The organism is Bacteroides sp. 3_1_23, assembly GCF_000162555.1.
Taxonomy (GTDB): domain Bacteria; phylum Bacteroidota; class Bacteroidia; order Bacteroidales; family Bacteroidaceae; genus Bacteroides; species Bacteroides ovatus.
On record NZ_GG774957.1, the window covers coordinates 71,396 to 124,210 of the forward strand.

The 52,815-nt window shown below is 41.9% G+C and carries 41 protein-coding genes and 2 rRNA genes; 26 read left to right on the top strand and 17 right to left on the bottom strand.

Annotated features, from left to right (window positions below; genetic code table 11):
* The 4 genes from HMPREF9010_RS01025 to creD all read left to right on the top strand — a co-directional run.
* On the top strand, positions 1-322 hold a 322-nt coding region (locus tag HMPREF9010_RS01025), incomplete at its 5' end, for a transposase (RefSeq protein WP_198139075.1).
* 91 nt (positions 323-413) lie between these two features.
* The gene (locus HMPREF9010_RS01020) at positions 414-1,013 is read left to right on the top strand and encodes a hypothetical protein (RefSeq protein ID WP_004303838.1); all 600 of its coding nucleotides are present in this window, start codon (positions 414-416) and stop codon (positions 1,011-1,013) included.
* A complete protein-coding gene (locus HMPREF9010_RS01015) occupies positions 1,014-1,310 on the top strand; it encodes a winged helix-turn-helix domain-containing protein (RefSeq protein WP_004300162.1) in 297 nt (98 codons plus the stop codon).
* A 26-nt stretch (positions 1,311-1,336) separates the two neighbouring features.
* On the top strand, positions 1,337-2,689 hold the full coding sequence (creD, locus tag HMPREF9010_RS01010; RefSeq protein WP_008651782.1) for a cell envelope integrity protein CreD: 1,353 nt from the start codon (positions 1,337-1,339) through the stop codon (positions 2,687-2,689).
* Between the two features lie 457 nt (positions 2,690-3,146).
* Here creD and HMPREF9010_RS01005 read toward each other — a convergent pair whose 3' ends face one another.
* Together HMPREF9010_RS01005 and HMPREF9010_RS01000 are read right to left on the bottom strand one after the other, a co-directional pair.
* The gene (locus tag HMPREF9010_RS01005; protein WP_004300165.1) at positions 3,147-3,590 is read right to left on the bottom strand and encodes a GNAT family N-acetyltransferase; all 444 of its coding nucleotides are present in this window, start codon (positions 3,588-3,590) and stop codon (positions 3,147-3,149) included.
* 29 nt (positions 3,591-3,619) lie between these two features.
* Positions 3,620-3,970: a winged helix-turn-helix transcriptional regulator gene (locus HMPREF9010_RS01000; protein WP_004300166.1), complete on the bottom strand. Its 351-nt coding sequence runs from the start codon at positions 3,968-3,970 to the stop codon at positions 3,620-3,622.
* Positions 3,971-4,136: 166 nt separating this feature from the next.
* On the opposite strand from HMPREF9010_RS01000, the gene HMPREF9010_RS00995 reads away from it, so the two are divergent.
* From HMPREF9010_RS00995 to HMPREF9010_RS00895, 21 genes are all read left to right on the top strand, one after another.
* Positions 4,137-4,664: a DJ-1/PfpI family protein gene (locus HMPREF9010_RS00995; RefSeq protein ID WP_032852981.1), complete on the top strand. Its 528-nt coding sequence runs from the start codon at positions 4,137-4,139 to the stop codon at positions 4,662-4,664.
* A 499-nt stretch (positions 4,665-5,163) separates the two neighbouring features.
* Complete coding sequence (locus HMPREF9010_RS00990; RefSeq protein ID WP_008651785.1) at positions 5,164-6,768, top strand: GAF domain-containing sensor histidine kinase; 1,605 nt, start codon at positions 5,164-5,166, stop codon at positions 6,766-6,768.
* Positions 6,769-6,915: 147 nt separating this feature from the next.
* Complete coding sequence (locus HMPREF9010_RS00985) at positions 6,916-10,074, top strand: ATP-binding protein (RefSeq protein ID WP_032852977.1); 3,159 nt, start codon at positions 6,916-6,918, stop codon at positions 10,072-10,074.
* A 47-nt stretch (positions 10,075-10,121) separates the two neighbouring features.
* A complete protein-coding gene (locus HMPREF9010_RS00980) occupies positions 10,122-11,423 on the top strand; it encodes a Na+/H+ antiporter NhaC family protein (RefSeq protein ID WP_008651787.1) in 1,302 nt (433 codons plus the stop codon).
* A 106-nt stretch (positions 11,424-11,529) separates the two neighbouring features.
* Entirely contained in the window at positions 11,530-12,081 is a 552-nt protein-coding gene (locus tag HMPREF9010_RS00975) for a 30S ribosomal protein S16 (RefSeq protein ID WP_004325681.1), read from the top strand.
* A 177-nt stretch (positions 12,082-12,258) separates the two neighbouring features.
* Entirely contained in the window at positions 12,259-13,254 is a 996-nt protein-coding gene (locus HMPREF9010_RS00970) for a GntR family transcriptional regulator (RefSeq protein ID WP_004300173.1), read from the top strand.
* 69 nt (positions 13,255-13,323) lie between these two features.
* The gene (gene fucI, locus HMPREF9010_RS00965; RefSeq protein WP_008651788.1) at positions 13,324-15,099 is read left to right on the top strand and encodes an L-fucose isomerase; all 1,776 of its coding nucleotides are present in this window, start codon (positions 13,324-13,326) and stop codon (positions 15,097-15,099) included.
* A 129-nt stretch (positions 15,100-15,228) separates the two neighbouring features.
* The gene (locus HMPREF9010_RS00960; protein ID WP_004300175.1) at positions 15,229-15,867 is read left to right on the top strand and encodes a class II aldolase/adducin family protein; all 639 of its coding nucleotides are present in this window, start codon (positions 15,229-15,231) and stop codon (positions 15,865-15,867) included.
* Positions 15,868-15,884: 17 nt separating this feature from the next.
* Positions 15,885-17,315, top strand: coding sequence for a rhamnulokinase (locus HMPREF9010_RS00955; protein WP_008651789.1), 1,431 nt, complete (start codon positions 15,885-15,887; stop codon positions 17,313-17,315).
* Between the two features lie 6 nt (positions 17,316-17,321).
* The gene (locus tag HMPREF9010_RS00950; RefSeq protein ID WP_004300177.1) at positions 17,322-17,714 is read left to right on the top strand and encodes an L-rhamnose mutarotase; all 393 of its coding nucleotides are present in this window, start codon (positions 17,322-17,324) and stop codon (positions 17,712-17,714) included.
* 19 nt (positions 17,715-17,733) lie between these two features.
* Entirely contained in the window at positions 17,734-19,044 is a 1,311-nt protein-coding gene (fucP, locus tag HMPREF9010_RS00945) for an L-fucose:H+ symporter permease (RefSeq protein ID WP_008651791.1), read from the top strand.
* Between the two features lie 242 nt (positions 19,045-19,286).
* Positions 19,287-19,838, top strand: a complete 552-nt coding sequence (locus HMPREF9010_RS00940) for an RNA polymerase sigma-70 factor (RefSeq protein WP_008651793.1) — start codon at positions 19,287-19,289, stop codon at positions 19,836-19,838.
* Positions 19,839-19,894: 56 nt separating this feature from the next.
* Positions 19,895-20,881, top strand: coding sequence for a FecR family protein (locus HMPREF9010_RS00935; RefSeq protein ID WP_004308082.1), 987 nt, complete (start codon positions 19,895-19,897; stop codon positions 20,879-20,881).
* 144 nt (positions 20,882-21,025) lie between these two features.
* Positions 21,026-24,364 (top strand): TonB-dependent receptor, encoded by a 3,339-nt coding sequence (locus HMPREF9010_RS00930; protein ID WP_008651795.1) that lies wholly within the window; start codon positions 21,026-21,028, stop codon positions 24,362-24,364.
* Between the two features lie 16 nt (positions 24,365-24,380).
* Positions 24,381-25,964: a RagB/SusD family nutrient uptake outer membrane protein gene (locus HMPREF9010_RS00925; RefSeq protein ID WP_032846870.1), complete on the top strand. Its 1,584-nt coding sequence runs from the start codon at positions 24,381-24,383 to the stop codon at positions 25,962-25,964.
* Positions 25,965-25,988: 24 nt separating this feature from the next.
* Positions 25,989-27,023, top strand: a complete 1,035-nt coding sequence (locus HMPREF9010_RS00920) for a glycoside hydrolase family 18 (RefSeq protein WP_032852978.1) — start codon at positions 25,989-25,991, stop codon at positions 27,021-27,023.
* 14 nt (positions 27,024-27,037) lie between these two features.
* A complete protein-coding gene (locus tag HMPREF9010_RS00915) occupies positions 27,038-28,273 on the top strand; it encodes a DUF1735 and LamG domain-containing protein (protein WP_004317800.1) in 1,236 nt (411 codons plus the stop codon).
* Positions 28,274-28,300: 27 nt separating this feature from the next.
* Positions 28,301-29,854, top strand: a complete 1,554-nt coding sequence (locus tag HMPREF9010_RS00910; protein ID WP_004317799.1) for a BT_3987 domain-containing protein — start codon at positions 28,301-28,303, stop codon at positions 29,852-29,854.
* A 685-nt stretch (positions 29,855-30,539) separates the two neighbouring features.
* Entirely contained in the window at positions 30,540-32,237 is a 1,698-nt protein-coding gene (locus HMPREF9010_RS00905; RefSeq protein WP_004300188.1) for a response regulator transcription factor, read from the top strand.
* 173 nt (positions 32,238-32,410) lie between these two features.
* Positions 32,411-33,070, top strand: a complete 660-nt coding sequence (locus tag HMPREF9010_RS00900) for a DUF4840 domain-containing protein (protein WP_004325670.1) — start codon at positions 32,411-32,413, stop codon at positions 33,068-33,070.
* A gap of 124 nt (positions 33,071-33,194) precedes the next feature.
* A complete protein-coding gene (locus tag HMPREF9010_RS00895; RefSeq protein WP_022199559.1) occupies positions 33,195-33,887 on the top strand; it encodes a DNA alkylation repair protein in 693 nt (230 codons plus the stop codon).
* A gap of 120 nt (positions 33,888-34,007) precedes the next feature.
* Here the strand turns inward: HMPREF9010_RS00895 and HMPREF9010_RS00890 are convergent, their stop codons facing one another.
* The 4 genes from HMPREF9010_RS00890 to potA are packed head-to-tail and all read right to left on the bottom strand — an operon-like array spanning position 34,008 to position 38,363.
* Positions 34,008-35,339 carry an ABC transporter substrate-binding protein gene (locus HMPREF9010_RS00890; RefSeq protein ID WP_008776543.1) on the bottom strand — a complete coding sequence of 444 codons (1,332 nt, stop codon included), beginning with the start codon at positions 35,337-35,339 and terminating at the stop codon, positions 34,008-34,010.
* A 32-nt stretch (positions 35,340-35,371) separates the two neighbouring features.
* Positions 35,372-36,166, bottom strand: a complete 795-nt coding sequence (locus HMPREF9010_RS00885) for an ABC transporter permease (RefSeq protein ID WP_004297655.1) — start codon at positions 36,164-36,166, stop codon at positions 35,372-35,374.
* Positions 36,160-36,960 carry an ABC transporter permease gene (locus tag HMPREF9010_RS00880; protein WP_004308090.1) on the bottom strand — a complete coding sequence of 267 codons (801 nt, stop codon included), beginning with the start codon at positions 36,958-36,960 and terminating at the stop codon, positions 36,160-36,162. Before HMPREF9010_RS00880 ends, HMPREF9010_RS00885 begins: the two co-directional genes overlap by 7 nt.
* Positions 36,961-36,971: 11 nt before the next feature.
* On the bottom strand, positions 36,972-38,363 hold the full coding sequence (gene potA / locus HMPREF9010_RS00875; RefSeq protein ID WP_004297652.1) for a polyamine ABC transporter ATP-binding protein: 1,392 nt from the start codon (positions 38,361-38,363) through the stop codon (positions 36,972-36,974).
* A 138-nt stretch (positions 38,364-38,501) separates the two neighbouring features.
* Between potA and HMPREF9010_RS00870 the strand changes: the two genes are divergently transcribed.
* Positions 38,502-39,605, top strand: coding sequence for a TlpA disulfide reductase family protein (locus tag HMPREF9010_RS00870; protein ID WP_008651808.1), 1,104 nt, complete (start codon positions 38,502-38,504; stop codon positions 39,603-39,605).
* A gap of 210 nt (positions 39,606-39,815) precedes the next feature.
* Here HMPREF9010_RS00870 and HMPREF9010_RS00865 read toward each other — a convergent pair whose 3' ends face one another.
* The 11 genes from HMPREF9010_RS00865 to HMPREF9010_RS0124890 form a co-directional block, all read right to left on the bottom strand.
* Entirely contained in the window at positions 39,816-42,380 is a 2,565-nt protein-coding gene (locus HMPREF9010_RS00865) for a glycosyltransferase family 1 protein (protein ID WP_004297649.1), read from the bottom strand.
* Positions 42,381-42,417: 37 nt separating this feature from the next.
* Positions 42,418-44,079 (bottom strand): glycogen/starch synthase, encoded by a 1,662-nt coding sequence (locus tag HMPREF9010_RS00860; RefSeq protein WP_004297648.1) that lies wholly within the window; start codon positions 44,077-44,079, stop codon positions 42,418-42,420.
* A gap of 202 nt (positions 44,080-44,281) precedes the next feature.
* Complete coding sequence (locus tag HMPREF9010_RS00855) at positions 44,282-44,746, bottom strand: V-type ATP synthase subunit K (protein ID WP_004297644.1); 465 nt, start codon at positions 44,744-44,746, stop codon at positions 44,282-44,284.
* A 74-nt stretch (positions 44,747-44,820) separates the two neighbouring features.
* Positions 44,821-46,638, bottom strand: a complete 1,818-nt coding sequence (locus HMPREF9010_RS00850; RefSeq protein ID WP_004308093.1) for a V-type ATP synthase subunit I — start codon at positions 46,636-46,638, stop codon at positions 44,821-44,823.
* On the bottom strand, positions 46,635-47,240 hold the full coding sequence (locus tag HMPREF9010_RS00845) for a V-type ATP synthase subunit D (RefSeq protein WP_004297640.1): 606 nt from the start codon (positions 47,238-47,240) through the stop codon (positions 46,635-46,637). Before HMPREF9010_RS00845 ends, HMPREF9010_RS00850 begins: the two co-directional genes overlap by 4 nt.
* A gap of 107 nt (positions 47,241-47,347) precedes the next feature.
* On the bottom strand, positions 47,348-48,676 hold the full coding sequence (locus HMPREF9010_RS00840) for a V-type ATP synthase subunit B (protein ID WP_004297639.1): 1,329 nt from the start codon (positions 48,674-48,676) through the stop codon (positions 47,348-47,350).
* A 29-nt stretch (positions 48,677-48,705) separates the two neighbouring features.
* Entirely contained in the window at positions 48,706-50,466 is a 1,761-nt protein-coding gene (locus HMPREF9010_RS00835) for a V-type ATP synthase subunit A (RefSeq protein ID WP_004303858.1), read from the bottom strand.
* A 17-nt stretch (positions 50,467-50,483) separates the two neighbouring features.
* On the bottom strand, positions 50,484-51,326 hold the full coding sequence (locus HMPREF9010_RS00830) for a DUF2764 domain-containing protein (protein WP_004297637.1): 843 nt from the start codon (positions 51,324-51,326) through the stop codon (positions 50,484-50,486).
* Positions 51,327-51,337: 11 nt separating this feature from the next.
* A complete protein-coding gene (locus tag HMPREF9010_RS00825) occupies positions 51,338-51,928 on the bottom strand; it encodes a V-type ATP synthase subunit E family protein (RefSeq protein WP_004297635.1) in 591 nt (196 codons plus the stop codon).
* A gap of 452 nt (positions 51,929-52,380) precedes the next feature.
* Positions 52,381-52,491: ribosomal RNA gene (gene rrf, locus HMPREF9010_RS00820) — 5S ribosomal RNA — on the bottom strand.
* 77 nt (positions 52,492-52,568) lie between these two features.
* Positions 52,569-52,815, bottom strand: a 23S ribosomal RNA gene (locus HMPREF9010_RS0124890); the annotation flags it as partial.

Genomic DNA, 52,815 nt, shown 5'->3' on the forward strand with positions numbered 1-52,815 from the left:
AGCGGAACTGTATAAGTCCTCACCGCAGATTAAAGAACTTTTAAGCGTGTGTCAGAATTTCAGAGATATGATTAATGGGAACACTTATGATAAGGATATTAGAAAGTGGATTGAAAAAGCGAAGGCAACACGGAATATGGCACTGACGAACTTTGCATATGGTATTGAAAAAGACTGGGAGGCAGTACAGGCAGCTATTGATATCCCCTTCAGTAACGGATTACTGGAGGGGACAGTGAATAAAATTAAAGCGGTAAAAAGACAGATGTACAATAGGGCAGGAATTAAACTACTGAGAGCGAAGATTATTTATTCACAATAGAAGAAGTACCACCAAATTTGACGAAGAACCGGCAAAAAGTTTGTTCATCTGAAATCTTTTATCTTACTTTGTATCACAAAGTACTTTTTATATGGATAAAGATAAAGCATTAGAATCGGTAAATGAGATAAAAGAGTTGATGGAAAAGTCGTCCAAGTTTATCTCTCTAAGTGGTCTCGCTGCAATCATGGCGGGCATTTACGCATTAGCTGGCGCATACATCGCTACACAAGTTATTACCCCGGGCACACATTTAATTGTTGCTCTCGAACTAATGGCTATTATAGCTTCGCTCGTATTGGTAGCAGCTGCGGTCACCGCCTGCATCCTGTCCTATTATAAATCCAAGAAGACAGGACAGAAATTTTTCAGCCGCCTCACCTACCGGGCATTGTGGAACTTTTCTCTTCCGATGCTGACCGGAGGTGTTTTATGCATCTCCATCATGATGCATGAGTATTATGACATCCTGGCTTCCGTCATGCTTTTATTTTACGGACTGGCACTGGTCAACGTATCCAAGTTCACTTACTCCAGTATCGTATGGTTAGGATATGCTTTCATTTGCCTGGGAGTCGTAGATTGTTTTTGGGAAGGTCATTCACTGCTGTTCTGGACCATCGGTTTCGGCGGTTTCCATATTCTTTATGGCATATTGTTCTATTTACACTACGAAAGAAAGAGATCATAAATGATAGAAGCATTCCAATATATTAATAAAGCATTCGAAAGCAAGGTCCGGCTCGGTATCATGGCTATTCTGATGGTAAATGAGGAAGCCGACTTCAATTTTCTGAAAGAGCAGCTCTCTCTGACAGACGGCAATCTTGCCAGCCATACCCGTTCCCTGGAAGAACTGGGATATATCGTATGTAACAAAAGTTTTGTCGGACGAAAGCCACGAACTGTTTTTCAAGCAACCCCGCAAGGCAGAGAAGCTTTCAAATCTCATATTGAAGCTTTAGAGAAATTTCTAAAATCAAAATAAATAATTCATCAAAACACTACTGGCTTATGGACGCTTTCAATGAAAATTCAAATGAGCAACAGGCGCAGCAACCTATGGGATGTCTCCACCGTTTCTCCAAAACAATCAAGGTTGTCATCATCGGATTATTAATCCTTCTCTTGATGATACCCATGTTCATGATTGAGAATCTTATTTCCGAACGGGGACGAACCCAGGAAGAAGCTATCGACGAGGTAAGTGAAAAATGGAGTCTTGCACAGACCATCACTGGCCCTTACCTGAATCTCCAGTATCCGGTTGTCACTGAAAACAACGGCGAGAAGAAAGTTTCCATCAAAGACCTGATACTTTTTCCTGACGAGCTTATGGTCAACGGGCAACTGAAGACTGAAATCCTGAAAAGAAGTATCTATGAGGTCAATGTATATCAATCGGAACTGACATTGAAAGGGTCATTCAGTTCGGAAGAATTGAAAAAGAGCAGAATAGATATGGAACAGCTGCAGTTTGACAGGGCAGCTATTTGCCTGAATCTGACCGATATGCGTGGCATCAGCGAACAAATCAGCATCACTTTGGGAGATTCAGTTTACATCTTCGAGCCGGGTATGGACAACAGAGGCATAGATAATACCGGAGTTCATGCGATCGCTAATTTGTCGGAATTGAAGCAGAATAAAAAACTCCCTTATGAAATAAAAATCAAACTGAAAGGTTCACAGTCACTCAACTTTATTCCGTTGGGTAAAACAACCCGTGTAGATCTGAAAGCCAACTGGAATACACCGAGCTTTACCGGAAACTATCTGCCTAACAACCGGAATATTACGGAGAAGGAATTTTCCGCGCAATGGCAGGTTTTAAACTTGAATCGGAATTATTCGCAGGTGATGGCTGACTACAACACCTTGAACATCAAAGATATTGAAAACTCCAGTTTCGGTGTGAATTTCAAAATTCCGGTGGAACAGTACCAGCAGTCCATGCGTTCTGCAAAATATGCAATCCTGATTATCTTACTGACTTTCGGAGTGATCTTCTTCACCGAAATAATGAATAAGACTCGTATTCATGCTTTGCAGTATTTATTGGTAGGACTGGCACTCTGTCTATTCTACAGTTTGCTCCTCTCCTTCTCCGAACACATCGGCTTCAACCCTGCCTATTTATTATCTTCCGCACTGACCATTACACTGGTAGGCGGATATATGTTCGGAATCACCAAGAAAAAGAAACCGTCATTAATCATGTCCGGATTGTTAGGTATACTCTATATTTATATATTTGTTCTTATCCAACTAGAGACTTTCGCATTATTGGCAGGCAGCTTAGGACTGTTTATCATTCTGGCAATAGTGATGTATTTTTCAAAGAAAATAGACTGGTTTAATGAATAATCGGCTTTTCTATTGAAACGCTTGACAAATGGCTTTTTATTTTGTATCTTTGAGAAAACAAAAGCAATAAGAGAAATGAAAAATCTAGGAAAAATAGAGACATAAAGGACCTTTAAACTGATACATTTTAGTATTAATACAGATATATCATAGGGCAATGATCTAACGATCATTGCCCTATTTTGTTTATATTTTTACTTAACTCATTCTATAGAATCTCTAAAAATGCTCAAAATAGTTTTTAATAAACTCTGATACCGTTTATAATAAACTATCAAAAAGTTTATTATAAACCGAAAGTACGTTTATTAAGAACGTAGTCTTTAATTGTAAAAATTGACAAACACGTTTTCATACAATAGGAGGTTATAAATAAGCCGTTCATTCATACAGTAACATAAACAAACAAAATTCTTTATTTCATCCAAACGATTGAACTTCCTTCACTCACTACACACTAAAATGTTTTCTTCAAATATATCATATCCACCAACTGCACACCATCCTCATACATCGGATGATCGTAGTTGTCAGTAAAGAAATTCTTTATCCGGTGAGAAACCGTGAAACCACAGTGTTCATAAAAAGATCTGGAAGAAGGTACATCGCCTGTACCCACTAACATTTCAGAACACTTTCCCTGATAATATTCAAATAAAAATTCGATTAAACGTTTTCCGTACCCCTGCCGTTGAAAGAAAGGAACGGTAGCAATATTCTTGATTTCATAAATACCTTCCCCTTCACGAGTCACTACACAAAGAGCTTTCAATCCGTTATCATAAAGAACGAACATATCGCCGCGCTCCAAATACCGGTCAATCATACTTTCCTGTTCATCAGCCAAGAGTAATAATTCGAGAAATTCTTTTTTATCTGAAGTTACTAGCTTTATCTCCATATTATCTATTTTATCATAAAATAAAAATGTTACCGACTCATTTGTCTATGGTCCAAAATAGTATCCATATTCTCCAAAGCCCATCCCACCAGTCCTTCAATATGAGGAATCAAAGTGCCACCCGTATCTGTCAGACAATACTCCACACGGGGAGGTACTTCAGCATATACTTTCCGTTCAACCAATCCATCTGATTCCAGAGTACGCAATGTTACAGTCAACATTCTTTGTGAAACATCTTCTATCGTTTTATGAATATCACTAAAACGCATGGTGCCGTTTGCGTTCAGCGTAATAAGCACCAGCATCGACCACTTGTCTCCCAAGCGGCTAAGCACATCTCTTATCGGACAATTTCCTATCGGATGAAAGTTTTTCATTCTTTAACGTTTTGTATTTTATTGAGTTCCAACAATAGTTACCTCTATGTAACTTCCTTATTTTCAAGTACGTTATTGCATTTCTCAAACTAGAAAGATACATTTGCATCACAAAAGTAATAAACTTACTAATAATAACTATTGTTTCATTTAAATAATTATGATTATGGCAAAGAAAGTTGCAGTTTTAGCAGTGAATCCGGTAAATGGTTGTGGATTATTCCAATATTTGGAAGCGTTTTTCGAGAATGGCATTTCATATAAAGTATTTGCCGTATCGGATACGAAGGAGATTAAAACAAATTCAGGAATCAGCCTGACAGCAGACGATGTGATCGCTAATTTGAAGGGACACGAAGATGAATTCGATGCACTCGTTTTCTCTTGTGGGGATGCAGTACCTGTATTTCAGCAGAATGCCGATAAACCCTATAACGTAGATTTGATGCAAGTCATTAAAACTTTCGGAGCTAAAGGGAAAATGATGATCGGACATTGTGCCGGTGCAATGATGTTTGACTTTACCGGAATTACCAAAGGGAAGAAAGTAGCAGTTCACCCATTAGCTAAACCAGCTATTCAAAACGGAACAGCTACCGATAAGAAATCAGAGATAGATGGCAACTTTTTTACTGCTCAAGATGAAAACACCATTTGGACAATGATGCCACAGGTTATCGAAGCATTAAAATAATGTTTGCAACGTAGATATAAAACAATAAATATAAACATTATTATATTAATCTACGCATCCGAAGATGAAAAAGCACGTTCCTTTAAAAGCAACAGTGTGTTTCTCGGTGTACAACGGGTCGTTTCTTTTAAAGGAACGACCCGTTGGTTTTAAAGGAAAAATGTACATTTATTGCGCATTAATAATCAATCACTTACAGATTCAAAAAATTCAAAGACCGACTAACTTCCCCAATCATTATTCAATTCAATAAATCCGCACAAGTGTTCACTCCTTTATTTCTCAAATGATTATTGTTAGTTAACTAAAATCCAAGGGAAATATCATATATCACATTCTCTTTTCGTACCAAGAAAAAGAAAAACGGAACATTACAAAAAATCTGAAACAGCGTTCATCATTTTTTAAAAGTCCGTATATTAGCAGCTTGAAGACTTGAAAGAGATAAACAGCATACTCCTTCCGAGTTTAAATAACCAAACAAGATGCCTAAAACAATATGATTAGAGAAAGAGAGAATTACAATGCATTTTTACTTCATTTTTTAGAAAGACTGAATAGCTGTGACTCTATTGAGAAAAAAATCACAGAATCACTTACGGATATTTGCGAATACTATGGCTTTAAAAGAGGATTCATTTATCAAACTGACGGATTTCGCTACTTCTATCTAAAGGAAACTGTCGGAAATAACGACAACGTTTTGCGACAACGTTTTGAAATCAGCGAAATGACCAATCAACATGTTGTCCGTGCAAATGGAAAGAACAAACCTTTTTATGCTTGCAGAAACCAAAATACTTCTTGGGATGATGTAGACATCGTGGATTTCTATAAAGTCGATTCATTACTAATCCGGCAAATTCAAGACTCCGAAGGAAAAATTATCGGATTCATCGGATTTGGAGACAGAGAACATGCAATATCTTTCACCGATGAAGAACTGCAAATGATTCATCTCATTTTAGGCTCCCTCTCCAAGGAAATAGCAGTGCGGGAATATAAAGAAAGAGAAGTACGGGCGAGCAAGACGTTAAGCAGCATCATGAATAATATGGGAGTTGACATATATGTAAATTCTTTCGATTCTCATGATATGTTATATGCCAATGAATCGATGGCTGCTCCTTACGGAGGCATCGAACATTTTGAAGGAAAAAAATGCTGGCAAGCTCTTTATAAAGATAAAACCGGAGAATGTGAGTTCTGTCCTAAAAAACATTTGATTGACGAAAATGGACAACCTACCAAAGTCTACTCCTGGGATTATCAACGCCCGTTTGACAAATGTTGGTTCCGGGTATTCAGTGCAGCATTCGCCTGGATAGACGGACAGATGGCACACGTGATTACCAGCGTTGATATTGACCACCAAAAAACAATAGAAGAAGAACTAAGGATAGCCAAAGAAAAAGCGGAAAACCTGGACCGCTTAAAATCAGCCTTCCTCGCCAATATGAGTCATGAAATCCGTACTCCGCTCAATGCGATTGTCGGCTTTGCCAGTTTACTGGTCGAATCGGATGACAAAAAGGAACGTCAGGATTATGTCGATATCATGCAAGAAAACACCGAACTTCTTTTACAACTGATATCCGACATTCTCGACTTATCAAAAATAGAAGCTGGAACACTCGACTTCACCATGGATTATCTGGACATTAAGAGCTTCTGTGAAGATATTATACGCAATTATGATATAAAAGAAGATAAGCCGGTACCAGTTTTACTAGCCCCCACCCTACCCAATTTTTATATCTATACTGACAAGAAACGCCTGATGCAGGTTATCACAAACTTTATCAACAATGCCCTCAAATTTACAAATAAGGGACAGATTCTTCTTGAATATCATCTGAAAGAAGATACCTGTGAAATTGAATTTTCCGTAGCTGATACAGGAATGGGGATTGAACCGGACAAAGTAGACCGGGTATTCGACCGCTTTGTGAAACTCAATTCATTCTCAAAAGGCACAGGCTTAGGGCTGTCTATTTGCAGGAGCATTATCGAACATCTCGGCGGCACTATTGGAGTGGAATCCGAGATGGGAACCGGCTCGCGTTTTTGGTTTACTCATCCCTACAAAAGCGTATCCCTATAAAATTGAATAAAAAGCCCGTTAATCAGAAAAAGACCTGAAGTCTTTTTTTCATTCATTTTTTATGGTCAGAATCAAGTTTAATTCATTTATTATTAATACTTTTGCCAATGCATAAACTTAATAAGCCACCAGAAAATTAAATTAAAAATGACAACTCTTTTTCAAACCCAAATAATTAACTCATATATAATAAAATTATTTTTGTCTTTCTGTCTATTAGCTTTTTCCTACATATCACCGATTCTAGCTCAAAAAGATTCAGTGAACTCGTCAAATTATCTTTTAATCATTAATTCATATACAGAAGCAGCTCCCTGGAGCTTCAGAATGATTTCAGCCATTACCGAATATGCCCAGAATTCGCCTCAATTAGCACTCTATACCGAACACATGAACATGCTAATGATGGACACAGACTCCACTTTGAATGAATTCAGACAGGCAGTTCTGGAAAAATACAAGCGACATTCTCCGCGTATGTTGATATTACTCGGAAACTCCAGCATGATATTACGGGACGACTTCAGAAAGATGTGGGGAAATATTCCGATTATACTATGTGCTGAAGAAGATTACATCGGCCCGAAGGAATTTTATCTCCAAAAGAAGCCTGTTGAGTTGACTGTAAGAACCCCGATTGCAGATATGGCGCAGCCTTACAATCTCACTTTCCTACATTCCAATTTCTATATTAAAGAAAATATAGACCTGATTTGCCGAATGACTCCCGATATTAAAAATTTCATATTTATCGGTGATGAACGGCAAAACAACCAGACTTACAATATGGTTATCAAACAAGAATTGAAAAAGAGCCATCCCGACATCAATTATCAATTCATATCGCCCCGGAAGATGCAAACCAATCATTTGCTGGACACCCTTTACACCGTTGATCCTAAAACAACAGGAATACTTTTCTCTTCATGGTTTTACAAACACACCTTTGCCGGCAACACCTCGCTAGTTACAAATTCACACCTGTTAGTCTCAACGACTTCCGCACCTCTGTTCAGCCTTGGGATGATGACAATCAAGGACAACGCAGGAGGAATAATTGGCGGATACATCTACGATCAACATGCATACAGCCAGAAAATCATACAAACGATCCAATCAATATTGAATGGCAAACAAGCATCCGAGATACCTTTTTACGAGCCTTCAGATGCCGCTCCGACTATCAACTACAATGTTTTGCTACGTAAAGGAATGTCGCCATACTTATGTCCCCCGGGCACTATTTTCTTTAACAAGCCGCCTACGTTTTGGGAACAGTACGGATACTTTATTTTAGGAACCATAGTCTGCTTCATACTGCTTGCCCTATTCTTCCAATACCGCATCAGTCATCTGAATAAGCTCAAGAAAATACAACAGAAAGAGATTGACACAATGACTTCTTACAAAAACCTGATTAACAATATGCCTATATTGTATATGCAAGAAGAGTTAATCATGAATGAAGAAGGCACTCCGATAGAACTTGTATACCGGAATGTCAACGCTCATTTCGAGAAAAGTTTCTTCCGTAAAGAAGATGTAGTAGGCAAGAAAGCCAGTGAAATATTCCCTGAATCCATGCCGGAGTTCCTGCATTTCACCAAAATGTCACTTGCGGAAAACAAGGCTATCACTTTCCCCTATTATTTCAAACAGATAGACACCTTCTATGATGTAGTACTAAAAGGAACTCACCACAACAATATTGTCGATATTTTCTGCCTGGACAGCACCGAACTACACAAAGCACAACAAAAACTAAGTGCTACCAACAATAAACTGGCAATGGCACTGGACGTAGCCAATATCGTGCCTTGGAAATGGGATTTGCGAAGCAAAACCATACTTTGCGACATCAATAGGCCTATTGAGCTTAGCACAAACGATAAAGACGTGAATGAAGAACAATTGGCAGTGCCCGATTCCCAATATTTCTCAAAGATATTCAAAGAAGACCGTAAACGGGTAGAAAAAGCCTATGATGACCTGATAGAAGGGCGATCGGATAAAGTCAGGGAAGAATACCGGGTTATCAATGTACAGAATAACATTCACAGAATCGAATGGGTGGAAGCTCAAGCCGCTGTAGAGACCCGTGACGAAAACGGCAAGCCGCTCACCCTGGTCGGTTCTTCACTAGTCATCACCACACGGAAAAAGATGGAAATGGAATTGACCACAGCCAGAGACCGGGCAGAAGAATCCAATCGTCTGAAGTCTGCCTTCCTCGCCAATATGAGCCATGAAATCCGTACTCCCCTCAACGCTATTGTCGGTTTCTCCGGCATATTGGCTTCAACAGACGAGGAAGAGGAAAAGCAGGAATATGTGAGCATCATTGAAAACAATAATACCTTGTTATTACAATTAATCAGTGACATTCTTGATTTATCAAAGATTGAAGCCGGAACATTGGAATTTCAATATTCCAACATAGACTTGAACAAAATGCTGAACGAGTTAACGAGCTCATTACAATTAAAAATAAAATCTGAAAAAGTACAGCTAACCTGCCATCTGGCAGAGAAAAATTGCTTTATCCATACAGAGAAGAACAGGCTGTCACAATTGCTCATCAACCTGATAAGTAATGCCATCAAATTCACCACTGAAGGATACATTCGTTTTGGCTATGAACTCCGCGGCAAAGAGATCTATTTTTATGTCAGCGATACTGGCTGTGGCATTCCCAAAGACAAGCAAAAGAGCATTTTCGGACGCTTCGTCAAATTAAATAGTTTCGAACAAGGCACTGGCCTGGGACTTTCTATCTGCCAGACTCTGGTAGAACACATGGGAGGTACCATCGGAGTAGACTCGGAAGAGGGCAAAGGCTCAACATTCTGGTTCACGCTGCCATATAAAGCCGCAATAGCCGTAGAAGAAAGCATAAAAAAAGAGGAAATTCAGCCGATAAGTATAGAAAAAAACAAGTTTACCATTCTGATTGCCGAGGATAATGAAAGTAACTACAAACTGTTCGCATCCATACTAAAGGGAGAGTATCAATTAATCCATGCCTGGGATGGACAAGAGGCGGTGGAAATGTTCAAGCAATATAATCCGCAGATTATATTGATGGACATCAATATGCCGGTCATGGACGGTTACGAGGCAACTAAAGAAATACGCAAATATTCTGCCAAGGTACCTATTATCGCCATTACGGCTTTTGCCTATGCTTCGGATGAACAACGGGTGATGGAAAGCGGTTTTGACGGCTATATGCCTAAACCTATCAATGCCCGCCTGTTGAAAGCACAACTGACGGAAATCATGCAGAAGCGTATTATTTTACTTTAAGAGACAGAGAACCAAAAGCAAAAAACGAATATCTACATATTCCATTTATGACTGAAGAAAAAATACATAAAAACCGCACCGGAAGTTGGTGGGCATTAAGTCCGTTGCTCGTATTCTTATGCCTTTACCTGGTAACTTCCATTCTTGTCAACGACTTTTATAAAGTGCCTATCACGGTGGCTTTCCTTGTTTCTTCCTGCTACGCCATTGCTATTACCAAAGGATTGAAACTAGACCAACGCATCTATCAGTTCTCCGTGGGAGCTGCCAATAAAAATATCCTCCTGATGATATGGATATTCATTCTTGCCGGAGCCTTTGCTCATAGTGCGAAACAAATGGGAGCAATCGATGCCACTGTCAATCTGACACTGCATATTCTGCCGGATAACCTGTTACTGGCAGGCATCTTCATTGCCGCCTGTTTCATCTCTTTATCCATCGGAACCAGCGTAGGAACTATCGTCGCCCTTACTCCCGTTGCCGTAGGACTGGCAGAAAAGACAGAAATAGCTCTCCCCTTTATGGTAGCCGTCGTAGTAGGCGGTTCTTTTTTCGGAGACAACTTATCTTTTATCTCCGACACCACCATCGCTTCGACAAAAACCCAGGAATGTGTAATGCGCGATAAATTCCGTGTAAATTCTATGATTGTCGTCCCGGCAGCCATCATTGTGTTGGGAATTTACATATTTCAGGGACTATTCATTACCGCTCCCGCCCAAACACAGACCATTGAATGGATCAAAGTTATACCTTATATAATAGTATTAGGAACAGCCATTGCCGGAATGAACGTGATGCTCGTACTCATAATAGGTATATTGACAAGTGGCATCATTGGCATCGCGACCGGCAGCTTTGGAATTTTCGACTGGTTTGGTGCCATGGGAATGGGAATTACAGGAATGGGAGAACTGATTATTATCACTCTATTGGCCGGAGGGATGCTCGAAACCATCCGTTATAACGGTGGTATCGATTTCATTATCCGGAAACTCACCCGCCACGTCAATGGTAAAAGAGGAGCCGAACTAAGCATTGCCGCCCTGGTAAGTATCGCCAACTTATGTACAGCCAACAACACGATTGCCATTATAACAACAGGACCGATTGCCAAAGATATTGCCGTGAAATTCCATCTCGACCGAAGAAAAACAGCCAGTATCCTCGATACTTTCTCCTGCCTGATACAAGGGATTATTCCATACGGAGCGCAGATGCTGATTGCAGCGGGACTTGCCAGTATCTCCCCCATCAGTATCATCGGAAATCTCTACTATCCGTTTACAATGGGAGCATGCGCCCTGCTAGCAATTTTGTTCCGCTATCCGAAACGGTATTCGTAAAAAAGATGCGAAATGTTTGTCAATCAAAAGAAAAGCCGTATCTTTGTGCCCGCTATTACGAGATAATAGTATAATTCAAATCAATCATTAAAAACAATTATTTAAAATGGCAACTAGAATCAGATTGCAGAGACACGGACGTAAAAGTTACGCGTTCTATTCAATTGTAATTGCAGACAGCAGAGCACCACGTGATGGTAAATTTATTGAGAAGATTGGTACTTACAACCCTAACACCAATCCTGCTACAGTAGATTTGAATTTCGACGCTGCATTGGCATGGGTACTGAAAGGTGCACAACCAAGTGACACTGTACGTAACATTCTTTCTCGTGAAGGAGTTTACATGAAGAAACATCTTCTGGGCGGTGTAGCAAAAGGCGCATTCGGAGAAGCAGAAGCTGAAGCTAAATTCGAAGCTTGGAAAAACAACAAACAGTCAGGTTTGGCTACTTTGAAGGCTAAACAAGACGAAGCTAAGAAAGCTGAAGCAAAAGCACGTCTGGAAGCAGAAAAGAAGATCAACGAAGTGAAAGCAAAAGCACTCGCTGAAAAGAAAGCTGCTGAAGCTGCTGAAAAAGCTGCTGCTGAAGCACCTGCAGAGGAAGCTGCAGCTCCGGCTGAAGAAGCTCCTGCAACAGAAGCTGCTGCTGAATAAATTTCAGCAGATTCCGAACAAGAAATCAGGAAAAGCTATAAATCCTCTCCGGTCCGCCGGAGGGGATTTTTTTATTGTTTTCTGCTATAAAACATATCAAATTATTTATTCCGTTCAGAATAAAATGCCTTTCTTTGCATCAGCATAGTTCAGCATAGTGTTATTTATTTTTCGAATATGAAACGAATTGATAAAAAGGCAACATTCGGACAACAGGCAAGCAAGGTTACGCAACTAGCGGACGCACTTAGCCAGGCGATTTCCAGAAAAGAATTTCTTGAAGGAGATTCTTTGCCTTCCATCAATCAGTTGAGTGCTCAATACGGAGTATCACGCGACACCGTTTTCAAGGCTTTCCTTGATTTACGCGAACGAGGCTTGATCGACTCCACTCCCGGCAAGGGTTATTATGTGACGAGCCAGGTGACCAATGTCTTATTGCTGCTCGACCAATATACTCCTTTCAAAGAAGCCTTATATAACAGTTTCGTCAGACATCTGCCTATCAACTATAAGGTAGACTTATTATTTCATCAATACAACGAACGGTTGTTCAATACGATCCTCCGGGAATCCATCGGGAAATACAACAAATACATCGTGATGAATTTCGATAACGAAAAATTCAGCACTGTTCTCAATAAAATTAATCCTTCAAGATTACTACTCCTTGATTTCGGCAAATTCGAAAAAGAAAAGTATTCATATATCTGCCAGGATTTTGATGAATTTTTCTATCAGGCATTGAATCTGCTCAAGGAAAGATTGAAGAACTATCACCAGCTCGTTTTTTTGTTTCCCAAAAGCCTGAAACATCCCCAAAGCAGTAAGGTGTATTTTACCCGTTTCTGTCAGGAGCAAGGATTCCTCTGTGAAATACAGGAGGATATTGAGAATCTGATCGTACGTAAGGGAGTTGCCTATATCGCCATCAAGCAACAAGATGTAGTAAAAGTGGTGAAACAAGGAAGATTGGAAGGGCTGAAATGCGGAAAAGATTTCGGTCTGTTAGCGTATAATGATATTCCTTCCTACGAAGTGATTGACGAAGGAATAACCTCATTGAGTATTGATTGGGAAATGATGGGAAACGAAGCGGCCAATTTCGTTCTTAATAATGTACCGGTTCAGAAGTTCTTACCAACGGAAGTAAGGCTTCGAAAGTCACTTTAATTTTTTTTTTGCGAAGACATCAGCACAGTTCAGCACAGATATTAATTAATCCTTTAATAGATAGAAACCATGAAAAAGTATCCGAAAATCGGGATTCGTCCCACAATCGATGGTCGCCAGGGTGGCGTTCGCGAAAGCCTTGAAGAGAAAACAATGAATTTAGCAAAAGCAGTAGCCGAGTTAATCAGCAGCAACCTGAAAAACGGTGATGGCAGTCCGGTAGAATGTGTTATAGCCGATAGCACGATCGGACGCGTAGCCGAAAGTGCCGCTTGTGCGGAAAAGTTTGAAAGAGAAGGGGTCGGCTCTACCATTACCGTCACTTCTTGCTGGTGCTATGGTGCTGAAACGATGGATATGAACCCGCATTATCCGAAAGCTGTCTGGGGATTCAACGGCACAGAACGTCCGGGAGCTGTATACCTTGCTGCCGTACTTGCCGGACACGCACAAAAAGGCCTTCCCGCATTCGGTATCTACGGACGCGACGTTCAAGATTTGGACGACAACACAATCCCTGAAGATGTATCGGAAAAGATTCTTCGCTTTGCACGTGCTGCACAGGCAGTAGCTACGATGAGAGGGAAATCTTACCTGTCAATGGGTAGTGTATCTATGGGTATCGCCGGTTCTATCGTTAATCCTGATTTCTTCCAAGAGTATTTGGGAATGCGTAATGAGTCAATAGACCTCACAGAAATCATCCGTCGAATGGACGAAGGCATCTATGACCACGAAGAATACGCCAAAGCCATGGCCTGGACTGAAAAAAATTGTAAGACAAACGAAGGTGAAGACTTCAAGAACCGTCCTGAAAAACGTAAAACCCGTGAACAGAAAGATGCTGATTGGGAATTCATTGTAAAGATGACGATTATCATGCGCGACTTGATGACCGGAAATCCCAAATTGAAAGAAATGGGATTCAAGGAAGAGGCTTTGGGACACAATGCCATTGCAGCCGGTTTCCAGGGACAACGCCAATGGACAGACTTCTATCCTAACGGTGACTATCCGGAAGCTTTACTCAATACCTCTTTTGACTGGAATGGTATCCGTGAAGCATTTGTGGTAGCTACCGAAAATGATGCCTGCAACGGTGTAGCCATGTTGTTCGGACATCTATTGACCAACCGTGCACAAATATTCTCCGACGTACGTACTTACTGGAGTCCTGAAGCCGTGAAACGTGTAACCGGCAAAGAGTTGAGCGGATTGGCAGCAAACGGTATCATCCATCTTATCAATTCCGGTGCAACGACTCTCGACGGTTCCGGCCAATCATTAGACGCAGCAGGCAATCCGGTTATGAAAGAACCATGGAACCTGACGGACGCTGATGTAGAGAACTGTCTCAAAGCAACGACCTGGTATCCGGCAGACCGTGACTACTTCCGTGGGGGTGGCTTCTCGTCCAACTTCCTGTCAAAAGGCGGAATGCCTGTTACCATGATGCGCCTCAACCTGATTAAAGGCTTAGGCCCTGTCCTGCAAATCGCAGAAGGTTGGACAGTGGAAATTGATCCGGAAATCCATCAGAAACTCAATATGCGTACAGACCCGACATGGCCTACCACCTGGTTTGTGCCCCGTTTGTGTGATAAACCGGCTTTCAAAGATGTATATTCAGTAATGAATAACTGGGGAGCCAATCATGGAGCTATCAGCTATGGACACATCGGTCAGGACTTAATCACTCTTGCTTCCATGCTCCGTATTCCAGTATGTATGCACAATGTAGAAGAAGATCAGATGTTCCGTCCGGCAGTCTGGAATGCCTTCGGCATGGATAAAGAAGGATCAGACTACAGAGCTTGTGCAACTTATGGCCCTATCTATAAATAAACAAGTTTTTTTCGTCCTGTATAAATAAATATTTTAACTTTGCCGTTCGTAGGGATGGGGTCCCCCACCCGACACATAACAAATGTCGGGATAGCCCCGCCCCCTACAGCGACTTAAATAAGTAACACTATGATTACTAACGAACATATTGCACAGTTCATTGCACAAGCACATCGTTACGGGGATGCAAAGTTAATGCTTTGCAGCAGCGGTAACCTTTCCTGGAGAATCGGCGAAGAAGCATTGATTTCTGGTACGGGTTCCTGGGTTCCCACACTTGGCAAAGAAAAGGTTTCAATCTGCAATATCGCCAGCGGCATTCCTGCCAATGGTGTAAAACCCTCTATGGAAAGTACATTCCATTTGGGTATTCTCCGTGAACGTCCGGACGTCAATGTCGTTCTCCATTTCCAATCGGAATATGCCACCGCTGTCTCCTGCATGAAGAACAAGCCGGCAAATTTCAATGTAACAGCAGAAATTCCTTGCCATGTAGGTTCGGAAATACCTGTGATTCCGTATTATCGTCCCGGCTCACCGGAACTGGCGAAAGCCGTGGTAGAAGCCATGCAAAAGCATAACTCGGTTTTACTGACCAACCACGGACAAGTGGTGTGCGGAAAAGACTTCGACCAAGTATATGAACGGGCTACTTTTTTCGAAATGGCTTGTCGCATCATTGTTCAATCCGGCGGTGATTATTCAGTGCTCACACCGGCAGAAATTGAAGACCTGGAAATCTACGTATTAGGAAAGAAAACCAACTAATATCCAGGCATATTACCATGAAAGATACCATCAAACACACTTATTTAGCAGCAGACTTCGGAGGCGGCAGCGGGCGAATCATCGCCGGCTTTCTTCTTAACGGCAGGCTGGAATTGGAAGAGATATACCGCTTCTCCAACCGGCAGGTCAAACTAGGCAATCATATTTACTGGGACTTCCCGGCTCTGTTCGAAGATATGAAAACCGGACTAAAACTGGCTGCACAAAAAGGATATGCCGTAAAAGGTATTGGTATTGACACTTGGGGAGTGGATTTCGGACTGATTGACAAACATGGAAACCTATTAGGAAATCCAGTCTGTTACCGGGATACAAGAACAGAGGGAATGCCGGCAGAAGTATTCAAGTGCATGGATGAACATCGACATTATGCCGAAACCGGTATTCAGGTGATGCCTATCAATACGCTGTTTCAACTTTACAGCATGAAGCAAAATCAAGATGCACAGTTGGAAGTTGCCCGGCAACTTTTATTCATGCCCGATCTCTTCAGTTATTTCCTGACAGGGGTAGCCAATAATGAATATTGTATCGCCTCCACCTCTGAATTACTCAACGCCCAATCACGCAACTGGTCATTCGATACCATACATAGCTTAGGTCTTCCCGAACATCTGTTCGGTAAAATCATTCTTCCCGGAACAATCAGAGGCACTCTGAAAGAGGATATTGCACGCGAAACCGGACTGGGTGCCGTAGACGTTATTGCCGTAGGTTCACATGATACAGCCAGTGCCGTAGCTGCTGTTCCTGCTGCAGAAAGTCCTATCGCTTTCCTTAGTTCCGGCACTTGGTCGCTACTGGGAGTTGAAGTGGACGAACCCATATTAACGGAAGAAGCAAGAAAAGCTCAATTCACCAATGAAGGAGGTGTAGACGGCAAAATCCGTTTCCTCCAGAATATAACAGGATTATGGATTCTGCAACGCTTGATGAGCGAGTGGAAAGCGTGTGGCGAGGAACAAGATTATGATATAATCATCCCGCAAGCAGCCGAAGCCGAGATTGATACAATCATCCCTGTAGACGACACCATATTCATGAATCCGGAAAATATGGAGAATGCGCTTATTCATTATTGCCGGAATCATGCTTTGCAAATTCCCCAAAACAAGGCAGAGACTGTACGATGTGTGCTCCAGTCATTAGCTTTCAGATATCGGCTGGCTGTGGAACAGCTCAACCGTTGCCTCCCCGCTCCAATCCGTCAGTTAAATATCATCGGAGGAGGATCACAAAATAAGTTACTCAACCAACTGACAGCTGACGAACTCGGTATTCCTGTTTATGCAGGTCCGGTGGAAGCCACTGCAATGGGAAACATTCTGACGCAGGCAATGGCTAAAGGAGAAATTGCCAATCTTCGTGAATTGCGGGAAATTGTCACTCGCAGCGTTACACCACAAGTATATTATCCTAAAAAATAAAAGTATATGGAAACATCTAAAACCGGTTATCAGGTTCAATCTTATGACGTTCCCGTCAAACGATATTGCCAAACCCTTGATTTACGCGATTCTCCGGAACTAATCGCCGAATATCGGAAAAGACATAGCCAGGCGGAAGCATGGCCGGAAATTCTTGCCGGTATCCGGGAAGTTGGCATCCTGGAAATGGAAATTTATATCCTGGGAACCCGACTGTTTATGATCGTCGAAACTCCCCTTGATTTTGACTGGGACACGGCAATGGAACGCCTGAACACCCTTCCCCGCCAACAGGAGTGGGAAGAATATATGGCTATCTTCCAACAAGCCGCACCCGGAATGAGTTCCGCCGAGAAATGGAAACCGATGGAAAGAATGTTCCATTTGTATAATACTTAAAAAAATACCAGAAACAACCATGAAACACACCAAGCAGTCCATCATTTCGAAAGATGGCATCAGTTATCTTATACCTTTTATTCTCATTACCTCCTGTTTTGCGTTATGGGGATTTGCCAATGACATTACCAATCCGATGGTAAAGGCATTCTCTAAAATCTTCCGGATGAGTGCCACCGACGGGGCATTGGTACAGGTTGCCTTCTATGGAGGCTACTTTGCAATGGCTTTCCCGGCTGCCATCTTCATCCGCAAATATTCCTACAAAGCAGGTGTTTTGTTAGGACTGGGTATGTATGCTTTCGGAGCCTTCTTATTCTTCCCCGCCAAAATGACGGGTGAGTACTATCCGTTTCTGATTGCTTATTTTATTCTGACCTGCGGATTATCTTTCCTCGAAACAAGCTGCAATCCGTATATTCTTTCCATGGGAACGGAAGAAACAGCTACCCGGCGATTGAACCTTGCACAGTCTTTCAACCCGATGGGGTCACTTCTCGGAATGTATGTAGCCATGCAGTTCATTCAAGCGAAATTGCATCCGATGTGTACCGAAGACCGCGCATTGCTTAACGACTGCGAATTTCAAGCAATCAAAGAAAGCGACCTTAGCGTCCTGATTGCTCCTTATCTCATTATCGGACTGATTATCGTAGCCATGTTGCTTCTGATACGATTCGTCAAGATGCCTAAGAATGGAGATCAGAATCATAGAATAGACTTCTTCCCTACACTGAAACGTATTTTCACCCAAACGCGTTATCGTGAAGGTGTGATTGCCCAATTTTTCTATGTAGGTGCACAAATTATGTGCTGGACTTTCATCATTCAGTATGGAACACGCTTGTTCATGTCACAAGGTATGGACGAGAAAAGTGCGGAAGTACTATCTCAACAATATAATATCATAGCAATGGTGATATTCTGTATTAGCCGTTTTATCTGTACGTTCATTCTGCGCTATCTCAATGCGGGTAAATTGCTGATGATTCTTGCTATCTTTGGAGGTATTTTCACTTTAGGTGTAATCTTCCTTCAAAATATCTTCGGAATGTATTGTCTGGTAGCAGTATCGGCTTGTATGTCATTGATGTTCCCTACCATCTACGGTATTGCCTTGAAAGGTATGGGAGATGATGCGAAGTTCGGAGCTGCCGGCCTTATTATGGCTATCCTGGGAGGTTCTGTTCTTCCACCGCTACAGGCAAGCATCATTGATTTGGAACAAATAGCGTGGTTACCGGCTGTCAATGTTTCATTTATTCTTCCGTTCATCTGTTTTCTTGTAATTATCGGCTACGGTTACCGCACAGTGAAAAGAAACTGGTAAAATACATATCTAAAAATAGTGACGGTATCACATTGGTATACCGTCACCATCTCACTCGAATAGTGACGCCATCCCTACTGGATAGCGTCACTATTTTTTTCCTTTTCACAGTTAAGAGTTCATAAAAACACAGAACTTGAAGTCGTTTTTTTAGTTTCCTTTTTCGCATACTAATCTTGGCTTCTTAGTATTGTTGAATTATTTACATACATTTGTCTCATACCAACAGACCTGATAAACCTATGAGCCAAAGCCAAGACCCTATTCATCTAGCCCGCCAATTCGAAATTATATTTACCACGCACTATTCCGCTGTTAAATATTTCGCTATAAACTTGCTCAAATCTGAAGAGGACGCAGAAGATATCATTCAGGATGTGTTCGCTAAATTATGGACACAACCGGAGGTCTGGCTGGAAAACAAAGACATAGGCCAGTATATCTACGCCATGACTAAAAACACAACTTTCAATTTCATCAAACGCAAAAGACTGGAACAATCCTATCAGGAACAATTATCGCAGAAATATCTAATCGAAGACTTACTAAAATCCGAAGATACTCTCGACCCTATCTATTATAAAGAAGCACTATTAATCATCCGCCTAATTCTCGACCGCCTTCCCGAACACCGCAGAAAAGTTTTTGAAATGAGCCGCATCAACAATATGAGTAATATGGAGATAGCACAAGCACTCAATATTTCCGTACGAACTGTGGAACACCAAATCTATCTGACCCTGCTCGAAATAAAAAAAACTATTTTTATTGCATTTTTCTTGTGTTTCTTTTAAGTAATCCCCCATTTTCGATTGTGCTAATAGTGTAACCACTAAAAAGAACAGCGCAAATGAGGAACTTTTTTCAGAAAATACTGATATTATTTACCGGCAATAACTATCCGGAAGCTACCCAAAATGAATTCTATCAATGGCTGGTAGATGAGGATCATGCATCCCAGAAAGAAGATGCTTTGAGAGAGCTATGGAACAAAGCGCAACGGCAAAAAAACGTGAAAGGAATGCAGAAGTCTTACGAGCGCCTGAAAAAACAGGAAGGTATTCCAACCGTACCCAAAGAGAGAAGAATTCGCCCAATACATATATGGCAATCCGCAGCCGCTATCTTATTCCTCCTGCTTGCCTCTTCGGTCTATCTATCGACTGTAGGCACAAAAGCGGAAACCGACTTGTTACAGCAATATATTCCGATAGCAGAAATGAGAAGTTTGACGCTGCCCGACGGAACAAAAGTGCAACTCAACTCGAAAAGTACACTTTTATATCCGCAGGAGTTTACCGGAGATAGTCGTAGTGTATTCCTGTTAGGCGAAGCCAACTTCAAGGTTAAGCCGGACAAGAAACGTCCGTTTATCGTGAAATCCAATGATTTACAGATTACTGCTTTAGGTACGGAATTTAATGTATCTGCCTACCCTGAAAGCCAGGAAATAGCAACGACCCTCATTTCAGGCAGTATCCGTGTAGATTATAACAATCTGACAACAAGTGTCATTCTCCATCCCAACGAACAGTTTGCCTATAACAGAAACAATAAGAAATATGATCTCTCCAATCCGGATATGGACGATGTGACAGCCTGGCAACGCGGAGAACTGGTTCTGCAAAAGATGACGCTGACGGACATCATCAACGTATTGGAGCGAAAATATCCTTATGCCTTTGTATATAGTATCAAGAACCTCAAAAACGACAGGTTCAGTTTTCGTTTCAAGGACAACGCACCACTCGAAGAAGTGATGGAAATCATCGTGAACGTGGTCGGACAAATGGACTATAGAATAGTAGAAGACAAGTGCTATCTGACAAGAATATAACTTTTTAACCTTATATGCCATGCAAAAAAATACCCGGAACAGAGGCCTCACTCCGTCCCGGATATGAAATCTGAATTCCCAATATTAGAGTTTACTCTACAAATTACCTCGAAATAATTTAGTCAATAACCTAATACTAAGAAAATGCTACAAATTTATAAATTTATAGTAGACAAGAAGACAAAGGGAAGAAGTTTTATGCTTTTTTTCTGTTTGATGCTCGCCACAACAGTTTCCCTTGCACAAAATGGCGCTAAAATCACTATTAAAAAGAATAGTATATCTGTGATTGAAGCACTAAAAGAAGTTGAAAGACAATCCGGCATGTCCGTAGGCTACAACGATTCCCAACTGAAAAACAAACCGGCCATCACCCTCAATATAGAGGCGGCTTCGTTGGAAAATGCGCTCGCTCAAATTCTCAAAGGTACAGGTTTCACCTATCAACTGAAAGAGAAATATATCATGATTATTCCGGAACAAAAGAAAGAAAGCAACCCGACCAAAAAGATCACCGGTAAGGTAGTTGATGAAAACAACGATCCCTTGATCGGAGTGAACATCAAAGTGGAAGGCACTGCCGCCGGATCTATCACAGACATCGACGGGAACTTCCTGATCGAAGCTTCCACCGGAAATACACTGACATTTACTTATATCGGTTATACTTCAGGAAGCATTAAAGTCACCAACCAGAATAATTACCGCATTCAACTGACAGCCGATACGCAACAGCTATCGGAAGTTGTAGTAACTGCTCTCGGCATCAAACGCGAGCAAAAAGCATTGAGCTACAACGTCCAGCAAATCGGAGCAGACAAGATGCCGGAAATAAAAGACGCCAACTTTATCAACAGTTTGAGCGGAAAGGCTGCCGGCGTTGTCATTAATGCTTCTTCTTCCGGTGTGGGAGGTGCCAGTAAAGTGGTGATGCGTGGTACAAAGTCTATCGAGCAGAGCAGTAATGCGCTATACGTCATTGACGGTATTCCGATGTATAACTTCGGCGGTGGAGGCGGTACTGAATTTGACTCCAAAGGTGCTACGGAAGCCATTGCGGATATTAATCCCGACGATATTGAAAGCATCTCTTTCCTGACAGGTGCGGCAGCAGCCGCAATGTATGGCAGCAACGCTGCCAACGGCGCTATTGTAGTGACTACCAAGCGGGGACAGATAGGAAAACTGTCGGCTACTTTCTCAAGCAGCATGGAATTTATGAACCCATTTGTATTGCCCAAGTTTCAGAATCGGTATGGAACCGGTACACGGGGCGATGCGGAAGGTTCTCCCATATTAAGTTGGGGGCCTAAACTGAATCCGGCCAACCAAACAGGATATGAACCCACCGACTTCTTTGATACGGGAGCGGCTTACAGCAACTCCATCACCCTCTCGACAGGTACGGACAAGAACCAAACGTTCTTTTCTGCCGCAGCAGTCAATTCAGAAGGAATGATTCCGAACAATAGGTACAACCGATATAATTTCACATTTCGCAATACGACTCATTTCCTGAATGACAAGATGAAATTGGATGTAGGAGCCAGTTATATCATACAAAATGACCGCAACATGACCAATCAGGGAGTTTATTCCAATCCATTGGTTTCGGCTTACCTGTTTCCACGGGGCGATGACTTTTCTCTAGTAAAAGCCTTCGAACGTTATGACGAAGCACGTAAAATCAATGTGGCTTACTGGCCGCAAGGTGAAGGGGATTTGCGTATGCAGAATCCTTACTGGATTGCTTACCGGAACGTCCGCACGAATGAGAAAAAGCGTTATATGCTGAATGCCGGACTGACATACGACATTTTGGACTGGCTGAATGTATCGGCACGTATCCGCGTGGATAACACCGACAATACTTATCAGCAAAAGCTATACGCAAGTACGATCTCTACACTGACCGAAGGTAGTACCCAGGGACATTACACCATCCAAAAGGTGAACGAAACACAGACGTATGCCGACTTCATGGTGAATATCAATAAACGCATTGACGACTTCACGGTAGTAGTCAATGCCGGTACTTCATTGAGCGACAACTCCAGTGATTTACTGGGTTACGGTGGTCCGATTCGCGACACGGGAGTGCCCAACGTATTCAATGTATTTGATTTGGACAACGCCAAGAAACGGGCAACACAGGAGGGTTGGGAAGAAATGACGCAGTCTATTTTTGCCAGTGCGGAAATAGGATGGAAAAGCATGCTGTACCTGACGTTGACCGGACGTAACGACTGGGCTTCCCAGTTGAAAGGCTCGAATCCTACTTCTTTCTTCTATCCATCGGTAGGTCTTTCGGCAGTAATCAGCGAAATGGTGACATTACCCAAAGCGATTGATTACCTGAAAGTACGCGGGTCATTCAGTTCTGTGGGTACCCCCTACCCGCGTTTTCTGGTACAACCGACTTACAGCTATGACCCTACCAAACAGGACTGGAACGCCAAAACCCATTATCCTATCGGCAAACTGAAACCGGAACGTACCGACTCCTGGGAAATAGGTGTGGACGGAACTTTCTTCAAGGATTTCAAAGTCAGTGGTTCATTCTACTATGCCAATACCTATAACCAGACATTCGACCCGAAAATCACCGTGTCTTCCGGCTATTCGACTCTTTATGTGCAAACCGGTTATGTACGCAATCTCGGTGTCGAGGGGCTACTCTCTTACGGACATACATGGCGCGACTTCGGATGGAACTGTAATTTCACTTTCTCCTGGAATAAAAACAAAATTGTGGAGTTGGTTAAGGACTATGTGCATCCCGAAACCGGAGAAATCGTCAACAAAGACCGCCTTGAACTAAAAGGACTGGGATATACCAAATTTATCCTGAAAGAAGGAGGCACACTGGGAGACCTGTACACGAATGCCGACTTCATACGTGACGATAAAGGATATATCCAGATAGACAAAAATGGGGATGTCGCCAAAACGGATAATCTACCTGACATCAAATTAGGCAGCGTATTTCCTAAAGCAAACCTGGCATGGAACAACAGCTTTTCTTACAAAGGTATTTATGCGGGATTCCAATTAAGTGCCCGCCTGGGAGGTATTGTTTATTCAGCCACACAGGCTGCTCTCGACCAATATGGCGTATCCGAAGCATCTGCTGCCGCCCGTGACCGTGGCGGAGTACTCGTCAACGGACGTAGCTGGGTGAACGCACAGCAGTATTACGAGATTGTAGCTACCTCAAGCGGGCTGCCGCAATATTATACGTATAGTGCCACAAATCTGCGTTTGCAGGAAGCGCACATCGGATACACCATCCCCCGCAAATGGTTGGGTAATATCTGCGACATCAACGTCTCTGTAGTGGGACGTAACCTGTGGATGATTTATTGCAAAGCACCTTTCGACCCGGAAGCGATTGCTACAACAAACAATTTCTATCAGGGAATCGACTACTTCATGATGCCCAGTACACGCAATTTTGGTTTTAATGTAAAGATTAACTTCTAAAACTATGAATACTCAAATGAAAGAATACAGAAAAGCAACCCTCCGACTGGCATACCTGCTAACGCTGATGCTATGGACGGGAAGTTGTATCGATATGGATATCAATCGTAATCCTTACGAGACAACGCAGGATGAACTGATGCGCGAAAACCATATCATCGGCTCGTCTCTAAAGAGCATGGAAGCATTGGTGGTCCCCACACAAGAGCATCTTTATCAATTTGTGGAAGCGATGTGCGGAGGAGCCTACGGGCGTTATTTTGGAGAGACTCGTGTGGGTTGGACTGAAAAATACTCGACTTATAATCCCAAGTCGGACTGGCTGAAGGCTTCGTTCTCCGATCCTATCTCGGAAATGTATCCTTCCTACCGGGATATTATCAACCGTACCAATGACCCCGTTGCACTGGCATTCGCCAAGATTCTGCGAGTCGCTATCATGCACCGGTCTACGGATATGTTCGGGCCGATTCCCTATACCAAAGTATTGGGAGATAAAACGGAAGGTGACGGCCTTAGTGCTCCTTATGACTCTCAAGAGGAGGTTTATGTGGCTATGTTCAAGGAATTGGAAGAAGCAGATGAAGCTCTGAAGGAGAATCTAGGTCTAAGTGCGGAAGGATTTAAGAAACTGGATAATCTTTATTATGGAGATGTGCGGAAATGGTATAAATACCTTCACTCGTTACAGCTTCGCATGGCCATGCGTATCGTTTATGTGAAACCGGAACTGGCCAGGGAAATAGCCGAGAAAGCCGTAGCCGCAGGTGTGATAGAGAACAATGAGGACAACGCGCAACTGCATGTGGAGGAGAATCGTTCGGCTCTCTGTTTCAATGATTGGAAGGATTACCGGATAGCTGCGGAAATCGTTTCCTATATGCAGGGATATAACGATCCGCGTTTGGAAAAATACTTCACCCAGGGAAAGTATCAGGATGATACCGATTACTATGGGCTACGCATTGGTATTCTTCCTTCCAAAGTGACGGACGACGAGTTGATACAAACCTATTCCAACCGTTTGATGACTGCCAATGATACGTATATGTGGATGACTGCCGCCGAGGTCACGTTCCTTCGCGCCGAAGGTGCCCTGCGGGGATGGGCAATGAGCGGAGATGCCCAACAGCTATATGAGAAGGCGATCACCCTTTCCTTTGAGCAATGGGGCGCAAGCGGAGCAAGCGGATACTCCCAGAATAAAGCATTGGTGCCAGGGGCTTACAAAGACCCGAGAGGTACATACAGCGCCCAATCTCCGAGCAGCATCACCATTGCCTGGAACGAGGACAAGGAGAATACCCGTTTCGAAGAAAACCTGGAACGTATCATTACTCAAAAATGGATTGCCATGTTTCCTCTGGGCATTGAAGCCTGGTGCGAACATCGCCGCACAGGGTATCCTAAATTCCTTCCGATAATGGACAACAAGGGAGTGGGAATCACTAACCTGACACTGGGAATACGACGTCTCTCCTATCCTGCTGAAGAATATCAGCTGAATGCGGAAAATATGCTCGGTGCCCTGCGAAAGCTCAATGGAGAAGATAACGGCGCTACCCGCTTATGGTGGGACTGCAATCCGAATGTAAAATAATGTGGAACTTAAACCCAAGATACAATGAAACAGAATTCATTCATAAGTGTCATATTGACCGTAGCCTGCTCACTGATGTTCGTTGCCTGTAGCGACTGGACAGAACCGACACCGGTTGATTACAACCCTATATTTCCCGACGAACAAGACCCCAGCTTGCATGAAAAATACGAGCAAAGTCTGAAAGAATACAAAAACCGGAAGCATACGTTAATGTTAATACGTTTTGCCAACAATCCGGGTACGACATTGGGCGAACAGGATTTCTTGCGTTCCTTGCCCGATAGCGTAGATTTTGTGGTGCTGACCAACGCTGATAATCTGTCCGTTTATGATAAGGAAGACATATCCAAACTCAAACGGACTGGCACCAAATTTCTCTATTACAAGAATTTATCCGAATTCTACGACCAATGCGAAGAAACAGAAAACCTGGAAGAATTCAAAACGAAAATGAATGCGGCATTGAAAAACGGGGAGAGTGATGAATTTGACGGTTATTATGTGCAGTTTGGTCGTGCCGGAAGTATGATGCATGTCGATTTCTTCAATGAGGTAACGACGGCTATCCGGGAAAAACTTGCCGCTATCGGCGGTCCGAAAGCTAATAATGGAAAGTTGGTTTTCTTTGATGGCATCGTCACATTTACAGTGGATTATAGCGGAAGATACGAAGAGCCGTTCATCGATTTGGTAGACTATTTCGTGGATGGGCAAATTGTGTTGCTTGAAAGCTCACTCGAAATAAAACTGAATATGAGCCAACCTGTAGGTTTCTATGGGAAAATGCCCAAAGAGAAAGTGATAACGACAGCCACTCCTCCGACCGATGACGGTAAAACCGGTATCATCAGCCGGGAAGATTTGGATGTTATACAAACCTCGGAAGGGATGGCCTACATCATCAATCATTTCATCACAGGACTGGGTAACAATGGTCCGCTGGCAGGAGTTTCTATCTACAATGCCAATGAAGATTATCTCGCCACCGATGGGGTGACTAACTACCGCCGTATACGTGATGCTATCCAAAAACTGAACCCATCACCGATTAATTAATGAAAGGAGGAACTATGAAACGATATAAAATAATCATCTCTCTGGCTGCAATCATCTGCGGACTGATGATTGCCTGTGACAATACGGATTACAGCAATAAAGCACCATTCGACAACATGGTCTATATCAAGGAAGCCAGTAACAGCAATTCAGAAAGAGTGACTTTCCGAAATACGCTGAATGAACAGAAACGTGCCTTCAGCGCCAAGTTGACTTACCCGGCAGGAAAAGACATCGTAGTGAAGCTGAAAGCGGATCCCGGACTGATAAACGAATTCAATGCCCGGCACGGGACTGATTATGGAATGCTGGATAGTAAATATTATAGCCTGTCGAACAGCGAACTGATTATCAAAGCCGAAAAGAGTGAATCATTGATTGATACGATCTATTTTAATAACCTGTTAGATCTGGAGATTGATAAAACTTATCTGGTTCCGCTCACCATCTCTGAAACGTCGGGTGGCGTTCATCTATTGAACGGTTCGAAAACATTGTTCTATCTGGTGCGCCGTTCAAGCGCTATCACGGTAGCCGCCAACCTGAAAGACAATTATCTGGAAGTGCCTACTTTCCTCGACGAAGAGAAAAATGCCTGTCTGAAAGAATTAGGTCAGATTACCATGGAAGCACTGGTATATGTAGAGGACTTTACATACAGCGGACCAAGCAATACGGCCGGTGCATCGGATATCAGTACGATCATGGGAGTAGAACAGCATTTCTTAATGCGTATAGGTGATACAAGTTTCCCACGCCAACAGTTGCAGATGCAGGGACCGGACGGAGTCAAATTCCCCGCCGCCGACAGGGCTAAGTCACTGAATGCAATGACATGGTATCATATAGCGCTGGTGTACAACGCCAAGGAACATTTTATTGCCTATTATGTGAACGGACAACTGCAAAGTCAGGATATCTCTTATGGAAAAGGAGCTACTGTGGATATCTGTGGAACGCCGGATTGCGAATTCCAGATAGGACGCTCTTATGAAGATGAGCTACGGCAACTCAACGGTAACATCGCAGAGATACGTATCTGGAACACTTGCCGTACGAAAGAGGAAATCTGGACGAATATGTATAAAGTGGAAGATCCTGAAAACGAAGAAAGCCTGCTTGCTTACTGGAAATTTAATGAAGGTGAGGGAAACATCGTCAAGGACCATTCGAAACACGGATTCGATGCAGTATCTGCCGAACCTCTTGTGTGGCCGACGGGAATCGAAATTCCACAAATCAACAAGTAATCATTCACTTTAAAGATAACCATGGACATGAAAAGAAATATAAACTTCAAAAATGTTCTCTGCATGGCTGCCATTACATTAGTAACCGGCATGCTAGGAGGCTGCGAAGATAATTCCATTGCCACTCCCGTAGGTAAATTACCTAACGAGACGGCTTTAGACAATAACTTTGGCATGCTAAAATGTGATATGACAACCAGTGACCTGGAAATCACCATGACCAATACCAAGACTCCCGATTTTGCATTCTTCTACCAAACGGTGAAGCCGGTGGCACAGGACACCCGAATCACAATGAAAATCGACCTCGACTTAGTAGACAAATACAATGAAGAACACGGTACGGAATACCGGAAAATGTCTACTATCAGCATTGAGGGCATCAGTAACGATGGTGCAATGACTATTAAGGCAGGAGATACAATGTCGGATACTATCATGGTACGCCTGAATCCGCTAGGCACATTGCATGATTATTCTTTGCTCCCTATTACCGTAGAACTACCGGAAGAAAGCGGAATTCGTCCGTCACGGGATAGTAATGAAATCTATTACAAGATTTATTATAAACGCTCTACTTATCCGTGGTTGAGCCCGATGAAGGCTGATATGAAAAAGTACAAGATGGTAGGGTTTATTGATGGCGAAAAAGTCAACGCCTCCATTGCCAAAGAATTTATCATGGTATTATATGATAATGAAACATTCGGTCCCGGACATTATGAGTTATGGGAAACGTCGTGGTATGCCTATTTATATGACATCATTAATGTGAATGCCGCAACACTGGGATATGCGAATGGAAAAGTGACTCTGAACCAATCAGCCAATTTCAAAAAGCAGTTAAGCAATATGTCGTCACTCTCCAGCTATGGTATAAAGCGTTGCGTCACCCTTAAAGCAGAAGGGACCGGCTTGGGATTCTGCAACCTGACAGATGAGCAGATTACAGCCTTTGTAGCGGAAGTCAAGAAGCTCGCCAACTACCGTGTAGATGGCATTAATCTCATGGACGAAGGTGCCGAATATGGTATAAACGGACATCCGGCTGCCAATGCGACCTCGTATCCGAAACTCATCAAAGCACTACGGGAATCTTTAGGCAAGACCAAACTGATTACAGTTACCATAACGGGTGATCCGGCCGGTTCACTAGCCTCCGAGGCTGCGGGTATCAGAGCAGGTGAATATATTGATTATGCCTGGACATGGGTAAATACCAAAATTATGAATCCATGGGAGGATAGCTCGATTGAAAAACCAATAGCAGGACTGGACAAATCTCAATATGGCGGTTTCAGCACCGACGAATATACGTTCGATTATGAAAATGACGAATCGTATCCGGAAACGTTACGAGAAAAGTTATATGACAAAGGTCTTGGCAAACTTTACATAATGCGTAATATCCCTTTCTGGTCGGACGCACTGGAAGCAACACCATATCATGCTAACATAAATGCAGGGGCAGCAGCCTTTTATAGAGTGGAAGGAGGCCATAAATATGAACCGGACATCAACTATTTGCATAATGGTAAATACAAGGATATGAAAGGGGATAAAAACTATTACGAGATGTAGAATTATCAATTAAACAGGGGAGGAAAAACAAATCCTTTCCTTACTAACAGGAGCTTATGCGCCTATTATCAGTAAAATAATATAACCGGAATTTTAACCATCTATTTGGTTAAAGTTCCGGTTTCACTATTTCCACCAAATATCATCAATTAAAATAATACAAAAACACAACACTTATCACCTACAAAACAACACCAAACAATAACAATACACCATTTGCCAATAACTCATCATTTATTTATTATACCAAATCATTACTTTTACTCCGCAAAAACAAACTATATTTCAATAAAGAAAATATGTTTACTTTACCTTAGGAATTACATATGAAAAAGCATATTGTGATACTGATAGCCCCAAAAGATTACAGTATCAAATACAAGATACGCCCACCACCGTCAAAGAATCTCTATTTAGTATTATATATTCAGAAAAAATGATCTATTAATTATTGTCACTTGGAGGAAATAGATATTCCTTAAAGAATGATTCAAGACGTAAGGATTTAAATCTGCATACGGAACTCGCTTTCTTAATATTGACCTTCAAAGAACAAATAATTTTGAGATTAGACTGTTTGAGTTTAGTAATGCCCTAAATCACACTCGTTGTGCATTTTCTCATCCCCCCTCAACTAAAAAGGAACAGAGGTATACAGTCCAAGTGACCTCAACAAAAAATAAATATGAAATACTTAATGATAACGTCACTATTTGTCTCTATTATAGATGCAAATATCTTTCACCAGTCTCACTTCTTCTTACTACTTACAGCCGGAGGAATTTCATTATATTGGCTCTTATCTCATTTTCTTACCCTCCATAAGGAAATCAAAATCTTAAAAGAAGAGCACCAATATTTCATGGATTCTTTTCAAAGCATTCGCAACCCTATCACACTCGTTCATACCCCTCTAAGAGCTGCTTGTGATGATAGTTGCCCCGAAGACATAAAGAAAATGTTATCACTAGTCATTCGTAATATAGACTGTCTTGATGAACACCTAACCAAATTAATGAATCTGCGACATCTGCTTATCTACTCCAAACAGATGGATATTGCCGAATATGAACTGGGAAACTTCATTAATAACAGAGTCCATTCATTGAAAAATTTCGCTACGGACAAGCGGATTAAGTTAGAAATAAAAACAGAGTTTAATTATGCCAGCGTTTGGTTCGATCAAAGTAAAATCTCTCCCATCATTGATAAATTCATAAAAAACGCAATAGAACATTCGAAACCTGAAGATAAAAGGATTATCTTTTCAATTTCTTCTAATTCCGAACACTGGGAACTTAAAACGTTCGATGCCAACAAGGGCAAATTGCTAACATGTTATAGGCGCCAAAAGTATCACTTGATTAAACCTAAACATAAATCAGAGTTCAAATATGCATTTGCCAAAAGTGTACTCTGCAAAAAATTAATGAAACTATGTGATGGGAATATTCTTATCAATCATTCAACCCACACTGTCTCACTAAGATTTCCTACAACAAATTCAGAAAGAAAGGTATCCGGATATAATATCATACACTCCGCAAAAAAGTCGGAAGAAAGAAAGACTGATACTTCATTGGGTAAGATTGCTCATAAAAAAAGTTCAATCAAGCCTACTGTTGTTCTCGCTGACAGTAATGAAGAATTCAAGTCTTATTTGGAAGAATGTTTATCAAAGGATTTTGATGTGAAAAGTTTCGGGAATGGCTCTGAAGCTTTAGAATGTATAAAAGAGAAATATCCTGATTTAGTGATTTGCGACCTTATGCTGCATGGAATGTATGGCTATGAACTGTCATCAAGACTAAAGACATCAGGAGAAACATCCGTTATTCCTATCATCCTTTACGGTTCACGTATAGATATAGGACAACGCAACAAAAGAGAAAGTTCCCTGGCCGACATCTTTTTATATGTGCCTTTCCACATCGAAGATTTAAAGATAGAAATGAATGTGCTTATCAAAAACAACCGTTCTCTAAGAAGATCATTCTTGCAGACAGTTTTCGGAAAGCAGTTCTTGGAAAAGGAAGAAGAGAAAGTTTTAGATGATAGTAATTACACATTCATCAATCAAGTAAAAGAATTTATTCTAAAAAATATAGATAAGGAAAATCTGACGATAGATGAAATTGCCTCTGAACTGTATATGAGCAGAACTGCTTTCTTTAATAAATGGAAAGCACTGACGGGAGAAGCACCGAAGTATTTTATTTATCGTATTCGTATGGAAAAAGCACGTGAGTTATTGGAGAGTGGAAAATACTCTGTCCAAGTTATTCCTGAAATGATTGGATTGAAAAATCTTAAGAATTTCCGCCATAAATACAAAGAGTATTTCGGGATAACTCCAAGCAAGTCCATTACGAAAAAGCTATAAAATAAAAAGAATATTTTATAATTGAAGATCCCATGAACAGGGATCTTCATGGCAATACTCATATAAAAAAAATATTCTATTTTTATTTCCTTATGCAGTATTTCACAAGTACCGGCATTTACTTTATGTACGTACACCTTAATTTTGAAATTAATAATCTAATTTAAAACAGTATGAAAATTATAACTGAAATAAAAAAAACTTGTTGTTTTAATCGTTTTGCTTTCTTAGTAATGTCATTAGGCCTGATAGCCACTTTTACAGCATGTAGTAGTGATGACGATTCTGATATTCCCGTATATTCACTTAAAGATGTGGAAGGTAATTATTCCGGTAATATGCTGACAGAAACTGCTCCATCCGTCAATCCACAAAACTATTCCTTCAAAGAAGAACAGCCGCAAGGAGCCACAGTTACCGCTGAAGTAAAAGACAATCAGATTATGATAAAAAAACTTCCAGTTGACGATCTGATTAAAAGTATTGTCGGTGAAGAAATAGGCGAAATTATCATTGAGACTTTGGGTGATATCAATTACAACATTCCTTATACTGCAGCCTTTAATGATGATAGCAAAGGCTCCATTCTACTTCAATTAAAACCTGAACCTTTGGAAATAAAATACACGATCCCTACCCAAGTACAAACAGAGGGAGAGGAAGCTCCTCAAATTACTGTAAAAGTAACTATAGAAGCGGAAGAAAAGGGTCAATATACATATAAAGATAAAAAACTCACCTTTGTAATCAAAGCCACCCAAGTGGAAGTAGAAGGAGAGCCGCTTGAAAACTTTTCGGTTACCACATTCAGTTTCGACATGGTCAAAAAGTAACTGATCGGATAAACTTTCCCAACGTATTTTCATTATGATGGGAATTACCTCCAAAAAGAGTATGCCTGCACACAGCGCGCATACTCTTTTTTTATACCTTTGTGAAATAACCAACGATATGAAAATGACTACAACTGAAAATATCCGGAAAGAATTACAAACATTAGCAGATTCCAAATATCAGGAATTTCATTCTTCCCTCCTCCCGGGAGCAAACAACATTCTCGGCGTACGCATCCCCCAACTGCGGACAATGGCCAAAGAAATTATTAAGAAAGAAGACTGGCGTACATTTGTCGAATCAACCGATACGATTTATTATGAAGAAACAATGCTTCAGGGAATGATTATCGGACTGGCAAAAATGGAACTTGAAGAACAAATGAAATACGTAACGATGTTCATTCCCCGTATAGATAATTGGGCTGTATGCGACATATTCTGCAGTGAACTGAAAACTTCTGTGAAAAAAGGAAAAGAAAACGTATGGCAATTTATCCAACCCTATCTGAAATCCTCTAAAGAATTTGAAATACGTTTCGGAATTGTGATGCTTTTCCATTATGTAGATGACGCGCATATCGATTCGTTACTGAAATATGCCGACTCATTCAATCATGATGCCTATTATGCACGCATGGCTATGGCATGGATGATATCATTGTGTTTTATCAAATTTCCCCAAAAGACAATGGAGTATCTGAAACATAGCACACTGGATAACTGGACTTACAACAAGGCACTGCAAAAAACAATTGAGTCATTCCGGGTAGATAAGGACACCAAGGACATTCTCCGAGAAATGAAAAGACGATAAATACCAAGCACGGCGAACATCCTGCCATCAGCATTCTGTTCACCGTGCTTCTTATTTCTTACCGTAGATACCGCTTTTATTTTCCACCTAATTTATTTTTGTTTGCAATCCGGAGAAACACTAATTCCTCCTGACCTTTTTCCTTCTGCTTCTACGTCTTTGTTGTTTCTGACGATTATAACGCTGCCACTTCTTATAAATCATCCAACCACTCATCAATGCAACAACGACGAAAATAAGAATAGTGATACCCACTCCCAAATTATCTCCTTTAATACGCGACCAAATATCAAGAACTTCTTTTGTCTTATCGCCAAAATCACGAATCATGGCACATCGTTCCACCACCTTACGATCCGGATATTGTATTTTATCAATCTGCACGCTGTCTGCACCCGGTCCGAAAAAGTAACTTAAATCGGAATAATAATGAAGAGTGGTGTCTATCTTCTCTTCCAGTATTTCGGGAGTAGCTATGGAACTTACATATCCGCAGAAATCCATATTCCGCAAGGCTATATCCGGACGACACATAAAGTTGATAAAATAACTAGCCGCTTCCGGATTTCTGGCATATTTCGGGATCACCCAACCGTCATACCAGATATTACTTCCTTCTTCGGGAACTTCATAATCCAAATCCACTCCTACCGCATTGGCCTCTTCAATCGCCCAGATTGCATCACCGCTCCAAGTCATATTCAGCCAAGCTTTATTTTTCGTCATCATTTCCTTGCCAAAGTCCGCTTCCCAGCCAGCAATGTTCGGTTTCAAGGCTTTTAAGTATTTTTCAGCCAACTCCATCGCACGTGGAGAATAGTCGTTCATCAACTCTTCCACTGTTACCGTTCCCTCCTTCAGTTCCTTTGCATGCGCATAAATCACGGCTGTTCCATAAGCATCACGATAACTATCCTTCATCAGGATCTTTCCGGCATACTTTTTATTCCAAAGGCAATCCCAGGACAGGGCTACCGAATCGGGCACATAAGCCCGGTTATACAGAATACCTGCCGTCCCCCACATATAACATACAGCATAGCGGCTGGCTTTTTCACCCGGCTGACTCAATTTATTAATCTGCTTACGAATAAATGGAGCCACATTATTCATGTAATTGGGAGAATGTGCGAAATTCGTGTCGATAGGTAGCAACAAATGCTTCTTCAGCATACGCTCGATGATGTATTCCGAAGGACAAACAACATCAAAATCTTCATGCCCCTTTTCAATTTTCGTCAACATGATTTCGTTGATATCGAATGTCTGGTAAACGATACGGATATTCTCACCGGTCTGTTCTTTATAATATGCCTGGAAATCCTCAAGTACACCTTCGCCGATGTAATCCGCCCAGTTGTAGATTTTAAGAACCCGCTCACGAGGTTCACCGGAATTATAACACCCGGTCAAAGCCAATAAGAGCAGGATAGCAGGAATTATTCTTTTCATATTATTTACGTAGTAGCACATTTGATAGTCTATTAATCTTTTTTCTTCGTTTTTCCTGCCCGGTAATTGATTACAACCAATAACGCCAGTACCACGACAAAAATGATAGCCGAAAGCGGACGAAGTTCCGGGGTCAAACCTCCCTTGCGGGCATCGGCGTAGATATAAGTAGAAAGCGTTTCCAAACCTTGATTACCGATAGTGAATACAGTTACGGCAAAATCATCAATGGATAGTGTCAGTGCAAGCATAAAGCCGCTAATCATTCCCGGACGAATCTCCGGAATTATGACTTTCCACAAGGCCTGCATAGGAGTAGCTCCCAAGTCGAGGGCAGCTTCATAAATATTCGGATTCATCTGCTTCAAACGGGGCAATACACTTAAAACAACGTACGGGGTACAAAAAGTAATATGAGCAAGCACTACGGTTGTGTAGCCTTGTGTGATCCCCAGAGATACAAACAAAAGGAACAAGGATATACCGGTGATAATATCACCATTCAGAATAGGAATGCTGTTCACAAATCCGATCGCTTTGCGTGAACGGGCTTTCAGATTGAATATACCGATAGCAGCGATGCTTCCTAATAACGTAGATGCTGTTGCAGCCAGTAGAGCGATAGTGATCGTATTAATCAATGCATTCATCAAAGAATGATGAGCACCGGTAGTGAATAACGAAGAATAAAGTTTGGTAGAAAATCCCGTCCAGTTACCCAACACTTTCGCCTCTGTAAATGAGTAGATCACAATAATCACGATCGGAGAATAAAGCAAGAGCAGCAATATCCACAAATAAGTCTGTGCAAATATCTTCTTTACCATAGCCCGCCTCCTTCATTTGAGTTTTCCTTATCATCGGTGCTGAACAGGGAAGTAGCAGCTATCAATAGCAACATAATGAGCGAAAGTGCCGCTCCATAGTTCCACATACTGTTATTGATATTTTCCTGAATCGTCGTACCAAAGAGTTTGATGTTATTCATCGTCAGCAACTCGGCAATGGCAAATGTCGATATAGTCGGCATGAACACCATCATGATACCACTCATCACCCCCGGCATGGAAAGCGGAAGGACTGCTTTCAGAAAGACTTGCACAGGATTGGCTCCCAAGTCTTGCGCCGCCTCGATATAGCTATGATCCATCTTCTGCAAAGTATTGTAGATAGGATAAATCATGAAAGGGATAAAGTTGTATACCATACCGAATATCAACGCTCCCTCGCCCAACGGCACACTGAAAAAGTCGAATAAGGCAACAGTAGCAAGGGTACGCACCAGAATATTTACCCACATCGGCAAAATAAACAGTACGACCATCGTCTTGGAACGGTTCAGCTTGCTGTTACTCAATATCCAGGCAGCAGGATAACCCAGTAAAATACAAACAAGGGTGGTAATAATGGCAATGCCAATCGAATAGACAAAGGTATTGATTGCTTCGGGATGTTCGAAGAACTTCTGAAAATTGGCGAGTGTCAAATGGCCGCTATCATCGGTAAAGGCATATACGACAATTAAGAACAACGGTATAATCACAAAGATCGCCGAAAAAATAATGTAAGGGAGAGTCCAACTCTTACGTGATGACAAAAAGACTATAAACCTCTTATTCACTTCCTTTCCTGTTAATCGGTTATTTTAACTATACGAATAGCATCTGGAGGGATGGTAATACCTACACGGTCACCGTCATCCCATACATCGTTCGTATCTACAAATACATTCTCGTCCCAATCTGACAATACAGTCAGATGATAATGGTCACCCTTGTAAAGGATGAATTTCACCTCACCCGTCAGCGTTCCGTCTTCTTCATTATCCTGAAGAATCACTTTTTCAAAGTCTACTTCCACTTTGACATTCGTATCGAAAGCGATTCCTTCCACCGGAACACATTCAAAGTTACAGCCCAGGAATTCCACATGAGTAGCATCCAGCAATTTTCCTTCGAATGTATTGCAAACACGCTCTTTCTTCATAATATGAATATCGAAAGGCTTCACCAACAGACCGACTTCAGCCCCTACTTCAAAATGATGGTAATCCTGCACCAAGAATTCATATCCGCCGCACAACACCGTCATTTCATAATGCACTCCTTTAAAAATAGAAGTCTCTACCACTCCTACTAACTGTGCCATTTCCGAAACGGGGAAAATATAAAGATCCTCCGGACGAATGACTACGTCCACCGGAACATTCTCGCCAAATCCTTCATCCACACATTCAAACTCCGTACCGCAAAAACGTACGAGTTTATCATGAATCATGGTACCGTTGAGGATATTGCTTTCTCCGATAAAGTCCGCAACAAAAGCATTGATAGGTTCATTATAAATATCAATCGGCGTACCGATCTGCTGAATCTTTCCTTCACTCATCACGACAATCGTGTCACTTAACGTAAGTGCCTCCTCCTGATCGTGAGTGACGTACACAAACGTGATTCCCAAAGATTTATGCATTTCTTTGAGCTCCATTTGCATATCCTTACGCATTTTCAGATCGAGCGCTGCCAGCGGTTCATCCAACAACAGCACTTCCGGCTCATTCACGATGGCGCGGGCAATAGCTACACGTTGTTGCTGACCACCGGAAAGAGAATCCACATCGCGGTATTCATAATCCGTCATGCCTACCATTTTCAAAGCAGCTTTCACCTTCTTCTCAATGGTCTGTTTCGGTGTTTTTTTCAGTTTCAGGCCGAAAGCGATGTTATCATACACATTTAAGTGCGGGAACAAGGCATATTTCTGAAATACCGTATTCACCGGACGCTTATGGGGAGGAGTTTGTGTTATTTCCATCCCCGAAATTCGGATTTCGCCTTCCGAAGCTGTCTGAAAACCAGCAATGAGACGCAACAACGTGGTTTTACCGCAACCGGAAGGACCAAGGATAGTCACAAACTCGCCCTTTTTCACGTTCAGAGTCACATCATCCAATGCTGTTTTATCGCCAAAGTACTTCGATACATGGCTCACCTCAATGATGGATTTATCTTCTTGCATATTCATACTAAAGTTTGGGCTGCAAAGGTACACATTTCTGCGGTTTCCACCTACGTGTTAATCTAATATAACAGTGTTTTTCGATGCCCGACAGAAAAAAAATCTATCTTTGCATAAATATTTATTCACCAATTTTACAAAAGCATGAAAAAGTTTACTTATTTAGTTATTGCAACGGCAGCGTTAAGCATGGTAGCTTGTACTGGCGGAAACAAAGCCGGATACACTATTACAGGCACAGTAGAAGGTGCAAGCGATAGTGACACCGTTTATCTTCAGGAAGCCAATGGTAGAAATCTGACCAAACTAGATACAGCCGTTATCACCAAAGGTACTTTTACCTTTGAAGGCACACAAGACTCTGTGGTTAGCCGTTATGTCACTTGTGAAGTGAACGGAGAACCGTTGATGATCGACTTCTTCCTGGAAAACGGAAAAATCAACGTTGCCCTGACCAAGGATAATGACGCTGTTACCGGTACTCCCAACAACGATGCATACCAGGAAATCAGAGCTCAAATCAATGACATCAGCAAAAAAATGAATGCCATTTATGAGGCAATGGGTAATACATCTTTAAGTGATGAGCAGAAAGAGGCCAAACAAAAAGAAGGTGCTCAGCTGGAAGAACAATATGACAAAGCAATCAAAGAAGGCGTACAAAAGAATATCACCAACCCGGTTGGAGTATTCTTGTTTAAACAAACTTTCTACAATAACTCTACGGACGAAAATGAAGCTTTGTTGCAACAAATTCCTGCGAATTTCCAGAATGACGAAACAATCGTAAGAATCAAAGAGATGACTGACAAGCAGAAAAAGACTGCTGTAGGTACTCAATTTGTTGATTTCGAAATGCAGACTCCGGAAGGAAAGACAGTGAAGTTGTCTGATTATGTAGGCAAAGGAAAAGTGGTATTGGTTGACTTCTGGGCTAGCTGGTGCGGTCCTTGCCGTCGCGAAATGCCTAACCTAGTAGAAACATACGCTAAGTACAAAGGCAAAAACTTCGAAATCGTAGGTGTATCTCTCGATCAGGATGGTGCTGCATGGAAAGAAGCAATCAAGAAACTAGACATGACTTGGCCGCAAATGTCCGACCTGAAATTCTGGCAAAGTGAAGGTGCACAGCTTTATGCTGTAAACAGCATTCCTCACACTGTATTGATCGATGGTAGCGGTAAGATTATTGCTCGCGGTCTGCACGGAGAAGAACTTCAAGCTAAAATTGCAGAAGCTGTAAAATAACAAATCCAAAGAAAGGCTTTTCCAAAGGCCTTGAAATTTATACAAGACTGTCTCAAATAGAAAATGAGACAGTCTTTTTTATTTGCGAGACTTTACGCCTCACTCTCCAAACAGATAAAAAATTCAGCCCCTGTCATTCTCAAAGAATACAGGGGCTGAATGTATGTATGAAAGTGAGGGAGATATACTCCCCTACTTTTACTCAAGCAATTAGATAAACCAACGTACGTAGCAGAAGTCCTGACGGTGTGGAAGTTCCGGATTCTTCGGGAACATACGGTAAGACACCTTGAAACTACCTGCATTTGACAAGCTGTGTTTAACCTGGAATGTATACAAGTCGCCTTCTTTCTTGACTACACTGAACGGTTCTACAGAATAAACATGTTGTTTTCCGTCTGCAGTTGTGTAAGTAGTAACCAATTCAAGTCCCACTGCATCATTCAAGCCTTTTTCATCGATAACGTAAGTAATAGTATATTCTTTTCCGCTTTCGATATCACCATTCTTCAGCTCTTCTACCTTGTCACAAGATACGATTTCAATAGAATCCCATTTAGCAACCACATCTTCTTTCCAAGCTGCGATTTCTTTTGCTTTTGCATTATCGTTAGCAGCCAAAGTCTGGAAACGTTTTGCCAGTTTGCAATAGAACTTGCTATAGTAATCATCCAACTGACGCTTCATGGTATAATGAGGAGCAATCTGTGCGATAGAATTCTTCACCACTTTGATCCAGCCTTCAGAATATCCCTTCTTATTACGTGCATAATACAACGGAAGGATTTCAGTTTCAAGAATACTGTAAATAGTAGCAGCATCCAGCTGATCCTGATGTTCCTGATTCTGGTAAGTACGTTTTTCAGTCAACGCCCAACCTGCACCTTCACGGTAACCTTCCAGCCACCATCCGTCTAATACGGAGAAATTGACAACACCGTTCATCAAAGCTTTTTCACCAGATGTACCGGATGCTTCCAACGGACGAGTCGGAGTATTCAACCAGATATCAACGCCGGAAACCAGACGACGAGCCAGTTGCATATCGTAATTCTCGAGGAAGATAATCTTACCCAGGAATTCCGGACGACGAGAGATTTCAATGATACGCTTAATCAAGCCCTGGCCTGCTCCATCGTGCGGGTGAGCTTTACCTGTAAACAGGAATTGTACCGGATAATCAGGATTGTTCACGATCTTAGAAAGACGATCCAAGTCGGTGAACAGCAAGTGTGCACGTTTGTAAGTAGCAAAACGACGGCCGAAACCAATCAGCAATGCGTTCGGATTGATCTTATCCATCAGTGAAACGATACGAGAAGGATCTCCCTGGTTCTTCAACCATGTATCGCGGAATGACTTACGGATATAGTCAACCAACTTATTCTTCATAGTCATACGAGTCTTCCAAATCTCTTCATCGGGCACATTGTAGATAGCTTCCCAAATCTTAGGATTAGACTGATCGAACCAGAAGTTTTCGTTGAAATATTTAAAGTATAATTCTTTCCATTCTGTTGCACTCCAAGTTGGGAAGTGAACACCATTCGTTACATATCCTACGTGGCTTTCTTCCGGGAAATAACCTTTCCAGATAGAAGAGAACATTTCTTGAGAAACTTTTCCGTGCAGCCAGCTTACACCGTTCACTTCCTGTGAAGTGTTACAAGCAAAAACAGACATACAGAAACGTTCGCCCTTGTCGCCCGGATTGTTACGTCCTAGATCCATCAAGTCATCCCATGAGATACCCATTCTGGAAGGATAACCACCCATATATTTGCCGAACAAACCTTCGTCAAAATAGTCGTGACCTGCAGGCACCGGAGTATGAACAGTATAAAGAGAAGAAGCGCGAACCAACTCAATAGCCTGGTCGAAAGTCAATCCAGTAGCTACATAGTCGCAGATACGCTGAACATTAATCAATGCAGCATGTCCTTCATTACAGTGATAAACATCTTTCTTGATACCCAGAGCTTTCAGAGTCAGGATACCACCGATACCCAACAAGATTTCCTGTTTCAAACGGTTTTCCCAGTCACCACCATAAAGCTGGTGAGTGATAGGACGGTCGAATTCGCTGTTCATTTCATTATCCGTATCAAGCAGATACAAAGAAATACGTCCAACATTCACACGCCATACGTTTGCATGAACAAAATAATCAAGATAAGGAACGTCAACTATCAACGGCTGACCATTGGCATCCATTACGCGTTCAATAGGAAGTTGACCGAAGTTCTGTGCCTCGTAGTTGGCAATCTGCTGTCCATCCATAGACAACGTTTGAGTAAAGTAGCCGTAACGATACAAGAAACCTACCGCACACAAATCAACATTGCTGTCGGAAGCCTCTTTCAGATAGTCACCAGCCAATACGCCCAGACCACCGGAATATATTTTCAGGACGCTGCTCAAGCCATATTCCATGCTGAAATAAGCTATAGATGGGCGTTGCTCATCCGGCTTCACATCCATGTAATCTCTGAATTTCGTATAAACTTCATTCATTCTTCTTAGAATCACCTTGTCTTTTGCCAGCGCTTCCAGCTTCTCATAGCTCATACGTTCCAACAACAGTACTGGATTCTGTCCACATTCTTTCCAAAGTTCCGGATCTAGATCTCTAAACAGTTCAGTCGCTTCAAAATTCCATGCCCACCAAATGTTGCGTGCGATTTCAGACAACTTCTCCAACTCTTCCGGTATACGTGATTTCACAGTAACCTCTTTCCAGTTGGGAGTATTCACATTACTAACTTTGATTTTCATAATGTTTTCGTTTACTTATTGATAAATAATTTCTTTCTTAACTCAACTGACGTATCCTTGCCTTACGCAAAGCGATATCATAAGCTTCATAATAATATTGTATAAAGTGCTTCCATAAAGCCTGCTCTGCAACTTCAGCAGCACGCTTACGGATTTCCTTCACCTCTTTATCAGTCTTATCCGCAAACAACGTAATCGTATCTTTGATACCATCCGCCACTTCCGAATAATTATAGTCCGAACGATGCAGCACTTCCACTCCATCATTAATGCCATGCTGGTTCTTCAGGCTGTTTACCCAAAGTCCGAATCCTGCCAGATCCGTAGTGATTGTCGGCACATGGAAAGCTACACTTTCCAGCGGAGTATATCCCCACGGTTCGTAATAAGAAGCATAGACACTCAAATCCTGCCCCAGCAATATATCATAATATTCTTTATTCATGATACCATCACGACCATCCAGATAACAAGGAACAAAAATCACCTTTACCTTATCTTCCGGACGATTGCCCATTCCCAGATATTTCAACATGTCCAACACCTGGTCATGAGTCATATTATGCAGCCAATGAGTGATAAACGGTACTTCGAGGGGAGTGTCGAACTTATCTTTGCTCTTCAAACGTGCCTGCAAATCCTCGCGAGGCTCTCCCACCCAACCGGGTACATTGATGAATGCCAACACATTCTTATGTAGTTTCTTATCCCTGTTCAAGCGGTTTAATGATTCCAAAAAAACATCAATACCTTTATTCTTAAACTCATATCGCCCACTGGTTCCGACAATTAACGTATCATCACCCAGATTTGTTCCCAATAATTTATTGGCAACACTAAGCATCAAGGTACGTGCGCGCTTACGCTTGCCGGTAAACGTGCTTCCTTTCGGCACAAAATCATCTTCAAAACCGTTCATCAGAACAACATCTGCCGGTTTATCCAGTAATTCCTTGCATTCATTATTGGTTATTTCACTCACCGTAGTAAAACAGTCTACATAATGTGCAGTCTGTTTCTCAATCGAGTGTTTCGATTGCATGTTCAGTTCCTGTGCCATCTGGTCGCCATTATAAGCAAACAGATAGTCATACAACGGCTTATTATTGCCGGCAATGGAACGACCGATAGACGTAGCATGGGTCGTAAAAATAGTAGCAACCTCCGGCACAGCTTCCTGTACATAAAGTGCTCCCATTCCAGTCATCCATTCATGTGCCTGATATACCACCTTATCCGTTTCCGTCAGGTTGTAGCGATAGAAACTCTCCACCACTCTTCCTGCGGCATAGGAAAACATAGAAGCCTCGTCGTAATCGCCATAGGCGTGCAACGAATCTACTTGATAACGATTCCACATTTCTGTGTATATATCGTCTTTCTTTTCAAAAAAAGGTTGGAAATCAACAAGAATGACTATGGGTTCACCGGGGATATTCCATCGTCCCACACGGACAGAAAGTTCGTCTTTCTCAAGCGCATGCTCTTTCCAGGCAGCACATAGGTTATCCGACTCGATGAATAGAGGGTTCTCCTTTCCTTGCCACACATCAGGACCTATGAAGAAAATTCTGTCGCGGAATTTTTCCTGTAATGTATTTGCCCGTGTCGACAAGACGGTATATATCCCTCCCACTTTATTACATACTTCCCAGCTGGACTCGAAGATATAATCGGGGGTTAATAAATCTTTTACCATATAATATATTAAAACTCTTTTTAGTATGCGAGTGCAAAAGTACACATTATTCTTTGAAAAATAATACTTTATACAAAAAATATGAGTTAAGAAGAGGAAAGAAACGTTGTCTAACAATGAAAAAAGAATATCCCCTTGCACATGCAAAGCAGCATGTACAAGGGGATTGAAAGTCCTTTATAGGAAATATTCTTGCTAAAAATTATGCAACGAGTGCGCTACCAATCAAGAAGGTTGCAGCCAAAGCAACGATTGCATAGAGTTCGGGGAATACGGCAAGAATCAACGTATTGCTAAATACATTGTGTCCCTGTCCGATTGCTGCGATACCGTTTGCACAAACTTGTCCCTGACGGATAGCGGAGAATAAAGCAACCAATCCCAGAGCAATACCTGCACCAAGCACTGCTGATGCCTGGATAGGTGTAATTTCAGGAGTCAAAATACCGAAGATTGTCTGAAACATGAAATAACCTGCAAAACCATAAAGACCCTGTGTACCCGGAAGAGCTGTCAATACCAGGAAGTTACCGAATGCACTATCATTCTTCTTCAATGCTCCGATAGCAGCATTACCTGCAATAGTTACTCCGTAAGCACTACCGATGCCCGACAAACCAACCATAATCGCGATGCCAATGTAGGCGATAAACAAATTCATTTCCATAATCTTATTCTATTTTTTATTGTTTAATTCTTAAAATATTAATTCTCAATTTCTAATTCTTAATCTTCAAATTTTCAATTTCTGAACGGTTTGTACTCTTTACCGCCTCCTTCATATCCGGAGTTCTTGAAGAACTCAACGAACGTCAGACGCATCGGGTGAACCATTGCACCCAGCACATTCATAAAGATATTGATGGCATGACCGATAACGAAAATCAGTACCATAACAATCGGGCCTGCTATTACATTATCCGGACTCATACCTACTGCCAGGCTGTTGAATACTCCCGCCAAAATACCTCCGGAAAGTCCGAGGGCAAACAGACGAACGTAAGACAATACATCGCCAAGCAAACCGGTGACCATATTATATGAATCCCATAATCCCAGTCCGATATTCAGGAAAACATTCTTTCCCGGACTGTTATAAAGGAAGATCATAGCAGCCGAAACACCCAGAATAACCAAATGCACTGTACTTCCCATCGGCATTACCTCCGGCAACAAAGCCGAAACTGCCATGGAAACCAGCAGGATGATCCATCCGATAGTTGCCACTGCATATTTGAAACCAAACTGAATAGTCTGATTCACCGCCTTCAACACCATACCGAATAGTATCTGAATAGCTCCCAATATCAACGATAATTGGAACATATCATTGTTATCCATCAAGACGGCATGTTTCAGACGTTGAACAATCGGCCAGTTCAAATCGTAGATATTCGCTCCGAAGAACGTACCTGTCAGCAAACCGCAGAAGAATGTTGAAGCAGCCAATACCTGTATCAATGAAATGATCGACTTCATTGACGGAGTCACTTTCTTCGCCATCAACCGATAGGCCGTAGCTCCCAGAAACAGGAACACCCCATATCCGGAATCTCCCAGACAAAGTCCGAAAAAGACCATAAAGAACGGGGCAAAGAACGGAGTCAAGTCCAATTCATTATACTTCGGAAGCATATACAACTTACAGATCGGTTCGAACCAGGCAAAGAATCCCTTATTATTCAATCGAATAGGAACATTATCGCCCGGCATCGGATCGGTAATCTCATAATATACATGTGCGTCATTCAAGTAAGCCTCTATTTCCACTTGACTGAATGCAGGTGCCCATCCTTCAATTAACATCAGTTTGTCACCGGCAGTCTGTTCGGAACTTAACACCACCTTAGAGAACTCAATCTGGCTTTGCAACTCTTTCAGAGCAGCCTTCAAGGAAGGAATTTCTGTTTCGGAAAACGTAACCAGCTTCTTTTCATTCTCTTCAACGGCCTGTTCGGTCGTATTGTAAAGCGTTTCAAGGTGTGCCAAAGAGTATGCAGGTAATTTCGCCTGTTCTACATCCAAATCCACTTCCTGCCCGCCTTTCGTCAGAGTCACGAAGAATACTTTAGAAGAGATACGGTTCACAATCATTGCATTGTATTCCGTTTCCCACTCTTCCTTGTAATTTCCTTCCGAACAGCTATAAAAACCGATTACATAACCGGCATTTTTCAGCTTCTGAACATTATCCGGTTCAAAGTTACCCCAGGCTTCCAGCGCTTCTTTCTCTTTGGCATAGCTTTGCAACTGCTGCGACAGCTTTCCATGCTCTGTTTGCAGGGCATCCACTTCGTCCAGCACTTGTATACCACGGGCAGCCGTTCCACCTTCCGTAGCAATTACAGCATTCTTTTCATGCTTCTGATTCTGAAGCAACTTCAAGGTAGCCGCCAAGCGATTGGAAAGACGAATATTCTCCTGCAACTCCGTGTTATCAGCAGCCCCCTGTTGTTTCTCCACAATATGGACTACCCCAAGTTCACGCAGACTGTTCAGGAATTCTTCATACTCTTTGTGATAAACCAGGAATGTGAGTTTCTTCATTTTTGTAATCATGCCTCTACCTCCTTCCTTTTTTCTTGATGGGACTTCATGATCTTTTGCGAAGATTTCGACAAGTTTTCTTCATCTTCCATGAATCGTTTGATCTTTCGCAATGCATCCTGATAACCCGGTATCTGCACCTTCTCAAAAAGGTTCACCTTTTGAGTGGTCTTTTTCCTTGCATGTTCTAACAAGTTCAGCTTGGCGAGCATAAATTCACGTTCAATTGCCGTATGAGCCAGCTCTTCCAATAGATGGATACCGTCGGCATACCATTTGGGAGCATTAAACATACTGTACGGACGTATCTCGAATTCTACATTCTCGAGCAACGGTACGCGCACACCCGCAATCTTTTTCACGCCAAGATGAACATCATTCACCTTTATTAATGAAGCGTCAAACTCATTCCAAAGGGCGAACATGGCTTCATAGGCTTGAATTTGTTGTTCGAGCCTATCCTCCAGATCGGCAGCTTCCGTTTTACAGCGTTTCACTTCCATGCGGAGGGCGCTTTCCTTATTCTTAATGATAGGAAGCGTACGCACCCGCACTTTCAGTTGCTTTTCGAGCTGCTGAAGAGAGGTTTTGTTATATTGAAACTTTATAGCCATCTCGTTGATTTACTAATTTAACAATTTACGACCAGACGATTGAAATTACTTCTTATAAACATATATAATCCGTCCACTATCATCCTAATAGCAAATCGTCTAATTGTCTAATTATTTTGTTTCGGCCAGTATTGATCCACCAAGTCTTTCTTGATATTCACTTCTTCCGGACGGAAATATTTACCGAACAAGCCCCAGGCAACGTCCAGCATTTCAGTAGTATCAAGATTGACATCAATAGCCAACAACTGATTGGAATAGTCCTTCGCAAAAGCCAACGTACGTTCGTCGTAGTTGGTCAGGTCGAAACCATTTTCCATCTTCGTCTTAGCGTTAGCGGCATCGGCATACAGACGTACAGCGGCATTCATCACTTGCGGATGGTCCTTACGTGTCTTCTTACCGGTTACCAGCTGTTTCAAACGGGACAATGAACGGAACGGGTCAACAATTACCTTACCGATATCACTATCACGACGCAGGAACAACTGACCTTCAGTGATGTAACCCGTATTATCAGGTACAGCATGCGTAATATCTCCACCAGACAAAGTAGTCACCGCAATAATAGTGATTGAACCACCGGAAGGGAACTGCACCGCCTTTTCGTAAATCTTTGCCAAATCCGAATAAAGCGATCCCGGCATAGAGTCTTTCGAAGGAATCTGGTCCATACGGTTAGATACGATTGCCAACGCATCCGCATAGCTCGTCATATCCGTCAATAGCACCAGCACTTTCTCATTATTATTTACTGCAAAATACTCTGCAGCAGTCAATGCCATGTCCGGAATCAACAAACGTTCTACCGGAGGATTTTCGGTCGTATTCATGAAACTCACGATACGGTCCAGCGCACCTGCATTAGAGAACACATTCTTAAAGTACAGGTAGTCGTCATTCGTCATACCCATACCTCCGAGGATAATCTTATCCGTTTCAGCACGTAAGGCTACATTTGCCATTACCTGATTAAAAGGCTGGTCGGGGTCGGCAAAGAACGGAATCTTCTGACCCGATACCAGTGTATTGTTCAAGTCGATACCGGCAATACCCGTTGCAATCAGTTCCGACGGCTGTTTACGTCGAACCGGGTTCACAGACGGACCGCCAATTTCCACTTCCTGTCCTTCAATGTCCGGACCTCCATCAATCGGATCACCGAAAGCGTTGAAGAAACGTCCGGCCAGCTGCTCACTCACTTTCAATGTAGGCGATTTGCCGAGGAATACTACTTCGGCATTGGTCGGAATACCCTCCGTACCTTCAAATACCTGCAAAGTGACATCGTCACCGGCAATCTTAACCACCTGTGCCAGTTTACCGTCCACAGTGGCAAGCTCGTCATACCCTACTCCTGTCGCTTTCAGCGAACAAGTAGCCTTGGTAATCTGAGTAATCTTGGTATATATCTTTTGAAAAGCTTTTGTTGCCATCTTTGATAATTAAAATTATAAATTAAAGATTATGAATTGACACTTCTTTCGGCAATCAATTCCTTCAGTTGTTTCTGGAATCCTTCATACTGTTCCGATTTGAACTTCGAGTAGTTCATCTGCTTACAGACATTAATCATCTTCTTGAAGTAATCCATTACTTCGTTGAAGTTATCAAAGTCAAATTCCGTATGACAGATGTCGATTATCATGTTCAGAATATCTTCCTGACGTTCCATCGGAGTTACCGCATCAATTTCATCAAAAGCATCCTGTTGCAGAATAACAAAGTCAATCAATTCTGATTTCCAGAAAATCACATGATATTCTACCGGTACACCATCATCACCGAGGATATTGATCTGTTCGGCAATTTCCTTACCGCGCTGTAAACGGGTTTTCAGTTCGTTTACCTTTCCAATCCATTCATCGTTGATATGACCTTTGATATACTCCTCAAATTCCGGGTATTCGATATATTTTGAATAAGAATCAATCGGATTCACTGCCGGATAACGTTTCTTATCCGCACGATCCTGTTCCAAAGCATAAAAACAACGGGCTACTTTCTTCGTATTTTCAGTCACCGGCTCCTTCAAGTTACCACCCGCAGGAGATACCGTACCGATAAACGTAATAGAACCCGTTTCGTCATTACTTAGTTTTACATATCCCGCACGACCGTAGAAGTTGGAGATAATAGCCGAAATATCCATCGGGAAAGCATCCGGCCCAGGCAATTCTTCCATACGGTTGGACATCTCACGCAAAGCCTGTGCCCAACGGGAAGTAGAATCTGCCATCAACAAGACTTTCAATCCCATGGAACGGTAATATTCCGCCAGTGTCATTGCTGTATATACAGATGCTTCACGGGCAGCTACCGGCATGTTGGAAGTATTCGCAATGATGATAGTACGTTCCATCAACTTACGTCCCGTATGCGGGTCTACCAGTTCGGGGAACTCGGTAAAGATTTCCACCACCTCATTGGCACGTTCACCACAAGCCGCAATGATAACGATATCCGCTTCCGCCTGTTTAGAGATAGCGTGCTGAAGCACTGTTTTACCAGTACCGAACGGACCGGGGATAAATCCTGTACCACCTTCCACAATCGGATTCAGCGTATCAATCACACGTACACCAGTCTCCAATAATTTGAAAGGACGCGGTTTCTCCTTATAATTCGTCATCGCACGTTTCACGGGCCATCTCTGAATCATAGTCACAGGAATATCATTTCCTTCTTCGTCTGTCAGGATGGCAATTGTATCTTCTATCTTATAATCACCTTCCGGCATGATTGTTTTTACGGTAGCCGTTCCTTTCATAGTGAACGGGGCCATAATTTTCAGCGGCTGGAAGTTTTCATCCACCTGTCCCAACCATGCAGAAGCCTGCACTTTGTCACCTACATTCGCTAAGGGTACGAAGTGCCATACACGTTCTTTATCCAACGGATATGTATATTGTCCTCTTTTCAGGAAAACTCCATCCATCTTGTCGAGGTCATTTTGCAGACCATCATAGTTTTTCGATAGCATACCCGGGCCTAATGTCACCTCAAGCATGTGTCCTGTAAATTCGGCTTCGGCGCCCACTTTCAGTCCACGTGTGCTTTCAAACACCTGGACATATACATGTGAACCTACAACCTTAATCACCTCCGCCATCAACTTATCACCACCGGTCGAGATATAACAAATCTCATTCTGAGCTACCGGTCCGTCAACGACGAGGGTCACCATGTTGGCAATAACGCCACTAACAGTTCCTTTTGTTGCCATATATTTTTTTTATTTTATTATCTGAATTCTGCAGGAATCTGCACTTCGTTCTTCAGCGATTCGATAATGCTTCTGAACAACTGATTACCTCTTTCCTTATCCAGTGAAATCCACCGTTCAATCATTTCCAGCTTCAGCAGGAAAGCGAAAATACGTTCGATAGTGAAATAGTCGAAGAAAATAGCATCCTCCATCCAATTCCACCGCAAAGCATCCAACTTCTTCTCACGCTCCACCAGTTCTGTAATCTCACTGATTTTCACTAACGATTCAAACACATCCACCTCACCGGACAATCCGAAATCGCGGGCACTCGATGTACGCAATGCTTCGCATACTTCCGTATTTCCCACAACGTTGGAAGCAATATCCCATTTGAATTTACGGCTAGTAAATGCAACAAGAATATTATTGATGTTCAGGTTGAATTCAAACCAGGCAGAAACGAACTTATTCCCACAGTTCATCGCATACTCATAATATAGAGCAGCCAGATGATCCTCGTGTAAAACCGTACTTTCAGCCGGAGTATTCAGATAATCAGTAATAAAAGTGGATAGATAGACCGGAAATTCTTTAGGACTGATTTCTCCGCCTTCTCTCAGAATAGAAATATATTCAGAGAGTTCGTCAGCAGAGTAGTTTCCCCGTTTGTCGATTTCCGCTTCTTTATCTTTGAGAAGTTTCAGCACATTTGCATTATCAAACTTCAGATAAAACAAGTCAATCAACTTCTGGTCTGAAGCAGACAATCCATCGTAGATTTCAGTTTTAAAATCGGCTACTGTATAGCTCAGTTTGCTGTCTTCCAGCGAAAGTTCCGGCAAACCTGCTACCAAGTAATAGTACTTACTACTCATAGTCGCTTCTTTTAAAATAGCATTTCTACTAATTGAGGACGCAAGAACGCTTTGAAGTAATTCATGAATTCTTCTTCTCCGAAGTTCACCTTATACGAACCGTCCGCCGGAGAAACAGTGAACAGAGTTTTGATACCATTTACTTGCTGAATGGTCACCCCCTTGTCTAATAAAGCTTTTGCATGAGCTGCAAAATACTTTTTCAGTGATTCCGCATCGGCTGTTGAGATGACGATAGGTTCATCTATGCTCCATTTGGATGCCAATGCTACGATAAACGCATTCAGGTAATCTTTATCCTGAGCGAAATCTTTCACGGAAGCGGTTATCAACTTATCAGTTACCATTGTAGCGATTTCTGATTTGAGCGCATTCACAGCCTGACCGGCGAATAGTTTTAACTCTGATTTAGTATTTTCTGCTAACTCATCAGCAGATTTACGAGAGGAGTTTACAATTGATTCTGCCTCTTTTCGGGCATCCTCAATGATTTTCTTAGCTTCTTCCTGAGCATTCGCGATAAGTCTCTGCGCTTCCTCGTTTCCTTTTTCCACGCCTTCACGATAAATCTTATCGGTCAACTCTTGAATTTTGTTTTCCATATTAACAGGAGTATTTAGTATTATTACTATATTAACTATGTGTCCTTTGTCAGATTCTCGCCAAATTTACAAAAATCAATTTGATAAAAAAGAGAAAGAAGAAAAGAAAAAGATTTGTTTGCAAAAAAATCACAGTCCTACACCTATTTTATTCCGCTTTTTCCCCTTTTTTATTACTAAATGACACATTTACCGAATCTTTCAAGCCGGTAAACAAATATAAGGAATCTAAAAGACATTTGGAAATATGTATATACTTAAAACGACAAACAGGATACTAATACAAGATTAAATAACAAAAGCTATCGGTATTTCACCAAATTCATAGAAAACTAAAACTTCGGGGAGATCTATTCGACAATGACTTACGGAAGACTGAAGATTGATAATTTTCGCAAAGTACCAAATGCCAGAAAGCCCCTTGACTCAGAATGAATCAAGGGGCTTCTTAAAAACGGCGGCTACCTACTCTCCCACTGTTACGCAGTACCATCAGCGTGACGAGGCTTAACTTCTCTGTTCGGAATGGGAAGAGGTGGAACCCTCGTGCTATAACCACCTGAATAAGGTTATGACATGATGAAAAGTAAAATCATAGTGTATAGCAAGCTAAACGTATATACCCAACCGGTACATGTCAGAAAGAAAGTGAACGGGCAATTAGTAATGCTCGGCTTTGATGTTACCACCTTTACACCTGCATCCTATCAACGTCATCGTCTTTGACGACCCTAAGAAATCTAATCTTGTGGCTGGCTTCGTACTTAGATGCTTTCAGCACTTATCCAATCCCGACTTAGATACCCAGCAATGCACCTGGCGGCACAACTGGTAAACCAGCGGTCAGTCCAACACGGTCCTCTCGTACTAGTGTCAGAGCCACGCAA

Coding starts and splice junctions, on each gene's coding strand:
- HMPREF9010_RS01020 (WP_004303838.1), top strand. CDS start 414: ATGGATAAAGATAAAGCATTAGAATCGGTAAATGAGATAAAAGAGTTG.
- HMPREF9010_RS01015 (WP_004300162.1), top strand. CDS start 1,014: ATGATAGAAGCATTCCAATATATTAATAAAGCATTCGAAAGCAAGGTC.
- creD (WP_008651782.1), top strand. CDS start 1,337: ATGGACGCTTTCAATGAAAATTCAAATGAGCAACAGGCGCAGCAACCT.
- HMPREF9010_RS01005 (WP_004300165.1), bottom strand. CDS start 3,590: ATGGAGATAAAGCTAGTAACTTCAGATAAAAAAGAATTTCTCGAATTA.
- HMPREF9010_RS01000 (WP_004300166.1), bottom strand. CDS start 3,970: ATGAAAAACTTTCATCCGATAGGAAATTGTCCGATAAGAGATGTGCTT.
- HMPREF9010_RS00995 (WP_032852981.1), top strand. CDS start 4,137: ATGGCAAAGAAAGTTGCAGTTTTAGCAGTGAATCCGGTAAATGGTTGT.
- HMPREF9010_RS00990 (WP_008651785.1), top strand. CDS start 5,164: ATGATTAGAGAAAGAGAGAATTACAATGCATTTTTACTTCATTTTTTA.
- HMPREF9010_RS00985 (WP_032852977.1), top strand. CDS start 6,916: ATGACAACTCTTTTTCAAACCCAAATAATTAACTCATATATAATAAAA.
- HMPREF9010_RS00980 (WP_008651787.1), top strand. CDS start 10,122: ATGACTGAAGAAAAAATACATAAAAACCGCACCGGAAGTTGGTGGGCA.
- HMPREF9010_RS00975 (WP_004325681.1), top strand. CDS start 11,530: ATGGCAACTAGAATCAGATTGCAGAGACACGGACGTAAAAGTTACGCG.
- HMPREF9010_RS00970 (WP_004300173.1), top strand. CDS start 12,259: ATGAAACGAATTGATAAAAAGGCAACATTCGGACAACAGGCAAGCAAG.
- fucI (WP_008651788.1), top strand. CDS start 13,324: ATGAAAAAGTATCCGAAAATCGGGATTCGTCCCACAATCGATGGTCGC.
- HMPREF9010_RS00960 (WP_004300175.1), top strand. CDS start 15,229: ATGATTACTAACGAACATATTGCACAGTTCATTGCACAAGCACATCGT.
- HMPREF9010_RS00955 (WP_008651789.1), top strand. CDS start 15,885: ATGAAAGATACCATCAAACACACTTATTTAGCAGCAGACTTCGGAGGC.
- HMPREF9010_RS00950 (WP_004300177.1), top strand. CDS start 17,322: ATGGAAACATCTAAAACCGGTTATCAGGTTCAATCTTATGACGTTCCC.
- fucP (WP_008651791.1), top strand. CDS start 17,734: ATGAAACACACCAAGCAGTCCATCATTTCGAAAGATGGCATCAGTTAT.
- HMPREF9010_RS00940 (WP_008651793.1), top strand. CDS start 19,287: ATGAGCCAAAGCCAAGACCCTATTCATCTAGCCCGCCAATTCGAAATT.
- HMPREF9010_RS00935 (WP_004308082.1), top strand. CDS start 19,895: ATGAGGAACTTTTTTCAGAAAATACTGATATTATTTACCGGCAATAAC.
- HMPREF9010_RS00930 (WP_008651795.1), top strand. CDS start 21,026: ATGCTACAAATTTATAAATTTATAGTAGACAAGAAGACAAAGGGAAGA.
- HMPREF9010_RS00925 (WP_032846870.1), top strand. CDS start 24,381: ATGAAAGAATACAGAAAAGCAACCCTCCGACTGGCATACCTGCTAACG.
- HMPREF9010_RS00920 (WP_032852978.1), top strand. CDS start 25,989: ATGAAACAGAATTCATTCATAAGTGTCATATTGACCGTAGCCTGCTCA.
- HMPREF9010_RS00915 (WP_004317800.1), top strand. CDS start 27,038: ATGAAACGATATAAAATAATCATCTCTCTGGCTGCAATCATCTGCGGA.
- HMPREF9010_RS00910 (WP_004317799.1), top strand. CDS start 28,301: ATGAAAAGAAATATAAACTTCAAAAATGTTCTCTGCATGGCTGCCATT.
- HMPREF9010_RS00905 (WP_004300188.1), top strand. CDS start 30,540: ATGAAATACTTAATGATAACGTCACTATTTGTCTCTATTATAGATGCA.
- HMPREF9010_RS00900 (WP_004325670.1), top strand. CDS start 32,411: ATGAAAATTATAACTGAAATAAAAAAAACTTGTTGTTTTAATCGTTTT.
- HMPREF9010_RS00895 (WP_022199559.1), top strand. CDS start 33,195: ATGACTACAACTGAAAATATCCGGAAAGAATTACAAACATTAGCAGAT.
- HMPREF9010_RS00890 (WP_008776543.1), bottom strand. CDS start 35,339: ATGAAAAGAATAATTCCTGCTATCCTGCTCTTATTGGCTTTGACCGGG.
- HMPREF9010_RS00885 (WP_004297655.1), bottom strand. CDS start 36,166: ATGGTAAAGAAGATATTTGCACAGACTTATTTGTGGATATTGCTGCTC.
- potA (WP_004297652.1), bottom strand. CDS start 38,363: ATGAATATGCAAGAAGATAAATCCATCATTGAGGTGAGCCATGTATCG.
- HMPREF9010_RS00870 (WP_008651808.1), top strand. CDS start 38,502: ATGAAAAAGTTTACTTATTTAGTTATTGCAACGGCAGCGTTAAGCATG.
- HMPREF9010_RS00865 (WP_004297649.1), bottom strand. CDS start 42,380: ATGAAAATCAAAGTTAGTAATGTGAATACTCCCAACTGGAAAGAGGTT.
- HMPREF9010_RS00860 (WP_004297648.1), bottom strand. CDS start 44,079: ATGGTAAAAGATTTATTAACCCCCGATTATATCTTCGAGTCCAGCTGG.
- HMPREF9010_RS00855 (WP_004297644.1), bottom strand. CDS start 44,746: ATGGAAATGAATTTGTTTATCGCCTACATTGGCATCGCGATTATGGTT.
- HMPREF9010_RS00850 (WP_004308093.1), bottom strand. CDS start 46,638: ATGATTACAAAAATGAAGAAACTCACATTCCTGGTTTATCACAAAGAG.
- HMPREF9010_RS00845 (WP_004297640.1), bottom strand. CDS start 47,240: ATGGCTATAAAGTTTCAATATAACAAAACCTCTCTTCAGCAGCTCGAA.
- HMPREF9010_RS00840 (WP_004297639.1), bottom strand. CDS start 48,676: ATGGCAACAAAAGCTTTTCAAAAGATATATACCAAGATTACTCAGATT.
- HMPREF9010_RS00835 (WP_004303858.1), bottom strand. CDS start 50,466: ATGGCAACAAAAGGAACTGTTAGTGGCGTTATTGCCAACATGGTGACC.
- HMPREF9010_RS00830 (WP_004297637.1), bottom strand. CDS start 51,326: ATGAGTAGTAAGTACTATTACTTGGTAGCAGGTTTGCCGGAACTTTCG.
- HMPREF9010_RS00825 (WP_004297635.1), bottom strand. CDS start 51,928: ATGGAAAACAAAATTCAAGAGTTGACCGATAAGATTTATCGTGAAGGC.